The sequence below is a fragment of the Phocaeicola intestinalis genome (genome assembly GCF_014837065.1).
Lineage (GTDB): Bacteria > Bacteroidota > Bacteroidia > Bacteroidales > Bacteroidaceae > Phocaeicola > Phocaeicola intestinalis.
On record NZ_JACSPP010000003.1, the window covers coordinates 115,343 to 157,140 of the forward strand.

The following is a 41,798-nucleotide window of genomic DNA, read 5'->3' on the forward strand; positions in this document are numbered from 1 at the left end:
CCTCCTTCGAGGAGAGACATCCTTTGAACGAATCGATAGCCAAAACAATCTTTTTCATAACGTATTGAGTTTATTCCTTTGCAAAAATAAGTAATTTTCATACCTTTGTCCGTGGAAAAATGTTTTTTTATTAATCTAAAATAGTTTTATGTATGTTTGAAGGACAACCTAAAGGTCTTTATGCGCTGGCGCTCGCCAATACAGGCGAACGTTTCGGCTATTACACCATGCTGGCAATCTTCGTTTTGTTCTTGATGGACAATTTCGGCATGTCGCCGAGTACAGCCGGCAACATTTATGCCATGTTTTTGGCTTTAGTTTATTTTTTGCCATTCATAGGAGGTATCCTTGCCGACAAGTTCGGATACGGACGGATGGTGACGGTAGGCGTTATCGCGATGTTCGCCGGCTATGTATTGCTGGCACTTCCGATGGGTAGCAGTACACTGGGTTTGATTGCCATGTTTGCCGCATTAGTGGTTATCAGTTGCGGTACGGGGCTTTTTAAGGGAAACCTGCAAGTGATGGTAGGCAACCTGTATGATGACCCGCGCTATGCCGCCCGGCGCGACTCGGCGTTCAGTATTTTCTATATGGCGATTAATATCGGTGCGCTTTTCGCTCCGACAGCAGCGGTCGAGATTATGAAGTATGCGCAGAACAGCCTGGGTGTAAGTGCGAACGATTCCTATCACTTTGCGTTCGGCGTGGCTTGTGTTTCGCTGATTGTTTCCATGGCTATCTATTACGGGTTCCGTAGCACGTTCCGCCACGTGGAAGGGGGAAGTGTGAAAGAAGCAGGCAAGGGTGCTGCTGCGGCAGAAAAGCACGAGGAGCTTTCGCCGCGTGAGACGAAAGAGCGCATCGTGGCACTGTGTCTGGTATTTGCCGTGGTGATTTTCTTCTGGATGGCATTCCATCAGAACGGTTTGACATTGACTTATTTTGCCAAGCAGTTTACCGCACGCAGCTCGGAAGGATTGGAAAGCATGATGTTCAGCGTATGGAACCTGGTGGCGGTGATATTCATCGTTTATGCCCTGTTCTCGTTTTTCCAGTCGAAAACAGGCAAAGGCAAGCTTGTTTCGTGTGTGGTCATCTTTCTGGCAATGTGCTTCTTGGGTTATCAGTACGTCGCACTTCCTGCAAGCACTCCGGTGGATGCGCCTATCTTCCAGCAGTTCAATCCGTTCTTTGTCGTAGCACTTACGCCTGTATCTATGGCGATATTCGGTTCGTTGGCAGCACGTGGCAAAGAGCCTTCGGCTCCGCGTAAAATCGGTTTGGGTATGTTGGTGGCTGCTTGCGGTTATGTGCTGATGTTGGCTGCTTCGGTCGGTTTGCTTTGTCCTACCGAGCAGGCTCAGGCTATTGAGGCGGGAACCGCTTCGTTTGTATCGCCCAACTGGCTGGTATCGACTTACCTGGTATTGACGTTTGCCGAGTTGCTTCTTTCTCCGATGGGTATTTCGTTCGTGTCGAAAGTGGCTCCTCCTAAGTATAAGGGTATGATGATGGGAGGTTGGTTCGTGGCTACGGCTATCGGTAATTACCTCACTTCGGTGGCTTCTTGGTTATGGGGAGATATGCCGCTTTATGTGGTATGGGGTACGTTGATGGTACTCTGTCTCTTGGCTGCCTTGTTCATCTTCTCGGTGATGAAGCGGTTGGAGAAAGTAGCATAGGAAAAATAAAGCTTCTAAGTTTTTAGGCTATTTTTTGATTGACTAGGTTCTAGGTTTTAGGTATTGGATGCCATTTGTAAAACTATTCAGAACCTAGTCATTTAGTATCTGGCTGGTGCAAAGGTACGCATCTGAAATTAGCCAATCCGGCGAGTTGAAACACACACTAGTACTGTGTTTGCTGATGCAGTATATATCCGTAGGCTGATGCAGTTATATTCAATCGCCGATGCAGTTATATTCAACTGCCGATGCAGTATATATTCATTTTTCCGGGGTATGTATTGTATTGGCTGTTTACGTAAAAATCAATTGTCCATATTGCTTTGGGCAATTGAAATGAATTCTTTTATCATAGGGTTTTCTTTGAACGAGGCTGGGGCTTCGTTGATGATGTCTTGCATTACTGGAGTCAATACGGGATAAGGCATGCCGTAACACAGAATGATGAATATTTCCGGTCCCAATACGTTGTCGTAGTTAGTCTGTATGAATGTCTTGGCAAGGCTGTCTATTTGTGTGGCCACCTGGTTGCGTTGCTTCTCTATTTCACGGTGTACTTCTGCAGGGTCTTTTCCATCCAATATCATGCGTGCTTCCAGATGCTCCACTTCATCGGCACGGTCGCTTAGCGAATTACGTTTCAGGATAAATTCGTTGAAGCTGTCGTTTAAGGGAGTTCCTTTCAGTGTAAAGCCGGCATTGTTGATATTGATGTCGATGTTTCCTTTCTCAATGACTACCGGCATGATGCACTTGTCATCCATAAAGAGGGAAGCTACGACCGTAGAGTCGACCTTGCCTTCCATTTTGAAAAGGCCATGTATCACTTCTGCCGAATCGATGCTGACCAGCTTGTCACCTGAAGGGACTTTGATAAAAAGCATTTTACCGTCAAGACTCGAAACAGAAGATACACCTTCTATTTTGTATTTTTTACCGCACGAGGTGCAGAGTATTGTACAACATAGTAGAAACAAATACCATTTATGCATAGATATAAGCCTTATAAGATTTGTGTGGCAAATGTATAACGTTTACTATTTTCATGGAAATAAATTATCAAAAATTAAACTTAATAGAGGATTATTACTGAATGTAGATGCAGGAAACGCTTTTTTCGCTATCTTTGTTCGCTGATTAGAAAAAAGAAAGAAATAATGAACAGTTAAATTGATAACAACGACATGAGAAAACTGAAACTTTTGGCATTCGCACTGATTTGTGCGGTATTTGCGCCGGCGAAAGCCGATGAAGGAATGTGGCTCCTCCAGCTGATGCAGGAGCAGAACCTTGCCGACCGTATGAAGGCACAAGGTTTGAAGATAGGCGTGGATGATATTTATAGTCCGAATCATGTGGCTTTGAAAGATGCCGTAGGTATTTTCGGGCGCGGATGTACGGGTGAAATCATTTCGCCCGAAGGCTTGATTCTTACAAATCATCATTGTGGATACGATGCTATCCAGCAGCATAGCTCGGTGGAGCATGATTACCTGACTGATGGGTTTTGGGCGAAAAGCCGTGCTGAAGAACTTCCTACTCCGGGATTGACTTTCAAGTTTGTAGAGCGTATTGTTGATGTGACTGATAAGGTGAACCAGGACATCAAAGACGGGAAGGTGACAGAATTGAATTCGTTTGGTTCGGAATATTTAAAAAAACTGGCCGATGAAGAACTGAAGAAGAGTGACCTGAAAGGCAAACCCGGCATCACGGCACAGGCACTTCCTTTTTATCAAGGTAATAAATTTTACTTGTTCTTCATCAAGACTTATAGCGATGTGCGTATGGTGGCAGCTCCTCCTTCGTCTATCGGTAAGTTCGGGGGTGAAACGGATAACTGGATGTGGCCCCGGCATACGGGCGACTTCTCGATGTTCCGTATCTATGCCGACAAGAACGGGGATCCTGCGCCTTATAGTGCCGAAAATGTGCCTTTAAAGGTAAAGAAGCATCTTGCCATCTCGTTGAGAGGATTGCAGGAAGGCGACTATGCCATGATTATGGGATTTCCCGGAAGCACCAGCCGCTATCTGACCCAAAGCGAGGTGAAACTCCGCATGGACGGAACCAATACGCCGCGCATTCAGGTGCGCGAGGCACGTCAGGAAGTGTTGCGCAAGGAAATGGCAGCAAGTGATAAGGTACGTATCCAGTATGCCAGCAAGTTTGCTTCTTCCAGCAACTATTGGAAAAATTCGATTGGAATGAATAAAGCTATCATCGACAACCGTGTGTTGGAAACCAAGGCAGAGCAGGAAGCCAACTTCGCTAAGTTTGCCAAGGAAAAGAACAATGCCGATTATGCTTCGGTAGTAGGAAAAATCGATGAGTATGTGACTCGGGTGACTCCGCTTGCCAAACAGCTGACTTATTTCACCGAGACTTTCCGTTCTGGTATCGAGTTTGGCGCTACTTACCTGATTTTCGATAACCTGAAAACTGCACTCGAAAAGAATAAGAAGAAAGACATTGAGAAAGCGCTCGAACAACTGAAAGAAGGATATGCCAACGTGCACAATAAGGATTATGACCACGAGGTAGACCGCAAGGTGGCTAAGGTCCTGATTCCGCTTTATGCAAAGAGCGTTCCGGCGGATGCGCTTCCCGCTTTCTATGAAACGATTAAGACGAAATTCAACGGTGATTACAATGCTTATATTGACGCGTTGTATGATACCAGCATTTTCTCGAATCAGAAGAACTTTGATGCGTTCGTGGCTAATCCGACACTGGAAGCTATCGATAAGGACTTGGCTATCCAGTATTCGACCGCCAAGAACGAGATGATGAAAAAATTGTATGAAGCATACGACAAGGCTTGTGGTGATATCGACTTGTTGCACAAGACTTATGTGCGCGGCTTGTGCGAGATGTACGCTCCTACGCCGAAAGCTCCGGATGCCAACTTCACCATTCGTCTGACTTACGGTAATGTGAAATCGTATGACCCGAAGGATGGCGTACATTATAAATATTATACTACGTTAAAGGGTGTAATGGAGAAAGAAGACCCCAATAATCCGGAATTTGTTGTACCGGCGAAGCTGAAAGAACTTTACGCTACGAAAAATTACGGACGCTATGCTTTGCCCAACGGGGAGATGCCGACTTGTTTCCTGACTACAAACGACATTACGGGTGGTAACTCCGGTTCACCGGTGATGAACGGTAACGGTGAGTTGATTGGCGCTGCATTCGACGGCAACTGGGAGTCGCTTTCGGGTGACATCAATTTCGATAACAACCTTCAGCGTTGCATTGCCGTAGATATTCGCTATGTATTGTTTATCGTGGAGAAATTGGGCGGATGCAAGAACCTGATTGATGAAATGACGATTGTAGAATAAGTTTTTTCACCACAGATTACACAGATTATTTATGTTATTCATACGTGATTATGATAATTGTCAATTAAAATAATCTGTGTAATCTGTGGTGATTTTTTTATAAGCATTATGAGAAAATCCCTATTGATAACATTCTTTTCCGCTTGCTTTCTGGCTTCTCATGCCGATGAAGGCATGTGGATGCTGACCGACCTGAAGAAACAGAATGCGGCGGTGATGCAAGATTTGGGACTGGACATCAGCATTGATAAGGTGTATTGTCCTGAGGGCATCAGCCTGAAAGATGCGGTGGTTCACTTTGGCGGAGGCTGTACGGGCGAAGTAGTATCGGCGGAAGGGCTGGTGCTTACCAATCACCATTGTGGGTACAGTTATATCCAGCAACACAGTTCTGTAGAACACGATTACCTGACCGATGGATTTTGGGCGAAGACATACGCCGAAGAGCTTCCTTGCGAAGGGCTGACCGTGACTTTTATCGACCGCATCCTTGATGTGACCGATTATGTATTGGAACAATTAAAGAAAGACGAAGACCCCGAAGGACTGAATTATCTTTCGCCTTCCTATCTGGAGAAAGTGGCGGTTCGGTTTGCCAAGAAAGAAAAGATAAAGACCGATGACTTTACGGTACTCGAACTGAAACCGTTTTATGGTGCCAATAAGTATTATCTGTTCGTCAAGACCGTTTATAAGGACATCCGTATGGTGGGTGCTCCTCCTTCGTCTATCGGAAAGTTTGGTGCTGATACCGATAATTGGATGTGGCCACGCCATTGCGGAGACTTTTCTATCTTCCGCATTTATGCCTCGAAAGACGGGAAGCCGGCTTTGTATTCTTCCGAGAATGTGCCTCTGAAGGTGAAGAAGCATCTGACTATCAATGCCGGCGGCATCAAGGAAGGTGACTTCACGTTTGTGATGGGATTTCCCGGACGCAATTGGCGTTACATGATTAGCGATGAGGTGGAAGAGCGTATGAGTACCACGAACTTTATGCGCGATACCGTGCGGGGCGTGCGGCTTCGGGTATTGGGCGAAGAAATGGCAAAGGATGCCAAAACCCGCATCCAGTATGCGGCTAAGTATGCTTCGTCTGCCAACTATTGGAAGAACGCCATTGGCATGAACGAAGGGCTGGTGCGCCTCAAAGTGCTTGACCGCAAGAAAGCAGAGCAAGAGCGTTTGCTGGCATACGGGCGTGAGACGGGAAACGATGCCTATCAGCAAGCCTACGATGCCATTAAGCAGATTGTAGCCAAACGTCATGATGCCGTTTATCACCAGCAAGCCATTTATGAGGCGTTGATGTTGGGAACGGAATTTTCGAAAGTGCCTGATACAGACGGATTGTTGAAAGCTTTGGAGAATGGAAAGAAGAAAGAGATAGACGAAGCGGTATCTGCCTTGCGGACAGAGGGAGCGAAGTTCTTCAATAAGGATTACAGTTCCGAAGTGGACCGGAAAGTATCGAAGCAATTGATTGCCCTTTATGCACGGTTGGTTCCTGCGGCTCAGCATATCGGTATCTTTGAGGTGGTAAACGAGCGGTTCGGAGGGAATACCGATGCCTTTGTAGATGCTTGTTTCGATAGTTCAATCTTCAGCACTCCCGAAGCATTGGAAGCATTCCTGGCGCATCCCGGTGCGGATAAGTTGAAGAATGACCTGATGGTGCAATATGCCCGTTCGGTAAAGGAAGGTTATCGGAAGACAGGCGAGGAGATGAAAGCCGAAACCAATGCCTATAACCGTGCGCACAAGACGTGGGTGGCAGGTATGCTGGCGTTGAAGCAAAAGGAAGGGAAAGCTATCTATCCGGATGCCAACTCTACGTTGCGCCTGACGTACGGCAAGATAGGCTCGTATGAACCTGCGGATGGAGAAGAGTATCTGTATTACACCACACTGAAAGGGGTGATGGAAAAAGAAGATCCGGACAATCCTGAATTTATTGTGCCCGATAAGCTGAAGGAATTATATCGCACGAAAGATTTCGGTCCGTATGCCATGTCCGACGGACGTATGCCGGTTTGCTTTGTGACAGCTACCGATAATACTGGAGGCAATTCAGGTTCACCGGTGTTCAATGCTCAAGGCGAACTGATAGGTATCGGTTTCGACCGGAACTATGAAGGGCTGACGGGGGATATCGCTTATAACCCGCAGCTTCAGCGCGCCGCTTGTGTGGACATCCGCTACGTGTTGTTCATCATCGACAAGTATGCGGGCATCCAAAGGCTGATAGATGAAATGACGATTGTTCGTTGAGTATAATTTGAATGGCACATAGACAGTGTGAAAAAATGTCTGTGTGCCATTCTTGTTTTGTATAGGAAAGGTAGAACGTATGTTATTGTTTTTCTTTTTGCTCTTCCTGAGGAATGCGGAATGCCGTGTAGAGCTCTAGTATGGCAGCAATAGTAAGACACAATATCCATTCGTTACGGTGCCAAAGTATCATCATAACTCCGGCTAGTACCAGTAGAGCAGCTCCCAGCATCTGCTGGCGGCGCAGACGGCGGATGATAAGATTTGCCCCTTCGTATCTGTCTGTTACTTGTACATAGGCGAAAAGTATAGCTCCTACGAGGTATACGTAAGGTGCCCATACTGCTTGGGTAATTTGGATAATAGCGCCTCCTAATAGCAGGATGGCTCCGATAACGGATATTGTCGGATAGTATTTATTTGTCATTGTTTTTGTCCAAGTCTTCTTCGAAGATGTAAATATCTTCATTGGGTTTCTTCATCAGGTATTTCTCGCGTGCCACCTTTTCCAACATCTCAGGGTTTGAGGTTAATTCTTTCAGTTCCTCACTGCTTTTTTCATACTGATTACGGTAATGCTTGATTTCACGTTTCAGTTCGTATATCTCACGTTTGTGCTTTACACGCTGAATCAGGCTGTTTTCTTCATCCAGCACGCCGATAATCAAGAGGAATGCCAGGATGGTAATCAGATATTTGTGGCGGCGGATATAGTTCCACACAGCTTTCAGTTTACTCATATCGGATACTTTTTTGCTCAGATAACGGTACAAAGATAAAAAGATTTCGTGGCAAGTCCTTAAGAAAAACCGAGATTTTATGTACTTTTGTGCTATCGAATAAAATTATCGTATCATTAACAGCACCGGAAGTATGGAGAATTATATCGTATCGGCACGAAAATACCGTCCTTCGACCTTCGACACCGTTGTAGGTCAAAAGGCACTGACCACTACTTTGAAAAACGCGATAGCCAATCATAAACTGGCGCACGCCTATTTGTTCTGTGGACCGCGAGGAGTAGGGAAGACTACATGTGCCCGTATTTTTGCCAAAACCATCAATTGTCTTCATCCTACTTCCGAGGGCGAGGCATGTAATACATGCGAATCGTGTGTGGCTTTCAACGAGCAGCGTTCTTATAACATCCATGAACTGGATGCGGCATCAAACAACTCGGTGGAAGACATCCGCTCGCTTATCGAGCAGGTACGCATCCCGCCTCAGGTGGGCAAGTACAAGGTGTACATCATTGACGAGGTGCACATGCTTTCGCAAGCAGCATTCAACGCTTTCCTCAAAACGCTGGAAGAGCCTCCCCGGCATGCAATCTTTATTCTTGCTACGACCGAGAAGCACAAGATACTTCCTACTATCCTGAGCCGGTGCCAGATATACGATTTCAACCGTATCAGCGTGAACGATATGGTGGAGCATCTGGAGGGCGTGGCCTTGAAAGAGCATATAGAAGCGGAACCCGAGGCACTTACGGTTATTGCCCAAAAAGCGGACGGAGGAATGCGTGACGCATTGTCTATCTTCGACCAGGTGGCAAGCTTCACCAACGGACACATCACTTACCGGAGTGTCATCGAAAACCTGAATGTGCTGGATTACGAATATTATTTTAAACTGACAGATTTCATTCTGGAGAACAAAGTGCCCGATTGCCTTCTTACATTCAACGATGTATTGCAGAAAGGATTTGACGGCAACCATTTCATCACCGGACTGGCTTCGCATTTCCGCGACTTGCTGGTGAGTCATGACTCTGCTACTTTGCCTTTGCTGGAAGTCGGGGCTTCTATCCGTGAAAGATATTTGAAACAGGCTCAGAAATGTACGGCATCCTTCCTTTTCAAGGCGATGAAGCTTTGCAATGATTGTGACTTGAACTATCGGGTGAGCAAAAACAAGCGGTTGTTGATAGAACTGACCTTGATTCAGCTGGCACAACTGGGCGGACCGGATGAGGAAAGTGAGGGGCGTAGCCCTAAGCAGACCTTAAAACCCGTATTCAATCAATCCCAGCCGGTTCAATCGTCTCGTCCGGCAGCGCAAGTTCAGCCTTCAACAGTATCTGAGTCTGAGGCAATTTATCCCCAGACGGTTTCTTCCCAACCGGTTGCCGCACCTGTTGGTCCGGTTATGCACGCAAATCCGCTTCCCAAGCAAGAGGCGGGAAAAAAGATTCCGGTGGTAAAGGCTGGGAGTATGGGGATTTCTATCCGTCGTCCACATGTCGCACAAAAGCAAGATACGGTGAGGTCGACTGATGTGTCGACCTCTTCTTCCGAAGACAAGGATTATGAAGATTACCTCATTACGGAAAGAGATCTGAATGTTTATTGGAACGAATTTGCTGTGAATCTTCCGAAAGAAGAGGCGGCAAATGCAGCACGCATGCGCAATATTCATCCACATTTGCTGGAAGACGGTGTGACGTTTGAAGTAGTTGTGGATAACGAAATGGTGCAGAAGTATATGACTAATCTGGGGGCAGGTATTGAGGCGCATTTGCGCAACAAACTTCATAATCGGAAAATTAAGATGAAAGTACGCGTGAGTGCTCCCAATGAAAATGTGCGTGCCTATAGTCATCTGGAACGTTTCCAAATGATGAGCAAGAAAAACCCCGACCTCTTGAAACTGAAAGAGGAACTGGGGCTGGAACTTGCCTGACAGGTAATGATTATACTTTAGTAAGTCAGTCGTATCACATATGTTCGTTTGAGGAAGCTTTGGACAATGTGTCTAAATATCGTGATTTCTCATCCGGTATTCCGCCAGTTCTTCGTACTTTGTGCCGGGGCGCCCATAATTGCAATACGGGTAGATGGAGATGCCCCCACGGGGTGTGAAGATGCCCGTTACCTCGATGTACTTCGGATCCATCAGGCGGATAAGGTCTTTCATGATGATGTTTACACAATCCTCATGGAAGTCTCCATGATTTCGGAAGCTGAAGAGGTATAGTTTCAAGCTTTTGCTTTCCACCATTTTCATGTCGGGCAGATAGCTGATGCGTATTTCCGCAAAGTCGGGCTGCCCTGTAATGGGGCATAGACTGGTAAACTCCGGACAATTAAACCGTACCCAATAGTCGTTTTCGGGATGCTTGTTAGTAAACGCCTCCAACACTTCGGGGGCATAATCTTGCTTGTAAGCGGTGGTCTTTCCCAAGATAGTCAATTCGTCTTTTCTTTCCATGATTTTTTAATTTGCTAATAAGCTAATAAATAATGTGCTAATAAATAATGTGCTAATAAATAATGTGCTAATAAACAATGTGCTAATAAACAATGTGACAATAAACAATGTGACAATAAACAATGTGGCAATAAACAATGTGGCAATAAACAATGTGGCAATAAACAATGTGGCAATAAACAATGTGACAATAAACAATGTGACAATAAACAATGAAATAATACGCTAATTCATTATTACATTAGCACATTGGCACATTATTTATTAGCACATTATTACATTGTCACATCGTTTATTTTCCAAGTACTTTTCCAATCCTTCCCGGCGGAGTTTGCAGGCGGGACAATGTCCGCATCCGTCTCCAGGGATTCCATTATAACACGTCAGGGTCTCGTGGCGTACCAGGTCGAGCACTCCCAGTTCGTCTGCCAAAGCCCAGGTCTCTGCCTTGTCTATCCACATCAGTGGGGTATGGATGACGAACTGCTCATCCATGGCAAGGTTAAGCGTGACGTTGAGCGATTTGATAAATGAATCGCGGCAATCGGGATAACCGCTGAAATCGGTTTGCGATACACCTGTCACCAGGTGGCTGATGCCCCGTTCGCGTGCATATACGGCGGCAATGCTCAAGAAAAACAGGTTGCGCCCCGGTACGAAAGTGTTCGGGTAGTTGCCTTCGGGCTTTTCTTCGTCCATCGGAATGGAAAGGTCGGTAAGCGAGTTTTTACCCAAATGCCCGATAAACGATACGTCCATCACATCGAAATGTACTTCTGCCTTACGGGCGATTTCGCGTGCCAAGTCCACTTCCTTTACATGTTTCTGCCCGTAAAGGAAAGTCAGTGCATATACTTCCTTGAAATGTTTTTTTGCCCAAAACAAGCAAGTGGTGGAGTCTTGTCCGCCACTGAATACGACTAATGCTTTGTTTTTATCCATTGTTTTTGTTATCTTAGGTACTAGGTAACCAGGTACTAGTGACTAGGTTCTAGTTTTTTAATATCAAATACTAAGACTATTTAAAACCTAGTACCTAGTTATCTAGTCACCTGGTCCCTGATTTATAGTTCGTTAATTTTAAGAATGTTATAAGATATGTTCTCGTCGTAGGTGTCCGTTCCGTCAATGTGCTTGATGTAACGTACGACACGGACAGTAACGGGGAGTACAATGATTTCGTACATCGTCTTCAGCGCTACTTGCACCAGCATCATTTTGCCCAGCTCGGGAAGCGGCATCAGTCCGCCGAATGCTAAGGGGAAGAAGATAAGCGAATCGGCACTTTCGCCATATACCGTAGAGAGGATGGCACGCGCCGAGAAATGTTTTCCTTGTGAAGACAGCTTCATACGGCTCATCACGTAGGCATTGATAAACGAGCCTGCCAGAAAAGCCAGCAAGCTTGCCGCGGCAATGCGGGGAGCCATGCCAAATACAAAATTGAATCCCGCTTCACCTTCCCAAAACGGGGCAGCGGGCAATGCTACGGCAAGCTGGCCCAAGGCAACGGTCATGAAATTCATAAGGAATCCCATCCAGATGATGAGACGAGCCTTACGGAAGCCCCACACTTCGGCTATGCAATCATTGATAATGTATGAGACGGGAAAAACAATCAGCCCGGCAGTAACCGCTATCGGTCCCAACTGCACGACTTTGGTTTCTAATAGATTTGCCGCTACGAGGCATACACAAAACACGATGCCCAAAACCATAAAAGGCACCGATACGAGATTTTCTTTTTTCATCGCTCCTGTTTTTTACGTGGTTGTCCTAGAATACACGGAAGATGTTTCGGCAAAGAAACATCCTCATCTTTTTATCGGACGCAAAGTTACGGATAATTTGTCGGATTAGCAAGAAAACCCTATATTTGTACACTTTCTATAGGCAAGATTATGGCAAAGAACAATCTTTTGACGGAAGAACTGAACTATATCGGAGGAAGCAAGACCCCGACGCACCTGCACTTGTGTACGTATGGACCAGCCGGAGCGGAAAACCATGACGGTGACACCATAGAAGACATATTGCCTTATTTCAAGGCGGGCTCCATGCACTGGATTCAGATACATGGGCTGAAGGATACGGAAGAAATACAGAAGGTATGCCGGCATTTCGGCATTGGGTTCCTTACCGAGCAGGATATTCTCAATTCGCTTCATCTCACCAAGATTGAAGCACACGAAGACTATAATGTCGTAATCCTGAAACTGCTTTCCGCTACAGGTGAGGACGAATATCTTCCCCAACAGCTTTGCCTGGTGCAAGGCGAAGATTACCTGCTCACTTTTACGGAAAACGATACCGATTTTTTCGATGAAATCTATACGGCGATAGAAAATGACGTGCTGAAAATCCGTACCCGCTCGTCAGACTTTCTGCTGAGCGTGATTCTGAATAGCGTGATGACCAGTTTCATGTCCATCATTTCGGATATGGAAGACAAGCTGGAAGACTTGGAAGAGCGCTTGCTCACGCCCGGTGTGATGGATCCAACAATCGGTGACCTGCACGTGTTCCGGCGTAATTATCGCCTGATAAAGAAATGCATCTTCCCGCTGAAGGAACAAATCGCCAAACTTCTTCATCCTGAAGATACCCGGTTGCTGCATAAGGCGAGCCGCCCGTTCTTCAACGATGTGAACGACCACCTGCAATTTGTCCTGCAAACATTGGAAGGATGCCGTGACCTGCTCGGTGCGCTGGTCGATATGATTCTTTCCAGCAACGACCGGCACATGAACAACATCATGCGCCAGCTCACCGTGGTATCTACCATCTTTATTCCGCTGACTTTTCTCGCCGGCATCTGGGGGATGAACTTCCGCGTCATGCCCGAACTGGACTGGAAATACGGATACCTCTATGCTTGGGGACTGATGTTGCTCATCGCCATCGGTGTATGCGTGTACTTTAAGCGGAAGAAATGGTATTAAAAGCCGGAGAGATTGCGATTTGCCTCAACGGCACTTTTTATATAAAAATGGGAACGAAAGAAAAATGAGAAAAAAAGAACTTTACGACCGGGTAATCGCTTATTTCGAGCAGGCGATGCCCGTGGCAGAAACCGAATTGCATTACGAAGACCCTTTCCAGTTGCTTGTAGCCGTTATCTTAAGCGCACAATGCACCGACAAGCGGGTCAATATGATTACTCCGGCATTGTTCCGTGATTTTCCTACGGCAGAAGCTATGGCAGCCACCACTCCCGATGTGGTTTACGAATACATCCGGAGCGTGAGCTATCCCAACAACAAGGCGAAGCATCTGGTAGGAATGGCACAGATGCTGGTGCGTGATTATGGAGGGCAGGTGCCCGATACGCTGGAAGAACTGGTGAAGCTTCCCGGAGTAGGACGGAAGACAGCGAATGTCATCCAAAGCGTGGTGTTCCATAAAGCCGCCATGGCAGTCGATACCCACGTGTTCCGTGTGAGCCACCGCATCGGGCTGGTGCCCGGCACCTGCACTACTCCGCTTGCTACCGAAAAGCATCTTACCCGTTATATTCCTGAAGCCTTGATACCCAAGGCACACCATTGGCTTATCCTGCACGGACGGTACGTGTGTACGGCACGCAATCCGAAATGCGACAAATGCGGATTGAACGGCATCTGCCAGGCATCGCTGAAAGCAAAGATTTGATTGAAATATTCACCACAGAAGCTTTTGGACATGGATTTGTGCATTTCCTGCATGTTACACACCTTCTACATTTGATGGCATATACAAGAGTAAGACGGTAAGGAACATTTATTTTTGCATACAGCTCGTATCTTTGTTTCAGCAGGCATACTTTTACGTTCTTGATATCAAAACCGTACGGTTTTGAATTGGAAACCGTACGTTCTCGATATGGAAACCGTACGTTCTCGATATGGAAACCGTACGGTTTTCATATGGAAACCATAAATGGAAGCCGTCTGAAACGATCATGTAATCCAAATGTGGAAACAACTGTTCCGGGGAGAAATCAGAAACTCACCACAGAGGGTACAGGGGAAAATCTATTTTTCTCAATTTACGAAGTACGATTCCATATCAAAATAGTAAGAAGCTGTTTTGAATTTCTCCAAAAAGTTTTTCTTGGCTTGATGCGTTCGTTTTCGTGTGTGCTTTGGGCGATTTTTTGGTCCTTTTCGCTCCTGTTCTTCGTCAGATAGCCCGCTATCTTCCTCATCACAGAAGCGAAAATGCCTCAAAAACTCATCCCAAATCATCGCACGATAAATTCAAAACAGCTTCTAAATAGTAAATTGCCCAATCGTAAATTAAAAACCCCTGCGTCCTCTGTGGTGAACAGATCATACGTATTTCGTGTTCCGCATATCACCTGTTTCGGCAAATGCCAGATGCATCTGGAAGGCGTTACGGAGCGACATCGGGGTATGACAATGCCCTTCCGAAAGTTTCAGGTAATCCCAAAGCAGTTCTTTATAGTCGGGATGCGCGCAATTCTCGATGATGAGACGTGCCCGTTGAAGCGGTGATTTTCCTCTCAAGTCTGCTACTCCCTGTTCGGTCACAAGAATGCGTACATCGTGTTCGGTACTGTCTACGTGCGATACTTGAGGTACGATGGACGAGATAAGACCGCCTTTCGCCGTAGAAGGGGTGGTAAAGATAGACAGGTAGGCATTACGTGCAAAGTCGCCCGAGCCTCCGATGCCGTTCATCATCTTGCTTCCCGACACATGAGTGCTGTTTACATTGCCGAAGATGTCAGCTTCAAGTGCTGTATTGACCGCAATGATACCTAACCGGCGGATGACTTCAGGGTGATTGGTGATTTCTTGCGGACGGAGCAGGACGCGGTCTTTCATTTCACCGATGTGTTCGTAAAGCAGGTCCAACTTATCGTCCGAGAGTGTAAGCGAGCTGCCTGCCACAAAACGGATGCGCTCTTCCAGCATCAGGTCGATAACGGAGTTCTGTATCACTTCGGTATACATCGAAAAGGCAGGCAAGTGCGGGTCGCCACCCAAAGCTCCCAATACGGCATTGGCAATGTTTCCTACGCCCGATTGCAAGGGAAGAAATTCTTTGGGAATCGCTCCCTGACGATATTCCTTTACCAAAAAGTCTGCTACGTTTTGTCCGATTTGGCGTGTGGTTTCGTTCAGAGGAGTGAAGGCGGCTATCTGGTCACGCTCGTTTGTCAACACCACTCCAGCCACTTTCTTGGGGTCTACTTTCACGCTGATGCTTCCGGTACGGTCGTTTACCTTATAGATAGGGATTTCACGGCGGTAAGGCGGATTGTCGAGCACAAAGATGTCGTGCATTCCCGTCAATTTGCCCGCATGAGCTTCGTTCAATTCGATAATGATTTTGTCTGCCACACATGTCAGGGTGGGCGAAATGCCTACCGAGGTGCTCAGAATGAGGTCGCCTTCAGGGGTAATGCCGGAAGTTTCGATGATAGCCACATCGATTTTCCCCAAGAATCCGTAGCGCACGTCTTGTCCGATTTGCGAAAGGTGAAGATCGAAATATTGCACCTCGCCGCTATTGATGGCATTCCGCATTTCCTTGTTCGACTGGAAAGGAGTGCGGAAAGCAACGGCATGTGCTTCGGTCAGGGCACTGTCCACCTGATTTCCTGTTGCCCCTCCGGTAATAAGTCCTATTTTAAACGTTTTTCCTTCATTGTGTAATGTTTCTGCATGCTTTGCCAATGCAGCGGGGACTGCTTTCGGTGTACCTACTGACGAGAATCCTCCGATGCCGACCGTCTGTCCGTCGATGATAAGCGCTGCAGCTTCTTCTGCTGATAAAATTGGATATTTCATGGATGCTGTTATTTATTAGTGCCACAAAAATAGATGTTTTCTGATTAAATAGCAAAAGTTTTGTTTATGTATATGACAAAATATTGAATAAGTTGCTTGTATATGTAATATAATGATATTTTTATGCATTGTTCTCTGTGGAGGTGAATGTTGTCTTATAAACGTTTTTTTGTGGATAATTGAAAAAAAACTGCCGATTTCTTTTGTAGGTTCAAAGAAAGCCGTATCTTTGCATCGCTTTTCAGAAAAAGCCATAAGCCGAAATAACTCAGTTGGTAGAGTAACTCATTCGTAATGAGTAAGTCGCGGGTTCGAGTCCCGCTTTCGGCTCGAAGATTCACATTGTGGGTCTTTTTTTATGCCCGAACTTTTATAATTAAAAAGAGAATGTATAAGTTTTATTTTTACATAAAAAATTAGCATATGTACATGAATACCTGAACTTACCGATTCGGTAATTCAGGTATTTTTTTTATCTTAACGGCGACTAAACGAAAACGAGCAATATGGAACCACTTAAACACGAATGCGGAGTAGCGATGATACGGTTGCTTAAACCGTTGGAATATTATCAAGAGAAATACGGAACATGGATGTATGGGCTCAACAAGTTGTATCTGTTGATGGAAAAGCAGCACAACCGCGGGCAGGAAGGTGCCGGACTGGCGTGTGTAAAGCTTCAGGCAAATCCGGGAGAGGAATACATGTTCCGTGAAAGAGGGTTAGGGTCGGGAGCGATTACCGAAATATTCGGAACGGTGCACGGTTATTTCAAAGAGCTTACTCCCGAACAGATGGCAGATGCGGAATATGCCAAGCAATGCCTGCCTTTTGCCGGCGAGCTTTATATGGGGCATCTGCGTTACTCTACCACAGGCAAAAGTGGCATTTCGTATGTGCATCCCTTTTTGCGGCGCAATAATTGGCGGGCAAAGAACCTTGCCTTGTGCGGCAATTTCAACTTGACGAATGTCGATGAGATATTTGCCGACATTACAGCCGCGGGTCAGCATCCGCGCAAGTATGCCGATACGTATATCATGCTGGAACAGGTGGGGCACCGGCTCGACCGCGAAGTGGAACGCCTTTATAATGAATGTAAGGCGGAAGGGCTGGAAGGAATGGACATTACGCATACGATTGAAGACCGTATTGACATTACCAATGTGTTGAAGACTTCTACTCCGAAGTGGGATGGAGGATATGTGATATGCGGGCTGACGGGAAGCGGTGAAGCGTTTGCCGTGCGTGACCCGTGGGGCATCCGTCCGGGATTCTGGTATATGGACGATGAGATTATGGTACTTGCATCCGAGCGGCCGGTCATTCAGACGGTACTGAATGTGCCTGCAGACAGCATCAACGAACTTTTGCCCGGGCAGGCTATCTGGGTGAACAAGAAGGGGCAGATGCGTCTGGAGCAAATCAATGAGCCGAAGAAGAAGAAGGCTTGTTCGTTCGAACGCATTTACTTCAGCCGGGGAAGCGATATGGATATCTACCGCGAACGGAAACTCTTGGGACAGAAACTGGTGGATCCGATTCTGAAAGTAATCGATTACGATGTGGTGCATACCGTATTTTCTTTTATTCCGAATACGGCGGAGGTGGCATTCTATGGCATGTTGGAAGGTTTCGACAATTACCTGAACCAGCTCAAGGTGCAGCGCATCGAGGCATTGGGGCATAAGCCCAGCCATACGGAACTGGAACAAATCCTGTCGCAACGCATCCGGAGCGAAAAGGTAGCTATCAAGGATATCAAGTTGCGTACATTTATCGCCGAAGGCAATACGCGGAACGACCTTGCCGCCCATGTATATGATGTAACGTATGGAAGTCTGGTCCCCTATGCCGATAACCTGGTGATAATCGACGATAGCATCGTGCGGGGAACTACGTTGAAGCAGAGCATTATTAGTATTCTCGACCGTTTGCATCCGAAAAAGATTGTCATTGTGTCATCTTCGCCCCAAGTGCGTTATCCCGACTATTACGGCATTGATATGGCAAGTATGGAGCAGTTCATAGCTTTCCGTGCCGCTATTGCCTTGTTGGAGGACAGGGGGATGCGTCGCGTCATCGAAGATGCATACCGTAAGTCGAAAGAGCAAGTGGGCTTGCCTAAAGAAGAGATGGTGAATTATGTGAAAGAAATCTATGCACCATTTACCGATGAGGAAATCTCACGCAAGATGGTGGAACTTCTTACCCCTGTGGGCACACAGGCAAAAGTGGAAATCGTTTACCAGACGCTCGATGGCTTGCACGAGGCTTGTCCCGACCATGAAGGAGACTGGTACTTCAGCGGTGACTATCCTACTCCAGGGGGCGTGAAACTGGTCAACAAGGCATTTATTGATTACATTGAACAAATATACCAATTTTAACTCCTATATATAATAAGGCATGAGAAGATTTTTCTTGGCTTCGGTTGCAGCTTTGGCTCTTGCCGGAGGACATGCGCAAAATGTGCAGAAAGGCGATTACGGGTATCTGTATTGCCACATGAGCGGACGCGGGGAATGGACGGCATACGCCTTGAGCCGCGACGGACTGAACTATCACGACCTGTTGGACGGAGGTCCCGTGTATGATGTGCAGAAGCTTTCGCCTATTGAGGGAGGCGCGCGCGATGCTTTTATCTGCCGTACCTCGGACGGGAAAGGCTATCTGATGGTTACTACTGACATGTGTGTCGGAAAGAGCAAGCAATGGTTTAACTATGGCATCAACCTGCTCCGTAGCGATGATTTGATTCATTGGACTTCTACTACCTTCGACTTCCGCAAGGGACCGGATATTTTCTGCGATCCCGATTCACCGGATGTGTATAAGGATTATGCCGGCATCAAGCGGGTATGGGCACCTCAAATCTTTTGGGACCCTGCTTATGTATGGCCCGACGGAACCAAAGGAGGATACATGATTTATTATTCCTTGCTCAATCCTGCCGAGGACCAATACGACCGGGTATTTTATTCGTACGCCGATGCTTCGTTCACCCGATTGACCAAGCCTCGTGTGCTGGTCGACTGGGGTTATGCTACCATTGATGCTGACATCAACTATGTGCCTGCCGACGGACTTTACCACATGCTTATCAAGAAAGAGGGAGGTACGCCGGGCATCTTTGCCGCTACTTCTGACAAACTGACCGGACCTTATAAGATAAAGGATGAAAACGATTATGTGAAGTTCGAGGGCAACAAGAAGTGCGAAGGCTGCTCGGCATTCCAGCTGGTGGGCGATTCTACGTGGCGCGTTGCTTATATCGAATATTCATCCAATCCCAAGCGGTACCGCATTTGCCAGGCTGATGAATACCTTCAGAATTTTCATTCGCCCGTTACCCTTGAAGGCGTAGCCCATCCTCAGCATGGTTCGTTTATGCGGCTTACGAAAGAGGAATACGAACGCCTTCAGAAATGGTCGGATGAACAAATGAAAAAGTGATATGGAAGAGAAAAACAAATCGAAATTTGATGCCGGATATGGTTTGGCAGTAGGGCTGATGCTGGGAGTGACAATCGGTGTTTGCCTTGATAACATAGCCTTATGGATGCCCTTAGGCTTACTCGTTGGCATTACTATTGATTGCGGTTTGAAAGGAAAGAAAGATAATAAAAAGCAATGAGTGAACAAAAGGACAAAAATTATCTTTGGCTTGTATTTATAGCTTTAGGTATGGGTATTGCGATAATAGCGAATAATTTGCTGATAGGCCTTTGTTTAGTTGCTATAGGAATTTATCTTTATACTAAGAATAAGAAAAAAACACAAAACAATAAAGACGAATTAGATTAGAATGAGAAACGTGACGTTAATCCTTGACGACGGGAGCCGGTTTCACGGCAAGTCGTTCGGTTATGAGAAGCCGGTAGCGGGTGAAGTGGTGTTTAATACGGCGATGACCGGATATCCGGAAAGCCTGACAGACCCTTCGTATGCAGGTCAGTTGATGACGTTGACTTATCCGCTGGTAGGAAACTACGGGGTGCCTCCGTTCACATTCGAGGCGAACGGTTTGCCTACTTTTATGGAGAGTGAAAAAATACATGCTGAGGCGATTATCGTGAGTGATTATAGCGAGCGGTATAGCCACTGGAATGCTGTGGAGAGCTTGGCGGACTGGTTGAAGCGTGAGCAGATTCCCGGTATCACAGGCATTGACACACGCGAACTTACGAAGGTGTTGCGTGAGCACGGTGTGATGATGGGAAAGATTGTGTTCGATGATGAACCGGACAACGTTCCCGAAGCGCAATACGCCGGAGTGAACTATGTGGATAAAGTATCGTGTAAGGACGTGATTCGCTATAACGAGGGTAACGGGCGCAAGAAGGTAGTGTTGGTGGATTGTGGGGTGAAGTCCAATATCATCCGTTGTCTGCTCAAGCGCGGTGTGGAGGTTATCCGTGTGCCTTGGGATTACGACTTTAACGGACTGGACTTTGACGGGCTTTTTATTTCCAACGGACCGGGCGACCCTGATACGTGCGATGCGGCTGTGCAGAACATCCGCAAAGCGATGCAGAACGAAAAACTTCCCATTTTCGGTATCTGTATGGGGAATCAGTTGCTTTCGAAGGCAGGAGGTGCAAAAATATATAAGTTAAAGTACGGTCATCGGAGCCATAACCAGCCGGTACGTATGGTAGGGACGGAGCGTTGTTTCATCACTTCGCAGAATCACGGATATGCGGTGGACAATAATACCTTGGGAGCCGATTGGGAACCGCTTTTCATCAACATGAATGATGGCTCGAACGAAGGAATCCGCCACAAATGCAATCCTTGGTTCTCGGCTCAGTTTCATCCGGAAGCAGCCAGCGGGCCTACAGATACGGAATTCCTTTTCGATGAGTTCGTGAAACTGCTCTGAGATTTAGGATAAAACGCGGATTAACGCAGATTTCCGCGGATTATTTTAATAAAAAATTTAATCTGCGTGAATCTGCGCTAATCTGCGTTTCAAAAAAGGAATAAGAACTAACAACTAATTATAGAAATATCAATGAAAGATAACATAAAGAAAGTATTGTTGCTGGGTTCCGGCGCATTGAAGATCGGTGAAGCTGGCGAATTTGATTATTCCGGTTCGCAGGCACTGAAGGCTCTTAAGGAAGAAGGTATCGAAACGGTGCTTATCAATCCCAATATCGCTACGGTGCAGACTTCGGAAGGTGTGGCTGATAAGATTTATTTCCTTCCTGTCACTCCTTATTTTGTGGAGAAAGTCATCGATAAGGAACGTCCGGATGGGGTGTTGCTCTCGTTTGGCGGACAAACGGCATTGAATTGCGGTGTCGCTCTCTATCAGGGAGGGGTGTTCGAGAAATACGGCGTGCAGGTATTGGGTACTCCCGTACAGGCCATTATGGATACGGAAGATCGCGAACTCTTTGTGAAGAAGCTGGATGAAATCAACGTGAAGACCATCAAGAGCGAGGCTTGCGAGAATATTGAGCAGGCACGCCAGGCGGCACGCGACTTGGGCTATCCGGTTATTATCCGTGCAGCATACGCCTTGGGAGGTCTTGGTTCAGGCTTTTGCGATAACGAAGAAGAACTGAATGTGCTGGCGGAAAAAGCATTTTCCTTCTCTCCGCAGGTTTTGGTGGAAAAGAGCCTGAAAGGATGGAAAGAAGTGGAATACGAGGTAGTGCGTGACCGGTTCGACAATTGCATCACGGTCTGCAATATGGAAAACTTCGACCCGCTGGGCATTCATACGGGTGAAAGTATCGTCATTGCTCCGAGCCAGACGCTGACCAACAGTGAATACCATAAGCTGCGCGAGCTTGCCATCCGTATCATCCGTCACATCGGTATCGTGGGCGAATGTAATGTGCAATATGCTTTCGACCCTGAATCGGAAGACTATCGTGTGATTGAGGTAAATGCCCGTCTGAGCCGTTCCTCTGCACTGGCATCGAAGGCAACAGGGTATCCGCTGGCATTTGTAGCTGCCAAGTTGGGACTGGGCTATGGACTGTTTGACCTGAAGAACTCAGTGACCAAGACCACATCGGCATTTTTCGAACCAGCACTCGACTATGTGGTATGTAAGATTCCGCGCTGGGACTTGGGCAAGTTCCACGGTGTAGACCGTGAGTTAGGCTCTTCGATGAAGTCGGTAGGCGAAGTTATGGCTATCGGACGTACGTTTGAGGAAGCGATTCAGAAAGGCCTTCGTATGATAGGGCAGGGCATGCACGGTTTTGTAGAAAACAAAGAACTGGTCATTGCCGATATCGACAAGGCATTGCGCGAACCTACCGACAAGCGTATCTTTGTTATTTCGAAGGCGATGCGTGCCGGTTATACCGTTGACCAAATCCACGACCTGACCAAGATAGACAAATGGTTCCTTTACAAACTGGAAAACATTATGCAGACTTCCAAAGAACTGCACGAATGGGGGAACAATCATATACAGCTTTCCGAACTTCCGAAAGAATTGCTTTATAAAGCCAAACGTCAGGGATTTTCCGATTTTCAGGTGGCACGTGCCATCGGTTATCAAGGTGAGATGGAAGACGGTATTCTTGCCGTGCGTGCGTATCGTAAAGCCATCGGTGTACTTCCGGTCGTAAAACAGATTGATACCCTTGCCGCTGAATATCCTGCACAGACCAACTATCTGTATCTGACGTATAACGGTGTGGCAAACGATGTGCATTATTTGGGCGACCACAAGAGTATTGTGGTGCTTGGTTCAGGAGCTTACCGTATCGGTTCATCGGTGGAATTTGACTGGTGCGGCGTGCAGGCATTGAATACCATCCGCGAGGAAGGGTATCGTTCGGTAATGATTAACTATAATCCCGAAACGGTTTCTACTGACTATGATATGTGCGATCGTCTCTATTTCGACGAACTGACATTTGAACGCGTAATGGATATTCTTGACTTGGAAAATCCGCATGGAGTCATTGTTTCGACTGGCGGTCAGATTCCAAACAATCTTGCCATGCGCCTCGATGCACAAAAAGTGAACATTTTGGGAACATCTGCCAAGAGTATCGACAATGCTGAAGACCGCGATAAGTTCTCGGCTATGCTCGACCGCATCGGTGTAGACCAGCCCGAATGGAGCGCACTGACTTCGATGGACGACATCAACGCCTTTATTCAGAAAGTCGGTTTCCCGGTATTGGTACGTCCGTCGTATGTACTTTCAGGAGCCGCTATGAATGTTTGTTCCAACCAAGACGAACTGGAACGTTTCTTGCAGCTTGCCGCCAATGTATCGAAAAAACATCCGGTAGTAGTGAGCCAGTTCATCGAACATGCCAAGGAAGTGGAAATGGACGCCGTGGCTCAGAACGGTGAGATTATCGTTTATGCCATCTCCGAGCATATCGAGTTTGCCGGTGTACATTCGGGAGATGCTACCATTCAGTTCCCTCCCCAAAAACTGTATGTGGAGACAGTGCGCCGTATCAAGCGCATTTCCCGTCAGATAGCCAAGGAACTGAACATTTCCGGACCGTTCAATATCCAGTTCCTTGCCCGCGACAATGATATCAAGGTGATTGAGTGTAACCTCCGTGCTTCCCGTTCGTTCCCGTTCGTGAGCAAGGTGCTCAAGATAAACTTCATTGAACTTGCCACTAAGGTGATGCTCGGGCTTCCGGTAGAGAAACCTGAAAAGAACCTCTTCGAACTGGATTATGTAGGCATTAAGGCGAGCCAGTTCTCGTTTAACCGCTTGCAGAAAGCCGACCCTGTATTGGGCGTGGATATGGCATCTACGGGCGAAGTCGGTTGTTTGGGTGATGATACTTCATGCGCCATCCTGAAAGCGATGCTTTCGGTGGGATATCGTATTCCTGAAAAGAATATTCTGCTTTCTACGGGTAGCACCAAGCAGAAGGTGGATATGCTTCAGGCATCGCGTGCATTGAAAGCGAAAGGCTATAATCTCTATGCTACTGGCGGTACTTCGAAGTTCCTCACCGAGAACGGCATTGAGAATACCCGTGTGTACTGGCCCAGCGAAGAAGGACATCCGCAGGCACTTGAGATGCTTCATAAGAAAGAAATCGATATGGTGGTGAACATTCCGCGTGACTTGTCGGTAGGTGAACTTACCAATGGTTACAAGATTCGTCGTGCGGCTATTGACTTGAATATCCCGTTGATAACAAATGCCCGTCTGGCAAGTGCGTTTATCAATGCATTTTGCTCGATGAGCATTGATGACATAGCCATCAAGAGTTGGGACGAGTATAAATAAAGGTCGATTTTTCAGATAGAAAAAGAGGCTGTATCAAAATGAAAACTAATTTTTATTTTGATACAGCCTCTTTCTTGTGTATAAGTGAAATCGTCTTTTATTCGGCAAGCACTTTCTGAAAAAGTTCAGGCTGGTCCAGATTGACCAAGTCTGGCTCTTTCTCTATAGCAGTGCGATAGGCTTTTTCATTTGCGTTTAGGATAGCTGCCATAATGCGGATGCCGTTAGCCTTGCAGAACGCCTTGAATTCCGGTGTGATTTGTTCGGGATTGATTTCTACGTACGACGGGCGGCATACCGTCATCCAATATTGCAGGCGGGCGATGTCACCAGCGTTTACCTTGATTTTCATTTCCGGAGCAAGGCGGACAAACTCTTTCAGCATTCCTTCATCGGCGAACCAGAAGAAACTGTTCGTGGCGAATCCTTTCTGGCGGACCAGTCTTACGAGGTCTTTTACGGGCGTGCCGCGTTTCACATCGAAGAATACATTTGCTTTTCCGTAGAGCGAATCGAGCATTTCCGAGATGCGGGGGATACGTGTGCCGGCATATTCTTTTCCAAACCAACTTCCTGCGTCTAATTTGTCCACTTCGTCAGAATTCATATCGGCTAATGCGCCTTGCCCGTTGGTGGTGCGGTCGAGGGTCTCGTCGTGCAGGTTATACAGCACTCCGTCTTTGCTTTTCCGTACATCCAGCTCTATCCACGTGGCACCGTGTTCCAAAGCTGCGTATGCCGAAGCCACCGTGTTTTCGGGTGCCAAATGGTTGGCGCCCCGGTGTACCACTACCTCTATCGGATCCTTGTATGTAGCAGAAGGATGCTCTACCTGCCAGTTTACGTTCAGCGGATTGTTCTGCATCTTCCATATCAAGGGCAGGGACTCATTATCCAATATCCATATTTCTGCTCCTTCGGTTTGGTCTATGCAATAGATGAGCGGGCATCCCAAGGCTTCTCCTTTTTTGTTTCCTTTCTTGTAAACCGTCTGGTTATAGTGAAATGCCCCGGTCGTCTTCAGTTCCTTGTAGGCTTGGCGTGAGAGCATGTAGGCGGTTTCGTTTATGCCTAACAGGCGGTTTTCTTTGTCTACGGGCTGGAGGAAGCATAATGAGTTTCCCGCTTCTTGCGATGCGGGAGCCATCAGGTAGCTTCCTTTTTGCCAATGCAGGTTCCGCAAGATGCGCCAGTCGATGCGCAACGTGTCGTTCTTTTCGCGGAATGACATTTCGTATTTGCGGGTCTGTCCGTGGAGTTTGAACACGAACAGTAATGTATCAGGCAGGGCGGTTTGCGCGCATATACTTCCGGTGCAGCATGCACCTATAATCAATAAAGAGAGAAGATATATCTTTTTCATGATGCAACTATATTCGTTTATAATCCTAATTCTGTTCCCCATTTGCCGGGCTTGTTTCCCATCTTCAATACCAGTTCGCCGCCAGCCACGAGGTCTTTATGGCGCAGGGCGGAGTAAGGGTAATCCTTCCCGTTCAAAGTAACCGACTGGATGTACCGGTTCTCGTCCGAGAGGCGTTCTGCTCGGATGGTAAAGTCTTTTCCGTCTTCCAGATGGAAGGTGGTTTCTTTCAGCATCGGGGCATGTATCAGATAATAGTCTTGTCCGGCATTGGGATAAAGTCCTGTCATGTGGAAGGCAAGCCACGAAGACATCGCTCCCGAATCATCGTTTCCGGGAAGTCCCATCGGAGAGTCGTTAAAGTGGGTGGTGATGATTTCGCGGATGCGGTCATCGCTCCGCCAGGGTTTCCCTATCCAGTGATACAGGCAGGGGGTAAGAAACGAAGGCTCGTTGTTCACATTATAAAAGCCTTTGTCGAAGAAGATGTCGAGGCGTTCTTCGAATTTCTCCTTCCCTCCGCATTGTGCGATAAGCCCCGGCACATCGTGAGGGATGCTGAGCGAGTATTCCCACGAGCTGGCTTCGTAGAAGAACATGTCCCACCACGGGATGTACCACGGTCCTTCGAAGGTGACCGGTGTGTAGGTGTACGTAGGCTTCAGCACTTTCGAGTTACCGAAAGGTATCTGGTCGAGCCAGTTTCCCTCCTTGTCGCGCGGCATGATGAATCCTTTTGCCCCTTCGTGTTCGTAATCGCTTCGCCACAGGTTTTTCCAATTCTCCGATTGTTTCAGGTAGTGTCGGTAGAGGTCTTCTTTTCCCAGTCCTTTAGCTACCAGAGCAATGGCATAATCGCAATACGCATATTCTACGGTACGGTTTCCTGCACGTGGGATGCCGTGGGGGATGTAGCCCAATTCCAGGTAAGGCACCAGTCCGCCGCGTCCTTCCGCTTCCTGATTTCCTCCGGGTGCTGCGGTAGCATCCTGCAACATCGCTTTCAGCGCCAGTTCATAGTCGATGCCTTTCAAGCCTTTCACAAAAGCGTCGGCGATGACGATTTCGGCATTCGAGCCTCCTTGCGTACGTCCGTTGGCGTTTCCGCTTCGTGCGTCGGGCATGTATCCATCCCGTTTATAGATGGTGATGAGCGAGCGCACTATGTCGGTTTCGCGTTGCGGGTCGATAAGTGTGATGAGTGGGGTAGAGGTGCGGTAAGTGTCCCAAATGGCGTAATAGTCATCGTAATAAGGCTCAGGGTCGTTCCAAAGCGGATTCTCTTCGGTGCGGTCTACGGGCATAATCATCGTGTGATAGAGCGCGGTATAGAACATCCGCTTTTGCGTTTCGGGAGTTTCGGGAGCGATTTCAATCGCCTTGAACAGCTTTTCCCATTGTGCCAGCAGGCCGTTATGCACTTTTTCGAAAGACCAGTGGGGAATGTAGGTACGGGCATTGTGCTTGGCACGTTGGCTGCTCAGGAAAGAGATGCCGATTTTCAGTTGCACCACCGAGTCTCCTTCGGCAAAACGGAGCAAGGCGCCGGTTTTCTCATACGAATCGAATTGGGAGCGTTCGTCGGTTATCTTGCTTCCTTTCCATGTGCGGCACTGGGTGAAAGGCTTGTCGGTTTCGGCGTAAAAGTAAACCGTATAGGCGCGTCCGTTGTTCCAGCCTCCCCGGATTCGGGTATAGCCGCTCACTTCATGGTCGGACAGGATTTCTATTTCCGAACCTACGAACTGTTGGGCTTCACGTGCATCGGGCACGGGGCTTTCTCCCAAGAAGAAACCGGCATCGATAGCCAATGATTTCAAGGAATCAGCGGGATAGGTGAAGCGGTAGAACGAAGCCCGCTCCGTGGTGGTGATTTCCGTACGGATGCCGCTCTGCTTAAATCGGGTATCGTAATATCCCAGCCGGATGTTTTCGTAAGCCCGATAATCCAAGTGTTGGGTTTGGTCCATTCCGTTGCAGAAAGGCGTCACTAAAATATTCCCATACTTGGGACCTCCTCCGGTTCCGCTTACGTGTACTTGCGAGAATCCGTCCACCCGTTCGGGCATGGGCAGCCAGCCGCTATTGGGTGAAGGAGTGCAGTCGGGCGAAGGTTTGACCATTCCATAAGGGCAAGACGGACCGATAAATACCCGTCCCAGTCCTTCCGACCCGATGCGCGGGTCTACATAGTCGGTCAGTTGCGTTTGAGCGGAGGCGTAAATTATGCCGCTTAGGCACAAACCAGCCGTCAAGCCAATCAGTTTTTGAAGTTTCATGTTGCTCTATTGTATTTTATGTAAAAAGTTGATAATGGTTGGGTTGATGTTTTTACAAAGATACATTTTTTTACCTTCTCTGTCAAAGAAACCTATTCCTTAGTTTCCATGATTGGGTGAAAAAATAATCTTTGTATGGCAATAAGAAATTGTTTTGAAATATTCCAAAAGTTTTCTTGGCTTGATGTATTCGTTTTCGTGTGTGCTTTGGGCGATTTGGGGGGTTCTTCCCGTTTTTGTTTTTCGTCAGAGATAGCCCGCTATCTTCCTTATCACACAAACGGAAATGCCTCAAAAACTCATCCCAATATAGCTGCATTGTTTGTAAGAAGCTGTTTTGAATTTCTCCAAAAAGTTTTTCTTGGCTTGATGTATCCGTTTTCGTGTGTGCTTTGGGCGATTTTTTGGTTCTTTTCGCTCCTGTTCTTCGTCAGATAGCCCGCTATCTTCCTCATCACAGAAGCGAAAATGCCTCAAAAACTCATCCCAAATCATCGCACGATAAATTCAAAACAGCTTCTAAGATTATTAATCTTACAGCGTGAAGATTAATAATCTTTCGGCATGAAGATTAATAATCTTACAAGAAATGCACTCATGCTATTATTACTAAAAACGCCCGACTTCATTCATATGAAATCGGGCGCAAACTTAACAAAAACTGTTTTGAATTTCTACAAAAAGTATTCTTGGCTTAATGTATTCGTTTTCGTATGCGTTTTGGGCAATTTTTTAATCCTTTCCGCTTCTGTTCTTGTCAGATAGCTTGCTGTCTTCTTCTTCACAGTATTGGAAATGCCTTAAAAACCCATCCCCAACCAGCACACGATAAATTCAAAACAGTTTCTCAAATATCTGAAAAAATTACTTTTCTTTCTTAGCCGCAGCTGTCTTTCTTGTGGTTGTTGTTTTCTTTGCCGCAGGCTTCTTAGCTTCAGATTTCTTCAATTCGGCTTGAAGCTTGGTCACCTCATCGTTCAGCTGAACCAACTCTTCACCTTGATTCTTGATAGTGGTAAGCAAAGACCCTAACTCTTCATTGTCCATATCTGCCGGATACAACGAATTGACACGAGCCAAGAAATCGCCTAAGATGTTCATATAATTAGTAAATGCATCATAAGGTGAATCATAGATACCTCTATCCAGCCCAACTCCCGTATCTTTTGTAGTCATAAAACGGAAATTATTGCTTGCCTGCAGGTAGAACCAGTCTTGCTTGATACGGCGGTCGTCGCACAAATGCACACGCTCGGCCACACTGTACAGTTTGTTAAACGCTTCGCGCTGCATCACATTACCCAGCCATGGACTGATGTCTCTTTCTTCATCCGACCAAGACATCGGATAAGGCACATCCATCATATCTACCGATTTCAATTTCGTAACAATTTCGGTAGGGGTCGAGAATGTGATGCCCCGCTGCTTGGCACATGCAGGCAATGCTTTCAAGAATTCCAGGATGTTGGAAGACAACGGTTGTGCTATACCGAGAGCCGACAGTTCCATAAAAATGTTGATGACCTGTTCGTTTTCGGGCAAAGTGGCAATCCAGTCTATATAAGTATCTGCAAACAAGGGATATTCGCTCCATTCCGAATTAGAGAAGCGCAGGCTGATATCATCCGACAGCTTGAAGTCGCGCATCAACAGTTTCAGATTCGGGTTCTCGGCGCAATGATACAGATAGTGCGGGCTCTTCCATCCCAACACATGCTTCGCACCTTCTATCAGTTGGCCCTTAAAGCCCATGCTGGCTACGATTCCACCTATTTCATTGTCGTAAATCAAGCTGGAATTACGGAACACTTTCGGATCCTGACCGAAATAATCCTTGATTTTTTTACGCATAAATTCTACTTCTTCACGGAAGCATTCTTCGTTTGCCAACGAAGACAAGCCGTGAGAATAAGGCTCGCATATAAATTCGCAACAGCCTGTGGCATTCAGTTCCTGCAACAGTTCGATAACAGCCGGTGCATGTATCTCCAATTGTTCGAGTGCTACACCTGAAATGGAAAGACCAACCTTAAAAGCTCCTTCATTGTTTTTTGCCATTTCAATCAGGGTGGTCAATGCCGGAATATACGAACGTTCCGCCACGTCGTTGATGCCCTGTTCGTTTGCGTAATCATCGTAGTAATAATGGTCTGTACCAATTTCAAAAAAACGATAGCGTTTGAGATGTGTTATCTGATGTATTTCAAAGTAAAGACAGATTGTTTTCATATCGATTTTGTATAATTATAGTTTTCCACAATTTTTTAAAGTCTGTTCGTATAAGCCGCGAATCTTCACGCCTACTTTCTCCCATACAATACCGTCGACTTCTTTCTTTCCTTCATCGCGCAGGTATTCGTACAATGCCGGATAAGTACAAATAGCATGAATGGCATCTGCCATGGCATGAATATCCCAATAATCGGTCTTTATACATTTACTCAAGATTTCGGCACACCCCGACTGCTTGGAAATAATGGTAGGCACACTACATTGCATAGCTTCCAGTGGCGATATGCCGAACGGCTCGGATACGGAAGGCATGATGTACACATCGCTGGCTTTCAATACCTCGTACACCTGTTTGCCTCTCATGAAGCCCGGGAAATGGAAACGGTCGGCAATGCCTCTTTCGGCAGCCAGACGAATCATGGCATTCATCATATCACCGCTACCTGCCATGACGAAACGCACGTGACGCGCACGGCGCAATACCATCGCAGCCGCTTCAACAAAATATTCCGGTCCTTTCTGCATGGTGATACGTCCCAGGAAGGTAACGATTTTCTCTTTCGGATTTTTACGCGGTACAATATCCTGAATCTCTTTTGACAACGGAGACACGGCATTGTGGACCGTAAAGACTTTACGCGGATCCTGATAGTATTTATGAATAACCGTCTGTCGTGTCAATTCACTCACACACATGATGCAATCGGCGTGGTCCATACCGTTCTTTTCGATGGAATAAACCGTAGGGTTTACATTGCCACGGCTACGGTCGAAATCGGTAGCATGAACATGGATGACCAACGGTTTGCCTGATACCTGCTTGGCATGAATACCTGCCGGATAGGTCAGCCAGTCGTGCGAATGGATGATATCAAATTCCTGCTGACGGGCAACCACTCCCGCCACAATGGAATAATTGTTTATTTCTTCATGCAAATTATCCGGATAACGCCCTGAAAATTCAAGGCAACCCAAATCATTGGTATGCATATAGTTGAAATCGGCATAGATATGGTCGCGCAAGTCGTAATAGAGCTGCGGGTCCATATAGTTTCCTACACGGCTTTTTACGTAATCCCATTCTACATCGCGCCATACGATAGGTACGCTGTTCATGCCGATGATTTTCAAGAAGCTTTGGTCTTCATCTCCCCATGGCTTCGGTATGCAGAAGGTAATCTGCATGTCCTCTTGTTGCGCTAAACCTTTGGTAAGTCCGTAACTGGCTGTACCTAAACCTCCCAAGATATGGGGAGGAAATTCCCATCCAAACATTAAAACTTTCATAGTATTTCCTCCCTTTTACTGATTGTCATATTTTTCTAACAGATTTAAAGTTCTCAATATTTGAGCCACGTTCATGGCGAACGAAATGGCTCCTCTGCCTCTGAATGGCGGGTTTCCATCGAATAATTCAGGAATAGAGCCTACGCAATGGAGTGACAATTCGTCTTCGAAGCTAATCATCTGACGTTCTACGAACGAAATGGCACTACGCTTGTAGATGCGCAAATAGGCTTCGAGATAGAATCCTTCCAGCCAGGGCCATGCCGTACCTTGATGGTAAGCGTAATCGCGTTGGATTTGCGGGCCTACATAATTCGGGTTGTAGCCTCCGCTCTTCGGGCTTAACGAGCGTAAACCTTTCGGAGTAAGAAGTTCCTTTGTCACAATATCGACCACGCCTTTCTTCTGTTTGGCATTCAACGGAGAATAATCGAATGCTGCTGCAAAAATCATGTTCGGGCGTACGCTCCAGTCCATCATGTCTCCGTCTACGTAATCGAGCAGATAACCGTATTCGTTCAAGAATGTGTCAATGAATGCCTTTCCTGCTTTTTCTGCCAATTGGGTTAAGGTTCCGGCAAATTCTGTATCACCTCCTTCGCCCAGCAATTCTCCGGCAAACATCAACGCGTTGTACCACAGTGTATTGAATTCGACGATATATCCTGTACGCGGAGTAACCGGACGGCCGTTCGACATTGCATTCATCCACGTAATGGCTTTGTCTCTTCCTTGGGCATATACCAGTCCGTTATCACATACTTTCAGGTTCGGATGTTTTCCTTCGGTAAGATACGTCATGATGTCTTTCAATAATGCCCCGTATTTGCTTCGTGCCGCATCGCGTGATACCATTTTTGCGTATTGCTGGATAGTCCATACTGCCCATAACAATACATCCGGATGTTCCATTTCGTAGACTTTCAGCGTTGCGGGTTCGCCTTTCATGAATTCGTAAATCGCTTTAGATGCCGTGTCCATCACCGTTTCGAACTTGTCTGTTTCATTGATGGCAAGCATCAGTCCCGGCAGAGAGATGAACATGTCACGCGCACGGCATTTGAACCATGGGTAGCCTGCCAAGACGTATGACTCGTCTCCTTGTTTGTTCAGGAACTGGTGGGCGGCATTAATCAGGCAATGCTTGAAATTGTCGCGCGGAGTACGGCGGTCTGCTTCTTCCGAGAAGAGTTGGTCCAGATTAGCGGTTTCAATTTCCGAAATGCCTCCCGAGAACACAACCGGATGGTCTTTAGTGATTTCCATTTCGAAATACCCCGGCACATACAGGTCTTCATTGAAATCGTATCCGCGTTCTTGTTCTTTCGGATACTCTATGCCCCGGTACCAATCCGGTTGGAAATGGAATTCGTTCGGGCAATTGGTCTGCATGAACAATTCGGGATATCCCGGATACATACATGTTTTGATTCCGTTTTTTACGGTATCATACTGGCGGCTTGCCTGTGCGTTTTCATGAGTGTACTGACGTACGCTACGGAAAGCTAAATACGGGCGCAAGCGAAGTGTCGTACTGGAATGAGCGTCCAGCAAAGTATAACGAATCAAAATACGGTTCTCATGATGCACGAACAACTTTTCTTTCTTCAGCACTACACCTCCCACTCTGTAAATAGTAGTAGGCACTTTCTCGCATTCGAACTCTCGGATGTACTTGTGACCACGCGGACTGAAAGTGTCTCCATGATATTTATGGAGTCCCAGATTAAATTCAGCCCCATGCTGGATGACCGTTTCATCGAGCGAGGACAACAACACATGGTTTTCATCATCCAGTTCCGGCACGGGGATGACCAATAAACCATGGTATTTGCGAGTGTTGCAATCTACTATTGTAGAGCAATGATACGCGCCAGAACGATTAGTCCGAAGAATTTCACGTGTCAAAGATTCTTCCAAATTCGTCATCAGCGTCTTGTCAAATCGTAAATAACTCATAGCTGTTATATTAAGGTTATTAATTGCATAAAAAATGTTATTTCTTTAACACCTCAAAATTAGTAATTAAATAAACAAGGCAAAATGAAAAGTTCGTTTTTTTTTCCCGTTTACCTAAAAAAATTGCATTTTTCTTATTACAGGCAACACTATATTACAGAATGTGTGTTTTATAGCATAATTTAAGACATCGGCCTAACTAAATGCCCCAATCGGAACAAGATACACAAAAATGATGTCTGATGTTCCAATCGGGGACTGAAGATCTAATGTTAATAAGAGAAATTTTCGCCTTTCACATATACTTTAAAATCTTTGATGCCTCCGGGCACATTGCTTTCCATACGGGGCAGATATTGGATTGCAGTCAGGGTATGCTTCGCTCCCAAATCAATTACGACCGCATGAGGATAAGCCGAACCGGTTTCGGTACTCCAGTAGGTAGACTCCTGCAAATCGAAAATCTTATCCGCCGAACGGTTTACTTGCGATACATCTTCGCTATCCGCATATTTTACAATCCACGGTTCACGCGAAAGACGTTCTCCGTTTTCATCAAGCAGATACATTTCGGCAATACATGCCAAGTCTTTTCCGTCTTGCGCATTCAAGGCTTCTATACAGACATAACGTCCCGAAACCGGCTTGCCGAATTTCATTTCCTGCCATCCGTTGCCCGCTTTGAAGCTTCCGCTCAATACCGGAGTCTCTCCCGCAAGCCGGAGTTCTTCACCCTTATTGCGATGTGTCAGCGGCTTATTCACCAGCAATTGGTTCAGAATCGGTTCTTCCAACCCTTCCGTACGGGCTTCTTTTGGACCTACGATATCAAATACCAATATTTCATTTTCGCCTTCTTTCAACCAACATCCCGGGACATACAATGTCTGCTGAGGACCGATTTCCCAAATGCGTCCGATGCCATATCCGTTTACATAAACCAAGCCTTTGCCCCATGTTTCAAAGTTCAAGAACGTATCGCCCGGCTTCTCTACGTGGAATGTAGCCCGGTAGCAACCCGGCACACGCTGGCCTTGCGCATCTTTTACCGACTTCAGCGGTTCAAACTTCAAACCTTTATACCATTCGTAACGGTCTTCCAGGTTATAAACCTTCCAGCCTTTCAATTCGGTAGTACGTCCTCCGTTCTTCAATTCGACCTTTTCGGTAATTCCTTTAAAGTCTTTGATAGCCCGTCCGAAATTGATACGTCCCATGGCTTCCACCAAGATATCCAATTGCGCACCTTCGGCACATGCCGGAATATCCAGTTGCTTTTCCCCGTTCCGGCGGTCCAGTTTGCCGATATATTTCCCGTCAATAAAGATTTGTGCATAATCATGAGCTTCGGTTACGGTAAGTGTAGCCGAACGGTCAATCTTGGGCAAAGTTGTGCGGTAAAGAATGCTTCCGAATCCCTGATCGTACTCTTCCATCGTGCGGATGGTATCATCGCTCTTCGGTTCGGGCAGATTAGCGAACAGCGGAGCCACTTCGGTAAACTCGAAAGCCGGTACGGAGATAGTCGGGATATCATCGGGCACTTTAGCCTGCTTCTTTCCGTCCATATATTTCGCCAAGGTCTCACGCAATTTCTCGTATTTCGGCGTAATCTTTCCCGATTCGCTGATAGGCGCATCATAATCATACGAAGTCACATCCGGTGCAAATCCCGGCGAGTTCGCTCCAGCCCAGTGTCCCCAGTTGGTACCGCCGTGAGTCATGTAAAGACTGAACGAAATACCCTTTGAAAGCATTTCATCAATGCCGGCAATCATATCATCTGCCGCACGGGTCTCGTGATTGGCTCCCCATTTGTCGAACCATCCGCTCCAGAACTCGCTACACATCAACGGGCTGTCGGGACGTACTTTCTTTAATGGAGCAAACTGTTCGTCGATATTCGCACCTGTACCGAAGTTCATGGTCCACACCAAATCGTCTAATGCATTGAGTTGGAAATTGGATGCCCAGTCGCATTGGAACAAGGTTACATCGCCGAAATTCTCGCGCACGATGTCGCGTATCTTCGCTACATATTCCTTGCTTTCGCCATACGATCCGTATTCATTCTCTACCTGTACCATAATAATAGGGCCGCCCTTTTGTATGGTCAATCCAGCCACCTGATTGGCAACTTCTTTCTCGAAGATAGCCACACGTTCCAGGAAATACGGGTCGTCCTCACGCAAACGGATGTCTTTTTTCTTTAAAAGCCACCAGGGCAGACCGCCCATTTCCCACTCGGCACATACATACGGACCGGGACGGAGGATAACATACATATCATTCTTCTGGCACAGGCGGCAGAACTCAGCCAAGTCCTTTTGCCCGGTAAAGTCGAACTCTCCCGGCTTCTCTTCATGGAAATTCCAGAAAACATACAGGCAAATTGTATTCATCCCTAACGCCTTGCATTGCTTGATGCGATGCTCCCAATAGGCACGTGGAATACGAGGATAATGCAACTCGGCAGCCTTTACCACAAAAGGCTCGCCATTGAGCAGGAAACTTCCTTTCCCTGCCTCAAACGTTCCGCTTTCAGCTTTCGGCGCACACGACTGAAATCCAGTCATCGCTCCAATAGAAAGCAGAAGCGACACGCCAATAGTTGCCAATTTATTCATACAAGTTTTCTTTAAAAGTTAACAAATAATTTCATGTTATCAGATTGTCTGCACAAAGATAGGAAAAAATGGATAGCCGAAAGAGAAAATAATCAGTCAAATTAGAGGCATAAACCGGTCAAAAACACTTTCTCGCATACATCGTAATGCAGAAAGCCCTATCTTTGTTAAAAGAATAATCCAAACAAATACTATTAACCAAAAACAATTAACCATGAATTACAAGACACGTATGCTTGCCTTGCTCGCGTTGTTTCTGCTGACAATTTCAGTATCGCGGGCATCCCAGACAGAAGAAAAAGACTATGTAGGCTATCTCTTCACGTATTTCACCGGAAACCACATCAGTGAAGAAGCGGTATGTTTTGCCGTCAGTATGGACGGGTATTCTTTTTATGCACTGAACGGCAACAAGCCGGTGCTCGACTCGAAAGTCATCAGTTCGACCGGAGGTGTACGCGACCCGCATATCCTGCGGTGCGAAGACGGAAAGACTTTCTACATGGTCGTGACCGATATGGTGTCGGATAACGGATGGGATTCGAACCGCGCTCTGGTGATGCTGAAATCTACCGACCTTGTCAACTGGTCGCACTCCATCATCAACATGCAGAAGCGCTATAAAGGACAGGAAAAGCTGAAACGGGTATGGGCGCCTCAAACCATCTTCGATAAAGAAGCAGGCAAGTATATGCTTTACTGGTCCATGCAATACGAAGGCGGACCGGACGTTATCTATTACGCATACGCCAACGAGGACTTCACCGACCTGACCGGTGAACCTAAACCTTTGTTTATTCCTGCCGACAAGAAATCCTGCATTGACGGGGATATTGTCTATAAGGACGGAGTGTACCATCTGTTCTATAAAACAGAAGGACATGGAAACGGCATCAAAGTTGCTACTACCCGCTCGCTTACATCTGGGGAATGGGAAGAAAGCCCCGACTACAAGCAACAGACCAAAGAAGCGGTAGAAGGTGCAGGCACATTCAAACTGATAGGACAGGACAAATACATCCTGATGTATGACGTGTACATGAAAGGGGCTTACCAATTTACGGAAACCACCGACCTGGAACACTTTAAAGTGATTGACCATGCAGTAAAGATGAACTTCCATCCACGTCACGGAACCGTTATCCCCATTACCCGTGCCGAACTGAAACGCATTACAGATAAATGGGGAAAGCCGGAGGAACTGGGCGAATTGCCTCAGAATCCGGTATTGCCCGGTTTTCATGCCGACCCGGAAATACTTTATTCAAAGAAAACTGATAAATATTACATCTATTCCACTACCGACGGTCAGCCCGGATGGGGAGGCTGGTATTTTACGGCATTCTCTTCGCCCGACCTGAAAGACTGGACTTATGAAGGCGTCATCCTCGACCTGCGCTCTCCACAGGTTCCTTGGGCAAACGGCAATGCATGGGCACCCGCCATTGAAGAAAAACTGATAGACGGAAAATACAAATACTTCTTCTATTATAGCGGCAACCCGAACGACAATTCGCGCAAACAAATCGGTGTAGCCATAGCCGACTCGCCCACAGGTCCGTTTAAGGACATGGGACAACCCATCATCACCGATTCTCCTGCCGGACACGGGCAGCAAATTGATGTGGATGTATTTACCGACCCAATGACTGGTACACCTTATATATATTGGGGCAACGGTTACATGGCAGGAGCCGAACTGAACAGCGATATGGTATCGGTAAAGAAAGAAACCATCAAGGTGTTGACTCCCAAAGGCGGAACCCTGAAAGACTATGCCTATCGCGAAGCCCCGTATGTATTCTACCGAAAAGGTACCTATTACTTCTTATGGTCGGTAGACGATACCGGCTCGCCCAACTATCATGTGGCATACGGCACATCCGATTCGCCTCTCGGTCCGATAAAGGTAGCCAAGGATCCTATCGTAACCATTCAAGACCCGGCAAAAGAAATCTACGGACCGGCGCATAACTCTGTCGTACGCAAACCAGGTACCGATGAATGGTACATCGTCTACCACCGCATCAACAAGAATTATCTGGATAAAGACAAAGGTCCGGGCGTGCACCGCGAAGTCTGCATCGACCGGCTTGAGTTCAATGAAGACGGAACCATCAGACGCGTGACACTCAACAGGTAAATCATCTAAAAACGACTTCGTACCAATATAAGAATCAACAAAAAGACACAGAGATACAAAAATATTTGATATTCACCATAAAACTTTGTATTTCTGTGTCTTCCGGTTAAAATCTTTTCAGCGTTCAGAACCTGATAGAATATTACTTTATTGGAAAATTTAAACAGGTTCTAAGACATTCTTAAAAATGCACACCTAACGTGAACAACAGCTGATGACGGTCATTGTTTACTTTGACGGCAGGAAGACCTTCCTCCAAATCAAACGCATAAAAGTCGGCCTTATAAAAATCGTACTTATAAGCCAAGTCGGCATAGAACAGCTTACCCCGATAGCCCAGACCTACCGTTACGGCCTGCAATGACTTCGTATTCATATATTCCGGATTCGTACGCGTCTCGTCAGTATCTGCGATATTTTTATACGAATCATCGTATATCAATGCCGAACGGAAATTATAACCGGCACGCACGCTGAACGTCGATGATACTTTTGTTTCCATACCGACACGAAATGTATGAACACCTTTTAACGACTCATTTACAGCTGCCGTTCCGTTAATGTATTCACTACCGTCCGTTTCAGACAACTTGGCAGAAGAATATTTGGCATATTCGTATTCTGCATCCAACGCCATGATGCCCCCTACTACCGTTCCCATACTGACATTGAAACGCCAAGGAGTGGTCAGACGAAAATCACGGACATACTGAGGATGAAGATAATCAGCTAAATTTTCAGTCATTTCTCCAAACCCCGGCAGGTTAGAAGTTAAATTAGCCGTATAACGTTCGGTTATCGAGTACCATATCGGGGTATGAATCGCCAAACCTATACGGAACGGCGAATAAGCAAACGGACGGACAATTGCTCCCAATTTCAAATCAATACCCGAACCGTCTGCACTATAAAAGTTGTTTAAAGTATAACTGCCATTGCCCGACAATGTTTCACCATACGATGAATAACGATTATAATCGAGGGTATATATACCTAATGTCACACCAAAATAATAACGGTCCTGCACATTGACAGCCATATTGATATCATACTCGTTGACGCTTCCTTCCTCACGACTGTAATATTGATTACTTAACGCCTTCCAACCTTCCATACCTACTATCCGATCACCCGATTCAGATGATTGAAGGATGGGAGAAACCAAATGAGTGCGTGCACCTAATGCGCCCAAAAAAGGAGTACCGTAAAAATACTCGTCGATGTATGGATTTTCGGCATCATACAACTCCGCAAAATCTACCTCCGTATTATAATAACCTGCGTTCAGCAACATATCCGCCATTTGCCACGTAAGTGAAGCACCATTGGCGTATTGTCCCGATGTTGAGAACTGGCGATTAAAGTTAGCACGCTTGTGATAATTAAATGCAAAATTCAAATAACGGATATTGGTCTTGTTGCCTATTTTCGTGCTCCACACCAGTCCCGCCTGGTCGAACGAAGCTTTCGTTCGTTTCTCATTGGCAACCGAACCACCCATATCCGATTTTGCCTGATTATTGTTCATGCCAAATGAGACCGTAACATCATTTCCCCGAAATAGTCCAATACCTGCAGGATTGGTTCCAATGGTCGAGATATCCGCTCCTAACGCACTCATCGCACCTCCCATGCCGACAAAACGAGCTGTCCCATTTAAATCATCGTCCATATAACGGACTACATCATATTGATTTTGAGCCATCACTGCCGACATACAGCCAAGCAGTAAGGCTATCATGCTTATCTTTTTCATATCTGTAGTTTAACTAATTTATCTTCTACGTGAACCACCGCCTCCACCTGTACTACGTGTACGTGTGCTTCCGCCTCCCATTGAACCCCGATTGAATCTGCTTCCTCCACTTGAGAAACTGTTACGGTTCGAATTATAGCTGCGGGTTTTATTCGAATTATTCACGTTACGATTATAAACCTGATTGTATGTACGTCGTGTACTGCTTGGACGGTTATAAGACGAGCCGGTCCGGTCTATCGTACTGCTCGGACGTACGTAACTGCTATTACCGCGTGAAGGACGGACATTTCCTACCCCGTTGTTCCGGTTTCCCAACGACTGAACTGAAGGACGGACAGATACACCTTCTCCTCCTGTACTTGGACGGACTACCCTACCATTCGTATACCGGCGTGCTCCTGATGAGGAGCCATTGACAACACGTCTTCTCGTAGATTGCGTGCCGCTTACCATACGGCTCCGGCGAGAACCGGAATAGCCTTCATAACGCGTGTACCTGTAATCTGTATGTCCCGGACGATGCCATCCGCTGCCTCCCCAATACGGATGCGGATGATGCCACGGTCCCCAATAGCCGGCATACCAACCGCCCCAGTAACCGCCATACCAATACGAAGAATACCACCCGCCATAATGCCATGGCGAGTACCATCCCCAACGCGGACCGGCTATACTCCAGTTCCAGCGCCAGTCCCACCACAACGGATTAGAATAGGTGGGGAACACGTAAGCATATAATCCATCGTCGTATACGTTCCAGTCCCATGATGGAAAAGCACCATACACAACATCCCAATACAAGGGGCTGCTGATAGGAATGGCATACGCCGGACTACGGAAACGGACGATACGCATGGCGTATTCGTAATCGTCTTGCGAACCTTCGAAGCCGTTCACCCATTCACCCCGTTCGCCGTAAGGTTTCTCTTCTATGTATAGGGTATCGTTCTGCATGCTGAACGTATTCTCTCTCGATGTATACCGGCGGTTGTATTCATCAATGTCACGCGTTTTCCCCGTCACGTCCTTTACCACCACTGTTGTGCCCGGAGAAACCGATGCCGTTGTAGTTGTAGTCGTTGTTGTCTGCCTCGTCACCTGACGCACCTCGGTTTTCGTTTCCGCCTTCTTTTCTTTCTTCGGAACAAAATAAAGGTCGTCATTCTGTGCCATAGCCAGCCACGGCAAGCAAGCTATCAGCAACGAAACGCCTAATCTTATCTTCATCTTCATACCTATTAAAAATTTATTGTTTACCATAATCTGCCGGAACCTGCCTATTCCTGCAATACAAAGTTAGCGAGAATCTTGTATCTCGCAAGTAGGATTTCCCTATTTCGCGGTAGGGTTTTCCCTATTTTAGAATTATTTATAGTCAATCCAAAATGAAATACTGAAATTCCGCATGATTCGTTCCATTGAACACAGAGACACAGAAGAATTGACAATGGGCAATTTGTGCCTCTGTGTTCCATTCCATTTTCACAAACCAATTTTTCTATAAAAAACTGTTTTAGAAGCTGTTTTGAATTTATCGTGCGATGATTTGGGATGAGTTTTTGAGGCATTTTCGCTTCTGTGATGAGG

General features: G+C 46.5%; 31 protein-coding genes and 1 tRNA gene (1 of these 32 cut by a window edge). 14 read left to right on the forward strand and 18 right to left on the reverse strand.

Features of this window, described 5'->3' with window-relative positions; genetic code table 11:
- A protein-coding gene (locus H9625_RS01775; protein ID WP_191762829.1) for a glycerate kinase family protein crosses the window boundary here: on the reverse strand, positions 1-58 show its 5' end (the start). Its footprint begins 1,118 nt before the window's first position; 58 of the gene's 1,176 nt are visible here — the first part of the coding sequence; it begins with the start codon at positions 56-58; the stop codon falls past the left edge of the window.
- 94 nt (positions 59-152) lie between these two features.
- On the opposite strand from H9625_RS01775, the gene H9625_RS01780 reads away from it, so the two are divergent.
- On the forward strand, positions 153-1,685 hold the full coding sequence (locus H9625_RS01780) for a peptide MFS transporter (RefSeq protein WP_191762830.1): 1,533 nt from the start codon (positions 153-155) through the stop codon (positions 1,683-1,685).
- A gap of 308 nt (positions 1,686-1,993) precedes the next feature.
- On the opposite strand, the gene H9625_RS01785 is transcribed toward H9625_RS01780, so the two are convergent.
- Positions 1,994-2,680, reverse strand: a complete 687-nt coding sequence (locus H9625_RS01785; protein WP_087406298.1) for a DUF4369 domain-containing protein — start codon at positions 2,678-2,680, stop codon at positions 1,994-1,996.
- 192 nt (positions 2,681-2,872) lie between these two features.
- Here H9625_RS01785 and H9625_RS01790 point away from each other — a divergent pair, with 192 nt between their 5' ends.
- A complete protein-coding gene (locus H9625_RS01790) occupies positions 2,873-5,038 on the forward strand; it encodes a S46 family peptidase (RefSeq protein ID WP_191762831.1) in 2,166 nt (721 codons plus the stop codon).
- Between the two features lie 108 nt (positions 5,039-5,146).
- Positions 5,147-7,309, forward strand: a complete 2,163-nt coding sequence (locus H9625_RS01795) for a S46 family peptidase (protein ID WP_191762832.1) — start codon at positions 5,147-5,149, stop codon at positions 7,307-7,309.
- An 82-nt stretch (positions 7,310-7,391) separates the two neighbouring features.
- On the opposite strand, the gene H9625_RS01800 is transcribed toward H9625_RS01795, so the two are convergent.
- Together H9625_RS01800 and H9625_RS01805 are read right to left on the reverse strand one after the other, a co-directional pair.
- Positions 7,392-7,736 carry a hypothetical protein gene (locus H9625_RS01800; protein ID WP_022041157.1) on the reverse strand — a complete coding sequence of 115 codons (345 nt, stop codon included), beginning with the start codon at positions 7,734-7,736 and terminating at the stop codon, positions 7,392-7,394.
- Positions 7,726-8,049 (reverse strand): FtsB family cell division protein, encoded by a 324-nt coding sequence (locus H9625_RS01805; RefSeq protein ID WP_022041158.1) that lies wholly within the window; start codon positions 8,047-8,049, stop codon positions 7,726-7,728. The genes H9625_RS01800 and H9625_RS01805 overlap by 11 nt, the downstream gene beginning before the upstream one ends.
- 133 nt (positions 8,050-8,182) lie before the next feature.
- On the opposite strand from H9625_RS01805, the gene H9625_RS01810 reads away from it, so the two are divergent.
- Positions 8,183-9,991, forward strand: coding sequence for a DNA polymerase III subunit gamma/tau (locus H9625_RS01810; RefSeq protein WP_087247319.1), 1,809 nt, complete (start codon positions 8,183-8,185; stop codon positions 9,989-9,991).
- Positions 9,992-10,063: 72 nt separating this feature from the next.
- On the opposite strand, the gene queF is transcribed toward H9625_RS01810, so the two are convergent.
- The 3 genes from queF to H9625_RS01825 all read right to left on the reverse strand — a co-directional run bounded on the left by queF (position 10,064) and on the right by H9625_RS01825 (position 12,270).
- Positions 10,064-10,519 carry a preQ(1) synthase gene (gene queF, locus H9625_RS01815; RefSeq protein WP_013617425.1) on the reverse strand — a complete coding sequence of 152 codons (456 nt, stop codon included), beginning with the start codon at positions 10,517-10,519 and terminating at the stop codon, positions 10,064-10,066.
- A 264-nt stretch (positions 10,520-10,783) separates the two neighbouring features.
- Positions 10,784-11,461, reverse strand: a complete 678-nt coding sequence (gene queC, locus H9625_RS01820; RefSeq protein ID WP_191762833.1) for a 7-cyano-7-deazaguanine synthase QueC — start codon at positions 11,459-11,461, stop codon at positions 10,784-10,786.
- Between the two features lie 122 nt (positions 11,462-11,583).
- Positions 11,584-12,270 carry a queuosine precursor transporter gene (locus tag H9625_RS01825; RefSeq protein WP_087247323.1) on the reverse strand — a complete coding sequence of 229 codons (687 nt, stop codon included), beginning with the start codon at positions 12,268-12,270 and terminating at the stop codon, positions 11,584-11,586.
- Positions 12,271-12,420: 150 nt separating this feature from the next.
- Here H9625_RS01825 and corA point away from each other — a divergent pair, with 150 nt between their 5' ends.
- Positions 12,421-13,461, forward strand: coding sequence for a magnesium/cobalt transporter CorA (gene corA, locus H9625_RS01830; RefSeq protein ID WP_013617428.1), 1,041 nt, complete (start codon positions 12,421-12,423; stop codon positions 13,459-13,461).
- A 64-nt stretch (positions 13,462-13,525) separates the two neighbouring features.
- Complete coding sequence (gene nth, locus H9625_RS01835; protein WP_022041163.1) at positions 13,526-14,170, forward strand: endonuclease III; 645 nt, start codon at positions 13,526-13,528, stop codon at positions 14,168-14,170.
- 371 nt (positions 14,171-14,541) lie between these two features.
- Here nth and H9625_RS01840 read toward each other — a convergent pair whose 3' ends face one another.
- Positions 14,542-14,745 carry a hypothetical protein gene (locus H9625_RS01840; protein WP_158100121.1) on the reverse strand — a complete coding sequence of 68 codons (204 nt, stop codon included), beginning with the start codon at positions 14,743-14,745 and terminating at the stop codon, positions 14,542-14,544.
- A gap of 84 nt (positions 14,746-14,829) precedes the next feature.
- On the reverse strand, positions 14,830-16,317 hold the full coding sequence (locus tag H9625_RS01845; protein WP_191762834.1) for a succinate CoA transferase: 1,488 nt from the start codon (positions 16,315-16,317) through the stop codon (positions 14,830-14,832).
- 257 nt (positions 16,318-16,574) lie between these two features.
- Here H9625_RS01845 and H9625_RS01850 point away from each other — a divergent pair.
- The 7 genes from H9625_RS01850 to carB all read left to right on the forward strand — a co-directional run bounded on the left by H9625_RS01850 (position 16,575) and on the right by carB (position 24,562).
- Positions 16,575-16,647: transfer RNA gene (locus tag H9625_RS01850), tRNA-Thr, on the forward strand.
- 176 nt (positions 16,648-16,823) lie between these two features.
- Positions 16,824-18,707 carry an amidophosphoribosyltransferase gene (locus H9625_RS01855; protein ID WP_013619433.1) on the forward strand — a complete coding sequence of 628 codons (1,884 nt, stop codon included), beginning with the start codon at positions 16,824-16,826 and terminating at the stop codon, positions 18,705-18,707.
- A 19-nt stretch (positions 18,708-18,726) separates the two neighbouring features.
- The gene (locus tag H9625_RS01860; protein ID WP_013619434.1) at positions 18,727-19,773 is read left to right on the forward strand and encodes a glycoside hydrolase family 43 protein; all 1,047 of its coding nucleotides are present in this window, start codon (positions 18,727-18,729) and stop codon (positions 19,771-19,773) included.
- Position 19,774: 1 nt separating this feature from the next.
- Positions 19,775-19,954 (forward strand): hypothetical protein, encoded by a 180-nt coding sequence (locus H9625_RS01865; RefSeq protein ID WP_022041168.1) that lies wholly within the window; start codon positions 19,775-19,777, stop codon positions 19,952-19,954.
- Positions 19,951-20,124: a hypothetical protein gene (locus H9625_RS01870; RefSeq protein WP_191762835.1), complete on the forward strand. Its 174-nt coding sequence runs from the start codon at positions 19,951-19,953 to the stop codon at positions 20,122-20,124. The genes H9625_RS01865 and H9625_RS01870 overlap by 4 nt, the downstream gene beginning before the upstream one ends.
- Before the next feature lies 1 nt (position 20,125).
- Positions 20,126-21,202 carry a glutamine-hydrolyzing carbamoyl-phosphate synthase small subunit gene (carA, locus tag H9625_RS01875; RefSeq protein ID WP_087211457.1) on the forward strand — a complete coding sequence of 359 codons (1,077 nt, stop codon included), beginning with the start codon at positions 20,126-20,128 and terminating at the stop codon, positions 21,200-21,202.
- A 132-nt stretch (positions 21,203-21,334) separates the two neighbouring features.
- Complete coding sequence (gene carB / locus H9625_RS01880; protein ID WP_191762836.1) at positions 21,335-24,562, forward strand: carbamoyl-phosphate synthase (glutamine-hydrolyzing) large subunit; 3,228 nt, start codon at positions 21,335-21,337, stop codon at positions 24,560-24,562.
- Positions 24,563-24,659: 97 nt separating this feature from the next.
- Here carB and H9625_RS17555 read toward each other — a convergent pair whose 3' ends face one another.
- The 7 genes from H9625_RS17555 to H9625_RS01915 form a co-directional block, all read right to left on the reverse strand.
- Positions 24,660-25,925, reverse strand: coding sequence for a glycerophosphodiester phosphodiesterase family protein (locus H9625_RS17555; protein ID WP_225226192.1), 1,266 nt, complete (start codon positions 25,923-25,925; stop codon positions 24,660-24,662).
- A 17-nt stretch (positions 25,926-25,942) separates the two neighbouring features.
- Positions 25,943-28,204, reverse strand: a complete 2,262-nt coding sequence (locus H9625_RS01890) for a GH92 family glycosyl hydrolase (protein WP_191762837.1) — start codon at positions 28,202-28,204, stop codon at positions 25,943-25,945.
- 291 nt (positions 28,205-28,495) lie between these two features.
- The gene (locus tag H9625_RS01895) at positions 28,496-28,699 is read right to left on the reverse strand and encodes a hypothetical protein (RefSeq protein ID WP_191762838.1); all 204 of its coding nucleotides are present in this window, start codon (positions 28,697-28,699) and stop codon (positions 28,496-28,498) included.
- Between the two features lie 369 nt (positions 28,700-29,068).
- A complete protein-coding gene (locus H9625_RS01900) occupies positions 29,069-30,433 on the reverse strand; it encodes a glycoside hydrolase family 57 protein (protein WP_022041175.1) in 1,365 nt (454 codons plus the stop codon).
- A 15-nt stretch (positions 30,434-30,448) separates the two neighbouring features.
- Positions 30,449-31,723, reverse strand: a complete 1,275-nt coding sequence (locus H9625_RS01905; protein WP_191762839.1) for a glycosyltransferase family 4 protein — start codon at positions 31,721-31,723, stop codon at positions 30,449-30,451.
- 15 nt (positions 31,724-31,738) lie between these two features.
- Positions 31,739-33,682 (reverse strand): glycogen debranching enzyme N-terminal domain-containing protein, encoded by a 1,944-nt coding sequence (locus H9625_RS01910; RefSeq protein ID WP_022041177.1) that lies wholly within the window; start codon positions 33,680-33,682, stop codon positions 31,739-31,741.
- A 272-nt stretch (positions 33,683-33,954) separates the two neighbouring features.
- Positions 33,955-36,309 (reverse strand): beta-galactosidase, encoded by a 2,355-nt coding sequence (locus H9625_RS01915; protein WP_191762840.1) that lies wholly within the window; start codon positions 36,307-36,309, stop codon positions 33,955-33,957.
- Between the two features lie 232 nt (positions 36,310-36,541).
- On the opposite strand from H9625_RS01915, the gene H9625_RS01920 reads away from it, so the two are divergent.
- Positions 36,542-38,452, forward strand: coding sequence for a family 43 glycosylhydrolase (locus H9625_RS01920; RefSeq protein WP_394354908.1), 1,911 nt, complete (start codon positions 36,542-36,544; stop codon positions 38,450-38,452).
- A gap of 181 nt (positions 38,453-38,633) precedes the next feature.
- On the opposite strand, the gene H9625_RS01925 is transcribed toward H9625_RS01920, so the two are convergent.
- Together H9625_RS01925 and H9625_RS01930 are read right to left on the reverse strand one after the other, a co-directional pair.
- Complete coding sequence (locus tag H9625_RS01925) at positions 38,634-40,208, reverse strand: OmpP1/FadL family transporter (protein ID WP_087213051.1); 1,575 nt, start codon at positions 40,206-40,208, stop codon at positions 38,634-38,636.
- A gap of 18 nt (positions 40,209-40,226) precedes the next feature.
- The gene (locus H9625_RS01930) at positions 40,227-41,438 is read right to left on the reverse strand and encodes a hypothetical protein (RefSeq protein WP_191762842.1); all 1,212 of its coding nucleotides are present in this window, start codon (positions 41,436-41,438) and stop codon (positions 40,227-40,229) included.
- Positions 41,439-41,798: the final 360 nt, after the last annotated feature.

Coding starts and splice junctions, on each gene's coding strand:
- H9625_RS01780 (WP_191762830.1), top strand. CDS start 153: ATGTTTGAAGGACAACCTAAAGGTCTTTATGCGCTGGCGCTCGCCAAT.
- H9625_RS01785 (WP_087406298.1), bottom strand. CDS start 2,680: ATGCATAAATGGTATTTGTTTCTACTATGTTGTACAATACTCTGCACC.
- H9625_RS01790 (WP_191762831.1), top strand. CDS start 2,873: ATGAGAAAACTGAAACTTTTGGCATTCGCACTGATTTGTGCGGTATTT.
- H9625_RS01795 (WP_191762832.1), top strand. CDS start 5,147: ATGAGAAAATCCCTATTGATAACATTCTTTTCCGCTTGCTTTCTGGCT.
- H9625_RS01800 (WP_022041157.1), bottom strand. CDS start 7,736: ATGACAAATAAATACTATCCGACAATATCCGTTATCGGAGCCATCCTG.
- H9625_RS01805 (WP_022041158.1), bottom strand. CDS start 8,049: ATGAGTAAACTGAAAGCTGTGTGGAACTATATCCGCCGCCACAAATAT.
- H9625_RS01810 (WP_087247319.1), top strand. CDS start 8,183: ATGGAGAATTATATCGTATCGGCACGAAAATACCGTCCTTCGACCTTC.
- queF (WP_013617425.1), bottom strand. CDS start 10,519: ATGGAAAGAAAAGACGAATTGACTATCTTGGGAAAGACCACCGCTTAC.
- queC (WP_191762833.1), bottom strand. CDS start 11,461: ATGGATAAAAACAAAGCATTAGTCGTATTCAGTGGCGGACAAGACTCC.
- H9625_RS01825 (WP_087247323.1), bottom strand. CDS start 12,270: ATGAAAAAAGAAAATCTCGTATCGGTGCCTTTTATGGTTTTGGGCATC.
- corA (WP_013617428.1), top strand. CDS start 12,421: ATGGCAAAGAACAATCTTTTGACGGAAGAACTGAACTATATCGGAGGA.
- nth (WP_022041163.1), top strand. CDS start 13,526: ATGAGAAAAAAAGAACTTTACGACCGGGTAATCGCTTATTTCGAGCAG.
- H9625_RS01840 (WP_158100121.1), bottom strand. CDS start 14,745: ATGATTTGGGATGAGTTTTTGAGGCATTTTCGCTTCTGTGATGAGGAA.
- H9625_RS01845 (WP_191762834.1), bottom strand. CDS start 16,317: ATGAAATATCCAATTTTATCAGCAGAAGAAGCTGCAGCGCTTATCATC.
- H9625_RS01855 (WP_013619433.1), top strand. CDS start 16,824: ATGGAACCACTTAAACACGAATGCGGAGTAGCGATGATACGGTTGCTT.
- H9625_RS01860 (WP_013619434.1), top strand. CDS start 18,727: ATGAGAAGATTTTTCTTGGCTTCGGTTGCAGCTTTGGCTCTTGCCGGA.
- H9625_RS01865 (WP_022041168.1), top strand. CDS start 19,775: ATGGAAGAGAAAAACAAATCGAAATTTGATGCCGGATATGGTTTGGCA.
- H9625_RS01870 (WP_191762835.1), top strand. CDS start 19,951: ATGAGTGAACAAAAGGACAAAAATTATCTTTGGCTTGTATTTATAGCT.
- carA (WP_087211457.1), top strand. CDS start 20,126: ATGAGAAACGTGACGTTAATCCTTGACGACGGGAGCCGGTTTCACGGC.
- carB (WP_191762836.1), top strand. CDS start 21,335: ATGAAAGATAACATAAAGAAAGTATTGTTGCTGGGTTCCGGCGCATTG.
- H9625_RS17555 (WP_225226192.1), bottom strand. CDS start 25,925: ATGAAAAAGATATATCTTCTCTCTTTATTGATTATAGGTGCATGCTGC.
- H9625_RS01890 (WP_191762837.1), bottom strand. CDS start 28,204: ATGAAACTTCAAAAACTGATTGGCTTGACGGCTGGTTTGTGCCTAAGC.
- H9625_RS01895 (WP_191762838.1), bottom strand. CDS start 28,699: ATGATTTGGGATGAGTTTTTGAGGCATTTTCGCTTCTGTGATGAGGAA.
- H9625_RS01900 (WP_022041175.1), bottom strand. CDS start 30,433: ATGAAAACAATCTGTCTTTACTTTGAAATACATCAGATAACACATCTC.
- H9625_RS01905 (WP_191762839.1), bottom strand. CDS start 31,723: ATGAAAGTTTTAATGTTTGGATGGGAATTTCCTCCCCATATCTTGGGA.
- H9625_RS01910 (WP_022041177.1), bottom strand. CDS start 33,682: ATGAGTTATTTACGATTTGACAAGACGCTGATGACGAATTTGGAAGAA.
- H9625_RS01915 (WP_191762840.1), bottom strand. CDS start 36,309: ATGAATAAATTGGCAACTATTGGCGTGTCGCTTCTGCTTTCTATTGGA.
- H9625_RS01920 (WP_394354908.1), top strand. CDS start 36,542: ATGCTTGCCTTGCTCGCGTTGTTTCTGCTGACAATTTCAGTATCGCGG.
- H9625_RS01925 (WP_087213051.1), bottom strand. CDS start 40,208: ATGAAAAAGATAAGCATGATAGCCTTACTGCTTGGCTGTATGTCGGCA.
- H9625_RS01930 (WP_191762842.1), bottom strand. CDS start 41,438: ATGAAGATAAGATTAGGCGTTTCGTTGCTGATAGCTTGCTTGCCGTGG.